The 54,667-nt window shown below is 67.2% G+C and carries 56 protein-coding genes and 1 other RNA gene (1 of these 57 cut by a window edge); 29 read left to right on the plus strand and 28 right to left on the minus strand.

Going from position 1 to position 54,667, the window contains the following annotated elements; all coding sequences use genetic code 11:
- The first annotated feature begins 134 nt into the window (after positions 1-134).
- The 4 genes from V3B30_RS18290 (at position 135) to V3B30_RS18305 (ending at position 7,304) form a co-directional block, all read left to right on the plus strand.
- A complete protein-coding gene (locus tag V3B30_RS18290; protein ID WP_262083720.1) occupies positions 135-806 on the plus strand; it encodes an ion channel in 672 nt (223 codons plus the stop codon).
- A gap of 259 nt (positions 807-1,065) precedes the next feature.
- Positions 1,066-3,390, plus strand: coding sequence for a winged helix-turn-helix domain-containing protein (locus V3B30_RS18295; protein WP_262083721.1), 2,325 nt, complete (start codon positions 1,066-1,068; stop codon positions 3,388-3,390).
- A 115-nt stretch (positions 3,391-3,505) separates the two neighbouring features.
- A complete protein-coding gene (locus V3B30_RS18300) occupies positions 3,506-4,405 on the plus strand; it encodes a helix-turn-helix transcriptional regulator (protein WP_049446610.1) in 900 nt (299 codons plus the stop codon).
- A 49-nt stretch (positions 4,406-4,454) separates the two neighbouring features.
- Positions 4,455-7,304, plus strand: coding sequence for a TonB-dependent receptor (locus V3B30_RS18305; protein ID WP_100473841.1), 2,850 nt, complete (start codon positions 4,455-4,457; stop codon positions 7,302-7,304).
- Positions 7,305-7,526: 222 nt separating this feature from the next.
- Here V3B30_RS18305 and V3B30_RS18310 read toward each other — a convergent pair whose 3' ends face one another.
- Together V3B30_RS18310 and ppa are read right to left on the minus strand one after the other, a co-directional pair.
- Positions 7,527-8,648: an HDOD domain-containing protein gene (locus V3B30_RS18310; RefSeq protein WP_014038392.1), complete on the minus strand. Its 1,122-nt coding sequence runs from the start codon at positions 8,646-8,648 to the stop codon at positions 7,527-7,529.
- A 152-nt stretch (positions 8,649-8,800) separates the two neighbouring features.
- Positions 8,801-9,337: an inorganic diphosphatase gene (gene ppa / locus V3B30_RS18315; RefSeq protein ID WP_057497596.1), complete on the minus strand. Its 537-nt coding sequence runs from the start codon at positions 9,335-9,337 to the stop codon at positions 8,801-8,803.
- Between the two features lie 184 nt (positions 9,338-9,521).
- Between ppa and V3B30_RS18320 the strand changes: the two genes are divergently transcribed.
- The 5 genes from V3B30_RS18320 to V3B30_RS18340 all read left to right on the plus strand — a co-directional run bounded on the left by V3B30_RS18320 (position 9,522) and on the right by V3B30_RS18340 (position 15,323).
- Complete coding sequence (locus V3B30_RS18320) at positions 9,522-10,013, plus strand: hypothetical protein (protein ID WP_100473840.1); 492 nt, start codon at positions 9,522-9,524, stop codon at positions 10,011-10,013.
- Complete coding sequence (locus V3B30_RS18325; RefSeq protein WP_262083722.1) at positions 10,013-10,489, plus strand: hypothetical protein; 477 nt, start codon at positions 10,013-10,015, stop codon at positions 10,487-10,489. Before V3B30_RS18320 ends, V3B30_RS18325 begins: the two co-directional genes overlap by 1 nt.
- A gap of 84 nt (positions 10,490-10,573) precedes the next feature.
- Positions 10,574-11,074 (plus strand): RNA polymerase sigma factor, encoded by a 501-nt coding sequence (locus V3B30_RS18330; protein WP_100473838.1) that lies wholly within the window; start codon positions 10,574-10,576, stop codon positions 11,072-11,074.
- 104 nt (positions 11,075-11,178) lie between these two features.
- The gene (locus tag V3B30_RS18335; RefSeq protein ID WP_262083723.1) at positions 11,179-12,114 is read left to right on the plus strand and encodes a FecR domain-containing protein; all 936 of its coding nucleotides are present in this window, start codon (positions 11,179-11,181) and stop codon (positions 12,112-12,114) included.
- Between the two features lie 290 nt (positions 12,115-12,404).
- Complete coding sequence (locus V3B30_RS18340) at positions 12,405-15,323, plus strand: TonB-dependent receptor (RefSeq protein WP_329809763.1); 2,919 nt, start codon at positions 12,405-12,407, stop codon at positions 15,321-15,323.
- A gap of 97 nt (positions 15,324-15,420) precedes the next feature.
- On the opposite strand, the gene V3B30_RS18345 is transcribed toward V3B30_RS18340, so the two are convergent.
- Entirely contained in the window at positions 15,421-15,678 is a 258-nt protein-coding gene (locus V3B30_RS18345; RefSeq protein ID WP_006390068.1) for a DUF2789 domain-containing protein, read from the minus strand.
- A 107-nt stretch (positions 15,679-15,785) separates the two neighbouring features.
- On the opposite strand from V3B30_RS18345, the gene V3B30_RS18350 reads away from it, so the two are divergent.
- The 5 genes from V3B30_RS18350 to V3B30_RS18370 are packed head-to-tail and all read left to right on the plus strand — an operon-like array spanning position 15,786 to position 18,738.
- Positions 15,786-16,373: a biliverdin-producing heme oxygenase gene (locus V3B30_RS18350; protein WP_100473835.1), complete on the plus strand. Its 588-nt coding sequence runs from the start codon at positions 15,786-15,788 to the stop codon at positions 16,371-16,373.
- Between the two features lie 31 nt (positions 16,374-16,404).
- Positions 16,405-16,872, plus strand: a complete 468-nt coding sequence (locus V3B30_RS18355; RefSeq protein ID WP_262083725.1) for a YbaN family protein — start codon at positions 16,405-16,407, stop codon at positions 16,870-16,872.
- Positions 16,859-17,587, plus strand: a complete 729-nt coding sequence (gene exbB, locus V3B30_RS18360) for a tonB-system energizer ExbB (protein WP_262083726.1) — start codon at positions 16,859-16,861, stop codon at positions 17,585-17,587. Before V3B30_RS18355 ends, exbB begins: the two co-directional genes overlap by 14 nt.
- Positions 17,588-17,596: 9 nt before the next feature.
- Positions 17,597-18,022 (plus strand): TonB system transport protein ExbD, encoded by a 426-nt coding sequence (exbD, locus tag V3B30_RS18365; protein ID WP_071228167.1) that lies wholly within the window; start codon positions 17,597-17,599, stop codon positions 18,020-18,022.
- Positions 18,019-18,738, plus strand: a complete 720-nt coding sequence (locus tag V3B30_RS18370) for an energy transducer TonB (RefSeq protein ID WP_262083727.1) — start codon at positions 18,019-18,021, stop codon at positions 18,736-18,738. Before exbD ends, V3B30_RS18370 begins: the two co-directional genes overlap by 4 nt.
- Before the next feature lie 78 nt (positions 18,739-18,816).
- Here V3B30_RS18370 and V3B30_RS18375 read toward each other — a convergent pair whose 3' ends face one another.
- Positions 18,817-20,844 carry a sodium-translocating pyrophosphatase gene (locus V3B30_RS18375; RefSeq protein WP_262083728.1) on the minus strand — a complete coding sequence of 676 codons (2,028 nt, stop codon included), beginning with the start codon at positions 20,842-20,844 and terminating at the stop codon, positions 18,817-18,819.
- 282 nt (positions 20,845-21,126) lie between these two features.
- Between V3B30_RS18375 and V3B30_RS18380 the strand changes: the two genes are divergently transcribed.
- Positions 21,127-21,630, plus strand: coding sequence for a hypothetical protein (locus V3B30_RS18380; RefSeq protein WP_100473829.1), 504 nt, complete (start codon positions 21,127-21,129; stop codon positions 21,628-21,630).
- A gap of 56 nt (positions 21,631-21,686) precedes the next feature.
- Here the strand turns inward: V3B30_RS18380 and V3B30_RS18385 are convergent, their stop codons facing one another.
- The 3 genes from V3B30_RS18385 to V3B30_RS18395 form a co-directional block, all read right to left on the minus strand.
- Complete coding sequence (locus tag V3B30_RS18385) at positions 21,687-22,076, minus strand: DUF488 family protein (protein WP_262083729.1); 390 nt, start codon at positions 22,074-22,076, stop codon at positions 21,687-21,689.
- A 120-nt stretch (positions 22,077-22,196) separates the two neighbouring features.
- Entirely contained in the window at positions 22,197-22,991 is a 795-nt protein-coding gene (locus V3B30_RS18390) for a hypothetical protein (RefSeq protein ID WP_019338785.1), read from the minus strand.
- Between the two features lie 167 nt (positions 22,992-23,158).
- A complete protein-coding gene (locus V3B30_RS18395) occupies positions 23,159-24,415 on the minus strand; it encodes a 6-phosphofructokinase (RefSeq protein WP_100473828.1) in 1,257 nt (418 codons plus the stop codon).
- A gap of 136 nt (positions 24,416-24,551) precedes the next feature.
- Here V3B30_RS18395 and V3B30_RS18400 point away from each other — a divergent pair, with 136 nt between their 5' ends.
- The 3 genes from V3B30_RS18400 to V3B30_RS18410 all read left to right on the plus strand — a co-directional run bounded on the left by V3B30_RS18400 (position 24,552) and on the right by V3B30_RS18410 (position 27,384).
- Positions 24,552-25,115: an adenylate kinase gene (locus tag V3B30_RS18400; RefSeq protein ID WP_100473827.1), complete on the plus strand. Its 564-nt coding sequence runs from the start codon at positions 24,552-24,554 to the stop codon at positions 25,113-25,115.
- 329 nt (positions 25,116-25,444) lie between these two features.
- On the plus strand, positions 25,445-26,809 hold the full coding sequence (gene mpl, locus V3B30_RS18405) for a UDP-N-acetylmuramate:L-alanyl-gamma-D-glutamyl-meso-diaminopimelate ligase (RefSeq protein ID WP_262083730.1): 1,365 nt from the start codon (positions 25,445-25,447) through the stop codon (positions 26,807-26,809).
- Complete coding sequence (locus V3B30_RS18410) at positions 26,806-27,384, plus strand: LON peptidase substrate-binding domain-containing protein (RefSeq protein ID WP_100473825.1); 579 nt, start codon at positions 26,806-26,808, stop codon at positions 27,382-27,384. The genes mpl and V3B30_RS18410 overlap by 4 nt, the downstream gene beginning before the upstream one ends.
- 166 nt (positions 27,385-27,550) lie before the next feature.
- Here the strand turns inward: V3B30_RS18410 and V3B30_RS18415 are convergent, their stop codons facing one another.
- A complete protein-coding gene (locus V3B30_RS18415; RefSeq protein WP_262083731.1) occupies positions 27,551-29,548 on the minus strand; it encodes a bifunctional DedA family/phosphatase PAP2 family protein in 1,998 nt (665 codons plus the stop codon).
- Between the two features lie 85 nt (positions 29,549-29,633).
- On the opposite strand from V3B30_RS18415, the gene V3B30_RS18420 reads away from it, so the two are divergent.
- The 3 genes from V3B30_RS18420 (at position 29,634) to V3B30_RS18430 (ending at position 31,334) form a co-directional block, all read left to right on the plus strand.
- On the plus strand, positions 29,634-30,296 hold the full coding sequence (locus V3B30_RS18420) for a serine/threonine-protein kinase (RefSeq protein WP_100473823.1): 663 nt from the start codon (positions 29,634-29,636) through the stop codon (positions 30,294-30,296).
- The gene (locus tag V3B30_RS18425) at positions 30,293-30,799 is read left to right on the plus strand and encodes a DUF2867 domain-containing protein (RefSeq protein ID WP_262083732.1); all 507 of its coding nucleotides are present in this window, start codon (positions 30,293-30,295) and stop codon (positions 30,797-30,799) included. The genes V3B30_RS18420 and V3B30_RS18425 overlap by 4 nt, the downstream gene beginning before the upstream one ends.
- A 175-nt stretch (positions 30,800-30,974) precedes the next feature.
- Positions 30,975-31,334, plus strand: coding sequence for a hypothetical protein (locus V3B30_RS18430; RefSeq protein WP_262083733.1), 360 nt, complete (start codon positions 30,975-30,977; stop codon positions 31,332-31,334).
- Positions 31,335-31,527: 193 nt separating this feature from the next.
- On the opposite strand, the gene V3B30_RS18435 is transcribed toward V3B30_RS18430, so the two are convergent.
- Positions 31,528-32,211: a hypothetical protein gene (locus V3B30_RS18435; protein ID WP_100473820.1), complete on the minus strand. Its 684-nt coding sequence runs from the start codon at positions 32,209-32,211 to the stop codon at positions 31,528-31,530.
- Between the two features lie 108 nt (positions 32,212-32,319).
- Between V3B30_RS18435 and V3B30_RS18440 the strand changes: the two genes are divergently transcribed.
- The 3 genes from V3B30_RS18440 to V3B30_RS18450 all read left to right on the plus strand — a co-directional run bounded on the left by V3B30_RS18440 (position 32,320) and on the right by V3B30_RS18450 (position 35,321).
- The gene (locus V3B30_RS18440) at positions 32,320-33,138 is read left to right on the plus strand and encodes an NAD(P)-dependent oxidoreductase (RefSeq protein WP_262083734.1); all 819 of its coding nucleotides are present in this window, start codon (positions 32,320-32,322) and stop codon (positions 33,136-33,138) included.
- 93 nt (positions 33,139-33,231) lie between these two features.
- The gene (locus V3B30_RS18445; RefSeq protein WP_262083735.1) at positions 33,232-34,224 is read left to right on the plus strand and encodes a YiiG family protein; all 993 of its coding nucleotides are present in this window, start codon (positions 33,232-33,234) and stop codon (positions 34,222-34,224) included.
- Between the two features lie 155 nt (positions 34,225-34,379).
- Entirely contained in the window at positions 34,380-35,321 is a 942-nt protein-coding gene (locus tag V3B30_RS18450; RefSeq protein ID WP_262083736.1) for a YiiG family protein, read from the plus strand.
- Positions 35,322-35,383: 62 nt separating this feature from the next.
- Here the strand turns inward: V3B30_RS18450 and V3B30_RS18455 are convergent, their stop codons facing one another.
- On the minus strand, positions 35,384-36,256 hold the full coding sequence (locus V3B30_RS18455; protein ID WP_049439908.1) for an ion transporter: 873 nt from the start codon (positions 36,254-36,256) through the stop codon (positions 35,384-35,386).
- A 63-nt stretch (positions 36,257-36,319) separates the two neighbouring features.
- Between V3B30_RS18455 and V3B30_RS18460 the strand changes: the two genes are divergently transcribed.
- Positions 36,320-37,546, plus strand: a complete 1,227-nt coding sequence (locus V3B30_RS18460) for an acetylornithine transaminase (protein WP_049440495.1) — start codon at positions 36,320-36,322, stop codon at positions 37,544-37,546.
- Positions 37,547-37,599: 53 nt separating this feature from the next.
- Here V3B30_RS18460 and V3B30_RS18465 read toward each other — a convergent pair whose 3' ends face one another.
- A complete protein-coding gene (locus tag V3B30_RS18465) occupies positions 37,600-38,202 on the minus strand; it encodes an HAD-IA family hydrolase (protein WP_262083737.1) in 603 nt (200 codons plus the stop codon).
- 123 nt (positions 38,203-38,325) lie between these two features.
- Here V3B30_RS18465 and azu point away from each other — a divergent pair, with 123 nt between their 5' ends.
- Entirely contained in the window at positions 38,326-38,775 is a 450-nt protein-coding gene (gene azu / locus V3B30_RS18470; protein ID WP_262083738.1) for an azurin, read from the plus strand.
- Between the two features lie 88 nt (positions 38,776-38,863).
- On the opposite strand, the gene hemL is transcribed toward azu, so the two are convergent.
- Complete coding sequence (gene hemL, locus V3B30_RS18475; RefSeq protein WP_262083739.1) at positions 38,864-40,153, minus strand: glutamate-1-semialdehyde 2,1-aminomutase; 1,290 nt, start codon at positions 40,151-40,153, stop codon at positions 38,864-38,866.
- Between the two features lie 16 nt (positions 40,154-40,169).
- Positions 40,170-40,796, minus strand: coding sequence for a thiamine phosphate synthase (gene thiE, locus V3B30_RS18480; protein ID WP_262083740.1), 627 nt, complete (start codon positions 40,794-40,796; stop codon positions 40,170-40,172).
- A gap of 34 nt (positions 40,797-40,830) precedes the next feature.
- Between thiE and V3B30_RS18485 the strand changes: the two genes are divergently transcribed.
- Positions 40,831-41,055 (plus strand): rubredoxin, encoded by a 225-nt coding sequence (locus V3B30_RS18485; protein WP_006467103.1) that lies wholly within the window; start codon positions 40,831-40,833, stop codon positions 41,053-41,055.
- Positions 41,056-41,114: 59 nt separating this feature from the next.
- On the opposite strand, the gene V3B30_RS18490 is transcribed toward V3B30_RS18485, so the two are convergent.
- The 8 genes from V3B30_RS18490 to V3B30_RS18525 all read right to left on the minus strand — a co-directional run bounded on the left by V3B30_RS18490 (position 41,115) and on the right by V3B30_RS18525 (position 45,249).
- Positions 41,115-41,960, minus strand: a complete 846-nt coding sequence (locus V3B30_RS18490; RefSeq protein WP_100473812.1) for a SirB1 family protein — start codon at positions 41,958-41,960, stop codon at positions 41,115-41,117.
- 145 nt (positions 41,961-42,105) lie between these two features.
- A complete protein-coding gene (locus tag V3B30_RS18495; protein WP_262083741.1) occupies positions 42,106-42,549 on the minus strand; it encodes a DUF192 domain-containing protein in 444 nt (147 codons plus the stop codon).
- Between the two features lie 21 nt (positions 42,550-42,570).
- On the minus strand, positions 42,571-43,218 hold the full coding sequence (gene rpiA / locus V3B30_RS18500; RefSeq protein ID WP_262083742.1) for a ribose-5-phosphate isomerase RpiA: 648 nt from the start codon (positions 43,216-43,218) through the stop codon (positions 42,571-42,573).
- Between the two features lie 22 nt (positions 43,219-43,240).
- Positions 43,241-43,720: an EVE domain-containing protein gene (locus V3B30_RS18505; protein WP_100473809.1), complete on the minus strand. Its 480-nt coding sequence runs from the start codon at positions 43,718-43,720 to the stop codon at positions 43,241-43,243.
- Positions 43,717-44,310 (minus strand): 5-formyltetrahydrofolate cyclo-ligase, encoded by a 594-nt coding sequence (locus V3B30_RS18510; protein WP_262083743.1) that lies wholly within the window; start codon positions 44,308-44,310, stop codon positions 43,717-43,719. The genes V3B30_RS18505 and V3B30_RS18510 overlap by 4 nt, the downstream gene beginning before the upstream one ends.
- An 83-nt stretch (positions 44,311-44,393) precedes the next feature.
- Positions 44,394-44,579, minus strand: a non-coding RNA gene (gene ssrS / locus V3B30_RS18515) — 6S RNA.
- A 131-nt stretch (positions 44,580-44,710) separates the two neighbouring features.
- Positions 44,711-45,031, minus strand: a complete 321-nt coding sequence (locus V3B30_RS18520; protein WP_262083744.1) for a cell division protein ZapA — start codon at positions 45,029-45,031, stop codon at positions 44,711-44,713.
- Positions 45,028-45,249, minus strand: a complete 222-nt coding sequence (locus V3B30_RS18525; protein ID WP_005410898.1) for a TIGR02449 family protein — start codon at positions 45,247-45,249, stop codon at positions 45,028-45,030. The genes V3B30_RS18520 and V3B30_RS18525 overlap by 4 nt, the downstream gene beginning before the upstream one ends.
- 153 nt (positions 45,250-45,402) lie before the next feature.
- Between V3B30_RS18525 and V3B30_RS18530 the strand changes: the two genes are divergently transcribed.
- Both V3B30_RS18530 and V3B30_RS18535 read left to right on the plus strand, forming a co-directional pair.
- On the plus strand, positions 45,403-45,951 hold the full coding sequence (locus V3B30_RS18530; RefSeq protein ID WP_262083745.1) for a YecA family protein: 549 nt from the start codon (positions 45,403-45,405) through the stop codon (positions 45,949-45,951).
- A 5-nt stretch (positions 45,952-45,956) separates the two neighbouring features.
- Positions 45,957-47,279: an aminopeptidase P N-terminal domain-containing protein gene (locus tag V3B30_RS18535; protein ID WP_100475244.1), complete on the plus strand. Its 1,323-nt coding sequence runs from the start codon at positions 45,957-45,959 to the stop codon at positions 47,277-47,279.
- 554 nt (positions 47,280-47,833) lie between these two features.
- Here V3B30_RS18535 and pepQ read toward each other — a convergent pair.
- The 7 genes from pepQ to rph all read right to left on the minus strand — a co-directional run.
- A complete protein-coding gene (gene pepQ / locus V3B30_RS18540) occupies positions 47,834-49,165 on the minus strand; it encodes a Xaa-Pro dipeptidase (protein ID WP_262083746.1) in 1,332 nt (443 codons plus the stop codon).
- Between the two features lie 75 nt (positions 49,166-49,240).
- Positions 49,241-49,615, minus strand: coding sequence for a PilZ domain-containing protein (locus V3B30_RS18545; RefSeq protein WP_100473804.1), 375 nt, complete (start codon positions 49,613-49,615; stop codon positions 49,241-49,243).
- Positions 49,612-51,891 carry a DUF1631 domain-containing protein gene (locus V3B30_RS18550; protein WP_262083747.1) on the minus strand — a complete coding sequence of 760 codons (2,280 nt, stop codon included), beginning with the start codon at positions 51,889-51,891 and terminating at the stop codon, positions 49,612-49,614. The genes V3B30_RS18545 and V3B30_RS18550 overlap by 4 nt, the downstream gene beginning before the upstream one ends.
- Positions 51,892-52,026: 135 nt before the next feature.
- Positions 52,027-53,253 carry a radical SAM family heme chaperone HemW gene (gene hemW / locus V3B30_RS18555; protein WP_262083748.1) on the minus strand — a complete coding sequence of 409 codons (1,227 nt, stop codon included), beginning with the start codon at positions 53,251-53,253 and terminating at the stop codon, positions 52,027-52,029.
- Between the two features lie 57 nt (positions 53,254-53,310).
- A complete protein-coding gene (rdgB, locus tag V3B30_RS18560) occupies positions 53,311-53,907 on the minus strand; it encodes an RdgB/HAM1 family non-canonical purine NTP pyrophosphatase (RefSeq protein ID WP_100473801.1) in 597 nt (198 codons plus the stop codon).
- Positions 53,904-54,293 carry a VOC family protein gene (locus tag V3B30_RS18565; RefSeq protein ID WP_100473800.1) on the minus strand — a complete coding sequence of 130 codons (390 nt, stop codon included), beginning with the start codon at positions 54,291-54,293 and terminating at the stop codon, positions 53,904-53,906. The genes rdgB and V3B30_RS18565 overlap by 4 nt, the downstream gene beginning before the upstream one ends.
- A protein-coding gene (gene rph / locus V3B30_RS18570; protein ID WP_012512000.1) for a ribonuclease PH crosses the window boundary here: on the minus strand, positions 54,290-54,667 show its 3' portion. 348 nt of this gene lie beyond the right edge of the window; the window shows 378 of its 726 coding nt (coding positions 349-726); the start codon falls outside the window, past its right edge; the stop codon is at positions 54,290-54,292. Before rph ends, V3B30_RS18565 begins: the two co-directional genes overlap by 4 nt.

A 54,667-nucleotide genomic window follows, 5' to 3' on the forward strand; every position in this document is an offset into this window, starting at 1 on the left:
GCGTGCCGCGCGGGGGGCGCCGCGGTCGACCGCCTGGTTTGTGGCGCAACGGGGGGGGCCGGCCGTGGCCCGCCACTACCGCTCATCACGCTGTACCCCGCTATGCTCCGTCCATCGCCCAAGGGAAGGACGCCATGCCCGTTGCCATGACCACGCGTTGGCTGGCCATTGCCCGCCGCCATCCTTCGGCCTGGTTGCTGGGCGCGCAGTTGCTGGCGGTGATGCTGTATCCCGCGCTGGATGACACCGCCGCGGGCCGCGCGGCACTGGGCATGTTCGGCATGGCGGTACTCGGCCTGGCGCTGTGGGTGGTCCAGCGCAGTCCGCTGGGTACGTGGCTGGCGCTGCTGCTGGCCATCCCCTCGGTGGTGTTCTCGCTGGCCGGAGCTCTGCTCGACCGCACGGCACTGCTGACCACCGCGCAGTTGCTGGAGAGCCTGCTGTATTTCTATACGGCTGGCGCCCTGATCGCCTACATGCTCCAGGACCACAAGGTCACCCGGGACGAACTGTTCGCCGCAGGCGCGACCTTCACCCTGCTGGCGTGGGCATTCGCATTCGCATTCGCCGTGTGCCAGCAGTGGTATCCGGGCAGTTTCCAGGGCACCGGCGGGGGCGGGCAGCGCAGTTGGATGGAACTGCTTTATCTCAGCTTCAGCTTGTTGTCTGGAGTCGGCTTGAGTGACGTGGTGCCACTGCATCCACAGGCACGCGCACTGGTCATGCTGGAGCAGTTTTCCGGCGTGATGTACGTGGCTTTGGTGGTTTCGCGACTGGTCGGATTGACCATGGTGCGGCGCATGTGAAAATGAACGCCAGATAAAAATTTCGCGCCCAAGAGGGCGCGAATGGTGTCGCAAATTATGTGAATGCGTCGGCGAGAGAGAGCCTGATGTCGACCACGCGATAGGCGAGGTAACCTGCATAGGCTAGTATTCGCGCGCTCGATTGTTTTTGCGGTATGCGCCGATGCTTTGTGCGGAGTCTGGCTTTTCGCTGTTCCCAGGACGGGGCGGTATCGAAGGCAAACACTGCCCGGGACCTGTCTCAACTGTGTAGCAGAAAATGAACAGCAGCGAAATCCAGCCCCCCGTATCCGATCGGATACGGATAGGAGAGTGCACCGTCACTTTGTCCTCGCGCGAAGTCGAGGTCGTTGGTGCACGCCGCCCGCGCCGGCTGACGCCGAAGGCGCTGGGCGTGCTGCGCGTGCTGCTGCGGCAGCCGGGCCGCGTTGTCACCCGCGACGAGTTGTTCGCCGAGGTGTGGCCGGACACGCTGCCGACCAACGATGTGCTGACCCAGGCCGTCACCCAGCTGCGCAAGGCGTTCAGCAACGACGACGACAACGGCCAGGCCTACATCGAAACCATTGCCAAGACGGGCTATCGGCTTCTGGTACCGGTACAGGTGCTGGACGATGCGGAACCATCGGCGGTGGGTTTGCCTGACGACGAAGGCGTGGACGTGCAGCCGGCACCTGCCGGCGCCGCTGTGCCGTCCCCGCGTGCGCAGGAATCGCGCCGCCGCTGGCGCCATGTCCGCCGCCGCGTGCTGCTGGCGCTGGGCGTGTTGATGCTGGCCACGCTGCTGGTCATGACAACGCTGCTGCTGCGCCGCGCTCCGGCCAGCAGTTCACCGGTGGAGGCTGCCGTGGAGAACGGCACGCGGGTGATCGGCAGCCCGCAACGCCCCTATCGGTTGATCACCGCGACCAGTGGCTTTGAAACCTATCCCACGCTGTCGCCAGACGGTTCGCTGGTGGCATATGAGGGCGCCAACGAAGATGGCAACGGTGGCGGTGCGATCAAGGTGCAGACCTCGGGCAATGCGCCGGCGCGCCAGTTGCTGGTGCCGCCGGCCGGTGCCGTCGATCGATTCCCGAACTGGTCGCCGGACGGTCGCGAGATCGCCTTCGCACGGTTTTCCGCCGACGGTGGTTGCCAGGTGCTGATCGCCAGCGCTACCGGTGGCGCACTGCGCCAGGCCACGCGCTGCGATGGCACCGAGCTGCTCAGCTTTGACTGGACGCCCGATGGTCGTGGCCTGGTGTTCGGCAGCATGGTCGGGCGCTACGCCCACCGTGGCATCCGCGTGCTCGACTTGGCCAGCGGCGAATGGCGCGCGCTGGCCTACAGCGTCGACCAGGATGACTTCGATTACGCGCCGCGTTATTCGCCGGACGGGCAATGGCTGGTGTTCGTGCGCAACCCGCAGCTGGGCGATCTGTGGCGGATGCCGGCCGCGGGCGGTACGCCCGAGCAGTTGACCAACGAGGCGGCAGAACTGCGCGGCTGGGCCTGGCTGGACGACGGCCGCACCATTGTGTTCGGCCGCCGCGTCGACAGTGAGGCGCGGCTCTACTACCTGGACGTCGAGCGGCACACGCTGCGCGATGCCGGCCTGGATGATGCGCAGTGGCCGGCCGTGTCGCGACGCGGTGGCATGCTGGCCTTCGTCCACCGGCGCGCGCAGTTCGGCGTGTTCAAGGTGCCGATGCAGGGCAGTGGCGCGCCTGAGCGCCTGTTTGCCTCCAGTGGCCGCGATGGACAGCCGATGGCAGCGCCCGACGGCCGCCAGCTGGTCTTCACCTCGGATCGCTCCGGCAGCTTTGCCCTATGGTGGGCCGACATGCAGCGACCGGATTCGCTGCGCCCCATCGAAGGGCTGCGGCCGGAAGCGCGGCAGGCACCGGACTGGTCGGCCGACAGCCGCCAGTTGCTCGTGGTTGGCCGCGATGCGCACGGGCGCACGGTGGTTTACGAGATCGCGCCACGCGATGAACGCCTGCAACCCTTGCCGGTACCGGCCGAACAGCCGCTGCAGGCGCTGTATGGCGCGTCGCCGGAGCAGCTGTTTGTGGTCGAACGCGATGCCGACCAGCGCACCCGTTTGAGCCTGTTCGACCGCAGCACCCAGCCGTGGCGCCGGTTGGCCAGCATTGACGGGGTGTCGCAGGCGCGCTTCGACCGCAGCAGTGGCCGCGTGTTGTTCACCCGCCTTGCCGCCGGTGGCCTGTGGTCGGTCGATGCGGCGTTGTCGTCGGGCAGCGTGCAGCAGATCAGCGATGACCGGCCCAGCCGCTGGCGATACCGGGCCTGGACCGTGGCCGGCAACAGTGGCATCGGCTACCTTGGAACCTCGACGACCTGTGGCACCACGCTCGTGCGCATCCAGCCCGGCCGCGAGGAGCCCGAACGCTGCCTGGACGCCGAGCGGCTCAGCGCGGGCAACGGGCTCAGCGCCAGCACTGACGGACGTGACCTGTTCGTGGCGATGGCGGTCAGCGATGGCGCCGACATCGGCGTGATGCGGTTGCCCGAACGCCCGCCCGCACTGTTCCCGGCGTTCTCCAAGTTGTTGTTGTTCAAGGGAAATGGACCTTCGTAATTTCTTCGTCAGGATCTCGTCGCGAATTCGTGGCGATCTCGTCTGACTTTCCTGACGCGGTGCCGCCTGATTAGGCAAAACGGAGCCCTGTACTAGGCAAATCCGTGGTGCCCCCATGCGTCAACTCTCGCTGGCCGATCGCGGCCAAACCGTCTCCCTGGACCGGTCGCTCGATGATGTCGCGCCGACCTGCCTGGGTGTGGCCCGGCTGGGCAGCCTGCAGACCGCCGGCTCCAGCTTCACCGTCTGGATGCAGGTGCGTGGCAGTTCGTGGGTCGAAGCCAAGGAAGGACGCTTCCGCCTGCGCCAGGGCGAGTGGATCGCCTTCGAAAAGGAATCGCGGCCGTTGGTGCAGGCCGGTCGCAACGGGCTGTGCGTCGGCCTGAACCTCAACGTCGAAGCACTTCGTGTGCTGACCGAGATGGCCGACTGCGGCCTGTATGCCGGTCGTGGCCGCATGAACCGCAGTGACGCCCGCGTGGCACTGCGCCTGTGGCGCGATGCGCTGGCCAGCGGCCAGCCGGCCCAGGCCCTGCGCCCGCTGCTGCTGCACCTGGCTGGCCTGCAGCGTGGCCTGGCCGACAACGTGCAGCGCTGCCCGGGCCGCTCGCGCAGCCGCAAGCGCCAGGTGTTCGGCCGCATGCAGCGTGCGCGCCTGTACCTGGAAGGCAACAGCCACCGGGTGGTGCGCATCGGCGAACTGGCCGAGCTGACCAACTTCTCCAGCTGGTACCTCTCCAAGACCTTCCAGAGCCTGTACGAGGAAAGCCCGCAGTCGCTTTCGGCGCGATTGCGCCTCGAGCGCGCCGCCGACCTGCTGCGCGACACCGACATGATGGTGGGCGAGGTCGCCGCCGCCAGTGGCTTCGACAACTGCTGCAGCTTCGCGCGTGCGTTCCGCGCCCGCTACGGCCAGTCCGCATCGCGCTTCAGGGAGAACGGCGGCTTGCTCCCGCCACAATCCGCAAAGTCTCCGGTTGGTTCGCGCAAATACAGCGCTGCAACGCAATCGTAACGTGCTGGGGTGTTTTAACACGCTGCTAACACGTACCTTGGAGAGATAGATGAACGTTCGTAATCCCGCAGTGCGGTTCGGCTTGCTGCCGGCCGGCATTGCGCTGGCGCTGGCGCCGGCCTTTGCTTCGGCTCAGGAAGCAAAGGGCACCACCGACCTGGACCGCATTTCGGTCACCGGCTCGCGCATCCGCGGCGCCTCGGTGGAGACCCAGCAGCCGATCCTGACGATGACCCGCGAATCCCTGGAAAAGCAGGGCTTCTCGAGCGTCGCCGACGTGCTGAACAACCTGACCTCGGCCGGCTCCCCGGCCATCTCGCGTTCGGAGTCGCTGGCTTCGGGCGAGAACGTGGGCGGTTACTACGTCGACATCCGCAACCTGGGCGCCGAGCGCACCCTGGTGCTGATGAACGGCAAGCGCCTGGGCGCTTCCACCTCGGGCCTGCAGGACCTGAGCCAGATCCCGATGTCGGCCGTTGAGCGCATCGAGATCCTGAAGGACGGCGCTTCGTCGATCTACGGTTCCGACGCCATCGCCGGCGTGGTCAACGTGATCACCCGCAAGAACTTCGACGGCGGCGAAGCCAACGTCTACGTCGGCCAGTACGGCAAGGGCGACGGCGACACCGAAACCTACTCGATGACCCTCGGTGCCCGCGGCGAGCGCGGCAGCCTGACCCTGTCGGCCGAGTACTCCAAGCAGGACCCGGTGTGGGCCAAGGACCGCTGGTACAGCCGTGACGGCTCGCTGGGTCCGAACTCGACCTCGGCTGACTGGAGCCCGATCAGCCAGAACGGCAGCTGGTGCAACCCGGCGCTGTATGACTGCAGCAAGTCGAGCGCCGTGTGGCAGACCCTGAACCCGGGTGGCAATCCGAAGAACCCGAACGACTACCACGCGATCACCGAAGACGAGTTCGCCAACTCGAACGAGCAGATGACCCTGCTCACCGGTGTGAAGCGCAAGTCGGTCTACATCAACGGCACCTACGACTTCACCGATTCGATCAGCCTGAACACCGACGTGCTCTACAACGAGCGCCAGACGTTCCAGCAGATCGCCGGCTACCCGTACCAGTCCGCTTCGAAGTCGATCAACACCCCGTTGTCGGCCGCCAGCGCCTTCAACCCGGTGGGCCAGGACGTCAGCTTCCGCCGTCGCCTGTGGGAAGTGCCGCGTACCACTGACAGTCAGCTGAAGACCCTGCGCTTCGCTCCGACCCTGACCGGCTTCTTCGAGCTGGGCGGCAAGACCTTCGACTGGGATGTCGGCGCGCTGTGGAACCGCAACGAGTCGATCAAGAGCAACCGTGGTGACATGAGCCTGATCGGTGCACGCCAGGCGCTGGGCCCGTCGTTCATCGATGCCGGTGGCGTTGCCCGCTGCGGTACCGCCGCCAACCCGATCCTGGGCGACTGCCGCCCGTGGAACCCGCTGCTGCCGTACGGCGTTGATGGCCAGGGCTCGCTGGCGAACCAGGAACTGCAGGACTTCCTGTTCCCGGTCTTCACCACCCGTGGTGTCACCAAGACCACCAGCTTCACCGCCAACCTGTCCGGTTCCATCGTGACCCTGCCGGCCGGTGACCTGGGCTTCGCCCTGGGTGTCGAGCACCGCAAGGAAGAAGGCAGCTACGTGCCGGATGCCTTCGCGCAGTCGGGCCAGTCCACCGGCCTGGGTCAGAAGCCGACCCGCGGCGAATACGATCTGAACGAGGTCTACCTCGAACTGAACGTGCCGCTGCTGGCCGACATGGCCTTCGCCAAGGAACTGACCCTGAACGTTGCCAGCCGTTATTCGGACTACAGCAACTTCGGTGGCACCACCAACAGCAAGTTCGGCCTGACCTGGCGTCCGCTCGACGAGCTGCTGGTCCGCGGCACCTACGCCGAGGGCTTCCGCGCTCCGACCATCAGCGATCTGTACGGTGGCCTGAGCTCGAGCTTCGAGTCGTACATCGATCCGTGCGGCGTGAAGGCTCCGGGTAGCGTTGCCGGCAATGCCGCGTGCTCCGGCGCAGGCGTGCCGGCCAACTACGTGCAGCTGGGCCAGGGTGGCAAGGAATGCTCGACTCTGCCGTGCCAGTCGGGTGACCAGTTCATCTCTGGTGCCAACCCGAACCTGAAGCCGGAAACCTCCAAGAGCACCACCTTCGGTCTGGTATGGAGCCCGCGTTGGGTGCAGGGCCTGGACCTGTCGCTGGATTGGTACAAGTACGAAATCAGCGACATGATCATCGCTGACAGCGTTGACCGCATCCTGCGTGACTGCTACGTGCTGGGCAATGCCGATCGCTGCTCGAGCGTGACCCGTGCGGCTGACGGCCACGTCAGTGCGATCACCTACGGTACCGCCAACCTCGGCAAGATGAAGACCGAAGGTTACGACCTGGGCGTCAAGTACCGCCTGCCGGAACTGGCCATCGGTCAGTTCAGCATCGACTGGACCACCAGCTACACCTCCAAGTACGACGAGCAGGGCCAGGACAGCGCCGGCAACAACATCATGATCGGCCGCGTCAGCGAGCCGGGCCTGTTCCGCGTCCGTTCGAACCTGGGCGTCAACTGGCAGTACGGCGACTTCGGTGTGAACTACACCGCGCGCTACTACTCCGGCATGAAGGAAAGCTGCATCTCGCTGGACGACGGCTGGTGCGATGCCCCGAACCACATGGCCAACGGCGAGAGCGATCCGCTGCGTCACACTGGCTCCAACACCTTCCACGACCTGCAGGTCAGCTGGAAGGCGCCGTGGGATGCAACCGTCGCCCTGGGCGCGAACAATGTGTTCGATCACAAGGGTTCGCTGCAGTACTCGGCTCCGAACTCGGCGTTCGCCTACTACGGCGGCTTCGACGTGGGTCGCTTCCTGTACATGAAGTACACCCAGCGCTTCTGATCCATCGAAGTGCGGTAGCAACAGGAGGAGGGCGGACCGCAAGGTCCGCCCTCTTTTTTTCTGCGAAGAGTCCGCCAGCAGTGCCTGGCCAGCGGCAAGCCGCCGGTCATCCGCCGGTCGCAGTGCCGTCGTTGCGTGCAGGACGGCCTGCAGGACCCGCAGATGCAGAAAGGGCGCACCTTGCGGGTGCGCCCTCTGCCCTCCGGCAATCGTGCAACGCGCTCAGGCGTCGCTGGGCACCAGCCCCATCAGCGCGTTGGCGTGTTCGCGCCATTGCGGCAGCTTGTTCAGCACGCCTGCGCGCTGCAGGTAGTCCTCGTCCACCGGATCGCCATTGACCAGCGCCAGGGCCACGTGCACCGCGCCGGTCACCCAGAAGCTGCGGGTGTTGGCACGCTGCGGCTGCAGGTGGAATGCCACCGCTTCGATGATCGGCATCGGCAGGCCCCACAGGCCCAGCAGGTAGGCGCCGGCCTCGGCATGGCCGGGGCGGGTGTCACCGGCCAGCGAAGGCTCGCTGCGCTCGTTGCGCACGCCCGGCAGCAGCAGGCCGATGTCGGCCAGCAGCGCGGCGGTTGCTCCCAGTTCGGCACTGGATTCGGGCAGCAGGCGTGCCGCCAGCCGCGAAGCGAGCAGTGCACGCTGCTGCAGCGAGTTGCGCTCGGCGGCCGACAGCGTCGGTGCGGAGAACACTTCGCTGGCCAGCACCAGGTCGCGCAGCGTCGCCAGGCCCAGCCGGGTCACTGCGGTGCGCAGGTCGGCAATGGTGCGGCCCTGGCTGAAGAACGCGGAGTTCGACAGTTGCAGCACCTTGGCCGCGATCGCCGGATCGGCGGCGACCAGCTTGGCTACATCGGCGCTGTCGGCATCGTCGTCATGCTCCAGGGCCTGGGTCAGGCTCAGGTACAGGTGCGGCGGCGAGGGCAGCTTCTCGATACGGCCGATGGCATCGCGCAGGCGCGGGCTGTCCAGCACTTCGCGCAGTTCTTCCAGGCTGGTCAGCGCCTCCAGCAGCACTTCCGGCGCCAGCGGCAGCGGCAGGAAGCGGTGGGCAACACCGATCAGGCGCGCCGGCGGTGGCCGGTTGCCATGCTGCGCATCGACCAGCGCGATGCGGATGGTCTCCGGGCGCAAGGTCCGGATCTGGCCCAGCAGCGTGGTGGCATTGAGATCGGGCAACTGCGGGCAGACGATCACCGCGTCCACGCCCTGCGTGGCCACCGCGGTCATCGCGGCCTGGCCATCGGTGGCGGTCAACGGCTGCCAGTCTTCCCCAAGATCGGCAATGAATTCGGTCAGCTCGGCCGGCAGGCTGGCTGCATCCCCAACAAGCAGAATACGCACGACACATTCCCCTGGCTGTCTCGACGATGGATGTCGATGACGTGTGAAGTGACGCAATTTACCTAATACGGCAGCAAGAGTGATGTGCCGTCGTCATGAAACGTGACCCGCATCGCTCCGGCAGGGTACCGCCGGAGCGATCCGGTTCAGGCTCAGGCCTTGCTGTCGAGATGGCGCTGGTGCGCCTCGACCAGGATCTGCTTGGCCTCAGCGGCGCCGCCCCAACCGTCCAGCTTGACCCACTTGCCCTTCTCCAGGTCCTTGTAGTGCTCGAAGAAGTGGCCGATGCGCTCCAGCCAGTGGCTCGAGACCTGGGCGATGTCTTCGACGTGCGCATAGCCGCTGAAGATCTTCGAGACCGGCACGGCCAGGATCTTCTCGTCGCTGCCTGCCTCATCGCTCATCTTCAGCACGCCGACCGGACGGCAGCGCACGACCGAGCCCGGCACCAGCGGCAGCGGCAGAACCACCAGCACGTCGGCCGGATCGCCATCGCCACACAGGGTGCTCGGCACGTAGCCGTAGTTGCACGGGTAGCGCATCGGGGTGGACAGGATGCGGTCGACGAAGATCGCGCCGGTTTCCTTGTCCACTTCGTACTTCACCGGCTCCGAGTCCTTCGGGATCTCGATGATGACGTTGATTTCTTCCGGCGGGTTCTTGCCGGGCGAGACGAGTTCCAGACCCATGGTGTGCTCCAGGTGGGGGATATAGACGGACAGCTCACCATTTTATGCCTTTGCCGGGCGCTGTGCAGGGGGAGGGCGCCGACCCGCCCGCGCGGCAAGGCCTGACGGGGCACTACGGCCTGGGCTGATGGGGCCGGGGGGCGTGCTGGCGCAGGCTGGATGCCCATTCCCAAGGAGTCCTGCCATGTCCTGGTATGCCCGATGCATCGGGGCCGTGCTGTTGCTGGTATCCCTGCCTGTCCTCGCCCGCGGCCTGCACGTGGATCTGATCGATTACCCCGCGCCCGAGGCCAACTGGGAACGCGCCTATGGGTTGGAGGCCGCCCTCGTGCGTGAATTCGACAGGCTCTGCGGCGATACCTGGTGCGAGGGGGAGTACAGCAACTACCGGGTGATGGAGTTCCGCTGCGCGGTGCTGGCGCATCGCGGGACGGTGCAGCGATGCGTGTGGGTGGTGGCGGCCAGCGAGCTGGTCGTGCAGGCCGACACGGGTGAAGTGCAGGTCGACAATGGTCGTTGGGCCTGTCCGGTGGAGCTGCAGCCGGGTGTGCCCGTAGAAGCCTTCCATGCTTCGCTGGAAGCGCCCGATGGTCTGACGGCCGCTCTGCCCGGCCTCGACCATGGCCTGTTCGATGCACTGCCGGACTGCATCCGGAAGACTGGGAGGGTGGGCTGATGCGCATCTTCCCCGCCCGATGGCTGGCCTGTGGGCTGCTGATGGCAGCGGGCGCCCAGGCAGCGCCGCCCTATGTGGATGCCCGTGACCATCCCGATCCGGCGGCCGGCCGCGAGCGCTTCCTTGCCGCTGAGCGCCTTTTGGTGCGCGGCTTCGACGATATCTGCGGCGACACCTTCTGCGAAGGGCAGTACTACAACCTCCGGTCCATGCGCCTGCGCTGTTCGGTGCATCGAACCACCGGCGTGGTGGGTAGCTGCATCTGGACCTTCGCTGGAAGCTATACCCAGGTGCAACAGACCGGGCAGATCAACGTCGACCATGGGAGCTATGCCTGCGTGCTCCCGATTGCACCGGGAACCCGTCTGGCCGAACTGCTGGCTGTGTGGGATGCAGCAACCGGGTACGACGCCCTGCATGCGACGCTGCCCGGCACCCGGACCCATGTCTATGACGGGTTGACCGACTGCCTATGACCCTGCGGATGATGCGAACGTGACTGATTCGCATTAACGGAGTAGCATGCGCGGCGGCTCCCGTCTGTCGTCCCGGCTCCGCGCATGTCCTCCAATGCCGTCTCCCTCACCGAACTGCTGATCCGCGAGCGGCCAGCGCTGCTGCGCCGGGTGCAACGCATCCTGGGGGGCGACAACGGCGCCGAGGACGTGATCCAGGCGGTGTGGTTCAAGGCCCGTGGGGTCGATGACAGCCAGGCGATCGACAATCCGCGCGCCTACCTGTACCGGCTGGCCGCCAACCTGGCCACCGACCACGGCCGCGAGTCGACCCGACGCAACCGCCTGCTGGCCGATCACTACCTGTGGGGGCCGGATGAGGCGATTTCGACCGAGGAACAGGCGATGGCGCAGGACGAGCTGCAGCGGGTACTCGACGCGGCCGGCCATCTGCCGGAGCCGACCCGCACCATCTTCCGTCTCAATCGACTGCAGGGCCTGACCCAGGCCGAGATCGCGCGTCGCCTTGGGGTATCGGTGACCACGGTGGAGAATCACGTACGCGCCGCGCTGCAACGCCTGGCCTGGGCGCGCAGCGGTCGATGATCGCGCCAGCTTGGGGCTGGCCTTCGCGCAAACGTCTTGATCACTGGACCGTGGATGCGGTCTAGTTCCCCCGCCCGCGCTTGAATGCGCCTGCCCGCCAGCCGATGAGCCCGCCAAACACACTGCCCGCCGCCAATGACGACGCCCTGGCCGAACAGGCCCGGGGCTGGATCGCGTGGCTGGCCTCGGGGGACATCGGCGAGGGGCGCATGCGCGAGTTCGAGTGCTGGCTGGCACAGCCGGGGCACCGTCGGGCCTTCGAGCAGGAGCGCGCGCTGTGGCGCAGTGTGGGGCCGCGCCCGCAAGCCACGCCGGTCGAGCGCCGTCGGCCGCGGCAGCTGCGCTGGGCGATGGCCGCCGCGGCGGCACTGGCGGTGCTGGTGGCGTGGCCCGAGGCCTGGTTGCGCCTGCAGGCCGACCATCGCAGTACGCATTTCGTGCAGAGCGTGCGACTGCCCGATGGTAGTCGCGCCGTGCTGGATGCGGACAGCGCGATTGCCGTGCGCTTCGATGCGAACGCGCGCGAGGTCGAGTTGCTGCGAGGTCGTGCCTGGTTCGAGGTCACTGCGGACGCACAGCGGCGCTTCAGCGTGCGCGCCGGCAATGGCGTGGTAGAGGACATCTCGACCGCGTTCACCGTTGCGCGGGGCGATGGCCGGGTGGAAGCCCAGGTCGGGCAGGGCAGGGTACGTGTGGCCAACCCGGTTGACGGTGGCTGGACCTACCTGCAACAGGGCCAGCGCGCGGCCTATGGTGAGCACAGCGGTGTAACGCGACTGGCGGACCTGGCGGCCGACAGCGTCGGCGCCTGGCGCCAGGGCGAGCTACTGCTGGAACAGGCCCGCGTCGCAGATGCGGTACAGAGGGTGGGCCGCTATCGCGCTGGCCCGACCTTCGTGCGTGGTGATCTGTCGCAGCTGCCGGCGGTCAGTGCAGCATTGCGCATCGACCGCCCGGAACAGGCACTGGATGCGCTGGCTGCGACGGCCGGATTGCAGGTGACCCGGCTGCCGCTCGGCGTCGCCATCGTCCATCGGTAGATCGACGCCATTCCCCCTGTGCCGACCAACGGTCGGCACCCACCACTGCAACCGGCCGACCAACGGTCGGCACCCACCACTGCAACCGGCCGACCAACGGTGGGCACCCACCACTGCAACCGGCCGACCAACGGCCGGCACCTGCCGCGACCGCAATTGCCCTTGGGGTTGCCACGATTTCATCCGTCTTAGTCCGCGAACGTACCCGCCGCCGCCACGTACGTCGCCGTGTCCGCCCGTGTTGCGGATGACGCCGCGTCCGCGGCACCGATTACCTGACAGGTTCCCCCATGTTCGACTCCCATCGTCCGGGCCGCGTGCTGCGCCCGTCCCGCCTGTGCATCGCGTTGCTCGCGGCCGGTCTGGCCAGTGCCGCGCCGCCCGTGCTGGCGCAGAGCGCCAGCGGCGACCACGCTGCCGTGCAGCGCTTCGACATTCCCGCGCAGCCGCTGGATGAAGCGCTGCGCAGCTATATGCGCCAGTCCGGCGTGCAGGTGGTGTACCCCGCGTCGCTGGCGCGTGGCGTAACCTCGCGCGCGGTCAGCGGCAGCCTGTCGGCCAACGAGGCGTTGCAGCACCTGCTGCAGGGCAGTGGCCTGGCGGTGCGCCGGGTCAGCGCCGATGCAGTCACGCTGGAGGCGGCAACGCCGGTGCAGGCCGACAGCGGTGTGATCGTCACCGACACGCTGAGCGTGGCCGGCGACCGCGTCGACAGCGGTGCGACCAGTGATGAAGCGCGCCTGCTTGACAGCTACCGCAGCGTGGGCTCCACCACCACGCTCAACCGCACGCACCTGGAGCGTTTCCGCGGTACCTCCAACGGCGACATCGTCAAGGGCGTGGCCGGTGTCACCGCTGGTGATCCGCGCGTGGGCAACGGCTTCGACGTCAACATCCGTGGCATCCAGGGCCAGGGCCGCGTGCCGGTGATCATCGATGGTGGCCAGTCCAGCATGGACACCTACCGTGGCTACGCAGGCCAGTCACAGCGTACTTACCTCGACCCGGACCTGATCTCCAGCCTGACCATCACCAAGGGCCCGAGCCTGCAGGCGAACGCCTCCGGCGGCATCGGCGGCGTGGTCGAGATGGAGACGCTGAAGATCGGTGACGTGCTGCGCGAGGGCCGTGACTTCGGCGTGCGCGTGCGCGGTGGCCTGGCCAATGGCAGCGCCAACAACCTGCCGTCCTACAGTGCCGCGCCGCGTACCGATCGCAGTGCTACTGGCAGCCAGTTCTTCAACGTCGCCGCCGCGGGGCACTGGGACCGCTTCGATCTGGTCGCTGCCTACGCCTACCGCGACAACGGCAACTACTTCTCCGGCAAGCATGGCTACGACGATTTCCCGCAGACCCGGCGCACGCTGGCGCCGCTGAATCCGCCGCGTACCGAGGTGTTCAATACCTCGTCGCGCTCGAAGTCTGCGCTGCTCAAGGGCACCTGGCGCATCGACGACGCGCAGACCCTGGAGGCCGGCTACCGCCGCTATGAAGGCACCGCCGGTGAGATCATGGCCTCGCAGATCATCCGGGTGGATCGTGACCGCATTCCGCAATGGGATCCGGGCCATGTCGACATGGACAGCTACAGCCTGCGCTACCGCTTCAACCCGGACAGCGAGCTGGTCGACCTGCGCGTCAATGCCGCCTACACCGACACCGACAGCGTGATGTACAACAGCCTGACCGGCATCACGCCGTGGTACTTCGATCGCCGCACCGAGTGGTATGACGCGCCCAGCTTCAGCGGCGACCCCGGCTACAAGGATGCCTACCGCAATCCGCTGCGACAGAAACGCTTCGGCCTGGACGCCAGCAACACCTCGACGTTCGACACTCGTGCCGGCGCGTTCACCCTCGACTACGGCCTGTCCTACAGCGACGAAGACATCGCCCCGGGCAGCTCGGCACCGATCATGCACGACGATCTGGTCAACAACCGCTTCCTGCGCAACGCCGAGCGCAAGGAATACAGTGCCGTGGCCTCGCTGAAGTGGCAGCCCGACGAGCACTGGGAGCTGCTGGCCGGTGGCCGCTGGAACCGCGTGGATGTGCATGACCGCAACCGCTTGGCCACGCCGGATGCCTACGAGGTGCAGGGCCAGTACCGCTACACCGAACTGCTCAACGGCAACCCGGCACTGCCCTCGTGGCGCGCCAAGCGCATCGCGCTGTTGAACTGGTACCCGGATGCCAACGGCAACTTCACCCAGGAATCGCTGCTGGCTTCACCGTACAAGAAGGGCACGGTGGGCGACATCGGTGGCTGGAACTTCTACGATGCCGGCAAGGCACAGGATCTGGAAGTGCCGGTCAGCTGGAGCTGGTCGCAGCCGATCCGGCGCCGCGACAGCGCGTTCTCGCCAACCGCCAGCGTGGCCTACCGCTTCAACGAAGACACCATGGTCTACGTGAAGTACGCCGAAGGCACCAAGCTGCCGAGCCTGTTCGAGACCACGCTGGGCCTGTTCACCGCCGCCAAGCCGGTCGGCGAACTGAAGCCGGAGCGCGCGCGCAGCTGGGAGATCGGTGCCAGCACCATCCGCTATGACCTGTTCACCGCCGGCGATCGCCTGGCGCTGAAGCTGGCGTACTTCGATACCCGCATCGACGACTTGATCACCCGTGACTACCGCACGCTGTCGGCCGGACTGATCCGCAACGTCGACCAGTTCAAGGTCTCGGGCATGGAGTTCCAGTCCAGCTATGACAGCGGCAAAGTGTTTGCCGATCTGTCCGCGCACTATTACTTCAAGGCCAAGACCTGCGCGCCGGACATCGCCGCCGAGCGACGCGCGTACGGTGCGCAGCGCAGGAATGACGAGCTGGCCAACACGCCCAACTGCGTGGACGGCGGCTTCGAGGGCTCTTACACCAACACGCAGAACCCGCCACGCTACATGGTCAACCTGACCCTGGGCTCGCGCCTGTTCGACGAGCGCCTGACCTTCGGCACCCGCGTGATCCACAACGCCGGTCCGATCAGCAAGCTGGACAAGGACTGGAACGTGGGCCTGTCGGCGATCCAGCAGCTGTACCGGCCGACCACCCTGGTCGACCTGTTCGCCAGCTGGAGCTTCAACGACCAGCTGTCGGTGGAAGCGGGCGTGGACAACCTGACCGACCGTTACTACCTGGACCCGCTTGCCCTGGGCGTGATGCCGGCCCCGGGCCGTACCGCGCGGCTGGCGTTGACCTGGAAGTACTGATCGTCGGGGTCGGATCCCTTTCCCTGGGGAAAGGGCTCTGACCCCTGCGGGAGACAACGGTAGCGCCGGACCATGCCCGGCGCCTTCCTCCAGGCAGTTACAGCCCGGTCGCCGCCTTCACCGCATCTTCGTGCAGCGACTCGTTCAGCTCATCCACCACCGTGGTCCATGCCGCATCGGCCTGCAGTGATTCGGACAGGAACTGGCGCTGGGCATCGTTCCAGTACGGTGCTTCGACCACTTCCACGTCGGTGGCCAGCTGGTGTTCGCGGATGAAGCGGGCGATGCCCTCGGCGCTGGCATCCAGGCCCAGCTGCAGGAACAGGTTGGTCATGCGCGGTTCGGTGGTGATCATCGTCGGTTCCTGCGGGAAGAAGGGATGCGCCATTATCGGTGCACATGGCCTTGGGGAAAGCCCCGTGGCGAACGTCTACAGCAGGACGAACCCCCTCGGCATCCCCCATGAACGCACACATCGCCCCTGAAGACAGCCGCAGCCTGCGGCTCAAGGCCGCCACCCGCGACAGCCATGGCGCGCTGGACAAGCGCATCATGGCCGGCGACATCTTCGCCGACCGCAGCAACTTCGCCCGTTTCCTGCGCGTGCAGTATCGCTTCCATCGCAGCATCGATGCGCTGTATGCCAACCCTGCGCTGGACGCACTGCTGCCGGACCTGGGCGAACGCCGCCGCCTGACACAGGTCGCGCGCGACCTGCAGGACCTGGAGCAGACCCTGCCGGGGGCCGACATCGCACCGTTGCCGTCCGATCTGGCGCTGCCCGCCGCGTTGGGATGGCTGTATGTGGCTGAAGGCTCCAACCTGGGCGGCACCATTCTGTACAAGATGGCTGCCAAGCTCGGCCTGGATCGTGATTTCGGCGCCCGCCACCTGGCCGCGCACCCCGATGGCGCGGCGCGCCACTGGCGTGAGTTCACCGCCGCGCTGGACGCGGTACCGCTGAGTGCCGGGCAGGAGCAGCAGGTGATCGACGCGGCCGACGCCGCGTTCCGCAGCGTGCACGGCCACGTCGAAGTGGAATTTGCTTGATGCACGGCGCCCGCCCGCAGGCGCAACGCTGATGCGCTGGCTCTGGTTCGCGCTGGGCTGGCTGATGGTCGGCCTCGGGGTGATCGGCGCGCTGCTGCCGGTGATGCCGACCACCATCTTCCTGATCCTGGCCGTGGGCTGCTTCGCGCGCAGTTCGCCGAAGTTCGAGCAGCGCCTGCTGGCGCATCCGCGCTACGGCCCGTCGTTGCGGCTGTGGCGCGAGCAGGGCGCGGTGTCGCGCAAGGGCAAGGCGTTCGCCAGCGCCGGCATGGCGGTGGGCTTCGCGCTGTTCTGCTGGGGCGCGCACCCGTCGTGGCGCCTGCTGTTGGGCGTGGGCCTGTTCTTCGCGGTCAGCGCCGGCTACGTGCTCAGCCGCCCGGCGCCGCGGCTGGAGCCCAACCCGGTCGTGGAAGTCGACGATGCCAATGATCCGCGCGCGGCCCGCCGCCGCGCCGCGCCCCCTGATGTTGATGGAAACCGAGACGATGCTGCCTGCTGACCTGGCCCCTGTGGCCGCCCCCGCATTGACCCCGTGGGGCATGTACCTGGCCGCCGACGTGGTGGTGAAGACGGTGATGATCGCACTGGCAGTGGCGTCGCTGGCCACCTGGACCGTGCTGCTGGCCAAGGGCTGGGAGCTGGCCCGCCAGGGCCGGCAGCTGCGTGCAGCGCGTGCGCTGTTGCTGCAGGCGCCGAGCCTGCCCGGCGGGAGCGCGGAGGCCAGCCTGCAGCAGGGCACCGCACTCGCCATGCTGGACGCGGCGCGAACCGAGCTGCGCCTGTCGCAGGAGCTGGACAGCCGCGATGGCACCAAGGAACGCGTTGCCTCGCGCCTGGACCGCATCGAACTGGAAACCGCGCGCGTACAGCGGCGCGGCATCGGCGTGCTGGCCAGCATCGGCGCGGTGGCGCCGTTCGTCGGCCTGTTCGGCACGGTGTGGGGCATCATGAACAGTTTCATCGGCATCGCCTACAGCAACACCACCAACCTGGCGGTGGTCGCGCCCGGCATCGCCGAGGCCCTGCTGGCGACCGCGCTGGGCCTGGTTGCGGCGATTCCCGCAGTACTGGTCTACAACCATTTCAGCCGCGTGCTGGCTGGCTTGCGTGGGCTGCTCGGCGATCTGTCGGCGGCCGTGCAGCAGCTGGTCTCGCGCGATCTCGATCGCACGGCACCACGCACCGCAACGACGGCGTTGCGCGCGGTGCAGTGAGGCTCGACGATGGCGATCAGGACCGCGTCCGACCGTGACGATGCACCCGAAGAAGCGCACGAGATCAACGTCACCCCCTTCATCGACGTGATGCTGGTGCTGCTGATCATCTTCATGGTGGCCGCACCGCTGGCCACCGTGTCGGTACCGGTACAGCTGCCGGCCAGCAGTGCCAGCGCCACGCCGCCGGAACAGGCACCGGTGTATGTGACCGTGCAGGCCGATCTGTCGCTGCGCGTTGGTGAACAGGCCGTGGCGCGCGACGGGCTGGCGGCTGCATTGCAGGCGGCCACTCACAGTGACACCACGCAGCGCATCTTCCTGCGTGCCGATACCCGCGTGCCCTATGGCGAACTGATGGCCACGCTGGATGCGCTGCGAGCGGCCGGCTACCTGAAGGTGGCGCTGGTCGGCCTGGAGCAGGGCGCGCGATGAGTGGACTGCGGCGCTGGGCGACCAGCCTGGCGATCGTGCTGCTGGTGCATGCGCTGTTGATCGGCGCGGCCTGCTGGTGGGCGGCCCGTGCGCCAGCGCTGGCTGCAACGGCGCCGCCCGCGGCGCTGATGCTGGAACTGGCGCCGATGGCGCAGGCACCGCCGGTACCGCCGCGCGAGGTCGCCACCGGGCCCTTGCAGCAGCAACAGCAGCGGCAGGCGCCGACGCCGGCCGTGCGTGAACAGCCCAAGGCGCCGGTGCAGCCGCAGGGCGAGCTGCCACCGCCGCGTACACCGGAGCCGACGCCCTCGCCGGACACCGCCGAGGCCAATGTCGCGCAGACCAGCGCACCGCCGCAGGTGGCGGCTGACGCGGCCGCACGCTACACCGCACCGCAGACCACGGCCGGCGAGCGCAGTCGTGCCGAGGCAAGCTGGGAAGGACGCCTGCTTGGGCACCTGCAGAAGCACCGGCGCTATCCGCGCCAGGCCGAGCGGCTGCGCCAGCAGGGCGTGGTCTACGTGCGCTTTGCCGTGGCCCGCGACGGCGCGGTCTCGGGGCTGAAACTGGGCCGCAGCAGTGGCTTTGCGCTGCTCGACCAGGAGACGCTGGACACCGTGCAGCGGGCAAGCCCGGTACCGGCGCCGCCGGCCGAAGTGGCCGGCGACCCGGTGGAAGTGATGGTGCCGGTGTCGTTCTTCCTGCGCGGGCGGTGACCGCCATCGGGGTCGGATCCCTTTCCCCAGGAAAGGGCTCTGACCCCGTCAAGCCCGCCATCCACGCATGGCGCGAATCTACAGCAACGGCACCAGCAGCAGCGCCACGATATTGATGATCTTGATCAGCGGGTTGATCGCCGGACCGGCGGTGTCCTTGTACGGGTCACCGACGGTATCGCCGGTCACCGCCGCCTTGTGCGCCTCGCTGCCCTTGCCGCCGAAGTGCCCATCCTCGATGTACTTCTTGGCGTTGTCCCAGGCACCGCCGCCGGTGGTCATCGAAATGGCCACGAACAGGCCGGTCACGATCGTGCCGATCAGCAGGCCTCCGAGCGCGCGCGGCCCCAGCAGAAGGCCGACCACCACCGGCACTGCCACCGGCAGCAATGACGGCACGATCATTTCGCGGATCGCCGAGCGGGTCAGCATGTCCACTGCCCTGTCGTACTGCGGCTTGCCGGTGCCCTGCATGATGCCGGGGATCTCGCGGAACTGGCGGCGTACTTCTTCCACCACCGCACCGGCGGCGCGGCCGACCGCTTCCATCGCCATCGCACCGAACAGGTAGGGAATCAGGCCGCCGATCAGCAGGCCGATGATCACCGTGTGGTCGCTGAGGTCGAAACGGAATTCCTGCCCGGGATGTGCTGCCTGCAGGTTGTGCGTGTAGTCGGCGAACAGCACCAGTGCCGCCAGCGCCGCCGAGCCGATCGCGTAACCCTTGGTCACCGCCTTGGTGGTGTTGCCCACTGCATCCAGCGGATCGGTGATGTCGCGGATCTCCGAGGGCAGCTCGGCCATTTCGGCGATGCCACCGGCGTTGTCGGTGATCGGACCGTAGGCGTCGAGGGCGACGATCATGCCGGCCATCGACAGCATCGCGGTGGCGGCGATGGCGATGCCGTACAGGCCCCCCAGCGCGAATGCGCCCCAGATCGCGGCACACACCGCCACCACCGGCAGCGCGGTGGACTTCATCGAAATGCCGAGGCCGGCGATGATGTTGGTGCCGTGGCCGGTGGTTGAAGCCTGGGCCACGTGCTGCACCGGCCTGTACTGGGTGCCGGTGTAGTACTCGGTGATCCACACGATCAGGCCGGTCAGCACCAGCCCGATCAACGCGCAGCCATACAGCGCCATCGGCCCATGTGCGTTGTCACTCATCAACCCGGTGGTGATCGGGTAGAACGCAATCGCGGCCAGCACGCCGGAGACGATCACGCCCTTGTACAGCGCACCCATGATCGAGCCGCCTGGCTTCACCTTGACGAACAACGCACCGATGATCGATGCGATGATCGATACGCCGCCCAGCACCAGCGGATACAGCACCGCATTGGCACCAGCCTCGGCCAGCATCAGGCTGCCCAGCAGCATGGTGGCGATCACGGTCACCGCATAGGTCTCGAACAGGTCGGCGGCCATGCCGGCGCAGTCGCCCACGTTGTCACCGACGTTGTCGGCGATCACCGCCGGGTTGCGCGGGTCGTCCTCGGGGATGCCGGCTTCGACCTTGCCGACCAGATCGGCACCGACGTCGGCACCCTTGGTGAAGATGCCGCCGCCCAGCCGCGCGAAGATCGAGATCAGCGAGGAGCCGAACGCCAGCCCGACCAGGGCGTGCAGCGCCTGCTCCATCGGCAGGCCCATGCGCAGCAGCAGTGCGTAATAGCCGGCCACGCCCAGCAGGCCCAGCCCGACCACCAGCATGCCGGTGATCGCGCCGCCGCGGAAGGCGACATCCATCGCCGCGCTGATGCCGTGGCGTGCCGCCTCCGCGGTGCGCACATTGGCGCGCACCGAGACGTTCATGCCGATATAGCCGGCGGCGCCGGACAGCACCGCACCGACCACGAATCCAATCGCGGTGTACCAGCTGAGGAAGATGCCGACCAGCACGAACAACACCACGCCGGCGATGCCGATGGTCAGGTACTGGCGGTTGAGATAGGCACGCGCACCTTCCTGGATCGCGGTGGCGATCGCGATCATGCGTTCATTGCCGGTGGGTTGGCGCAGGATCCAGCGCGCCGAGACGATTCCGAACAGGATCGCGAGAATGGCGCAACCCAGCGCCAGTGACAGCCCGTGACGTTCCAGCATTAGACCCCTCCGCAGAATGGATGTAGGCATCCAGTGGCGATGAACGGCACCACGAGGGGGACGACGGGCTGCAGCCTGGAACCAACCCGTACCGACCTTGGTGGTCGTCCGACGTATGGCGGTGTTCAGCATTCCCTGGTGCCCGCAGTATGCGTGCACCTGCGCCCGGATGGTAGCGCCGGGCCATGCCCGGCGAGCGCAGAGGCTGCTCGATGGATGCGCCTTTGCACCCCGTTAAGCCAGCCTCTGCAAGCCTGCGCGGAGTCCTGAAGGAGATCCCCCATGCGCCTGTCCCTGTTGATGCTTGCCGCCCTGGTCCCGGCCATGCCGGCACTCGCCGCGGAAACCCCGGAGCTGCAGCGCGCCGTGGGTGCCCCCCAGGCGGTGGGCGCGGTGCATACCCTGCGCCAGATCCCCGAGGCCTGCGCGCGCCTGGAAGGTGCGTTCACCGGCGACGCCGCTGCGCCGTACCGCTTCTCCGCCGTGCGTACCAGCGAGCAGTGCCAGCCGCGCGCGCGTTTCGTCGATTACACCAAGGCACAGCCGAGTGCCGACAAGGGCTGGAAGCTCAACGATGTAATCCGCGTGCCCAATGCCGCGTGCCCGGCGCAGCAGGCCGTGGTGCGGGTGTGGCGCCTGCCATCGAGCAACAAGGTCGAGCTGGATGGGCAGGGCCAGTCGCGCATCTACCTGGAAGAAGCGAAGAAGCTGGCTGCGGCCGGTCAGATTCCGCAGGTGACGATGTTCGCCGCGCAGCTGCAGATGGAAGGCAAGGCCTGCAATTGAGGCCATCCGGCACGGTACTCGGTCGTGCCGGCCGCTGGCCGGCAACCCTGTAATCGTCACTCCGCCAGCGTCGCCCCGCGCGCCACCAGCAGCTCGCGCAGCGCCGTGCGGTGGCAGCGCGCTTCATTCTCGCAGTAACAGCCCACGCTGATGTCGCTGTGCTGTGACATCGCGGCCAGAAGATCCAGCGCGTGGGCCGCATCCGGCGCCTTCATCTCGGCCTTGTAGTGGCGGAAGAATACATTCCAGTCGGCCGCGGTTTTCGCTTCGTGCGCCTGCTTCACCAGTTCCGCGCTGGGTGACAGGGTCGGGAACCAGACGTCGTACCAGTCCTGTCTGGCGAATTCGCTGCGTGGTACGCCGCGCGGCGGGCGCCGAACGGTGCCGATACGCAGCCCTTCGCTGGGGTGGCGCGGCGTACCCAGTCGAACAACACGCAGTGCCATGGTGATCTCCAGGCGGGGCATCCATCATGCTGCGACGCACGTGCGCCAGGCGTGAACCGTTGTGGAAACGAAAAGGCCCGGGCGCTTGCGCACCCGGGCCTTTCCCCATGCCGGCAGCGATCAATTGCCGCGGCAGTCCTTCAGCCACAACACACGACCAATCTGGTCGTAGCTGTCGACCACGCCGGTCAGCGTCACCTTCTCGCGCGGACGCAGGGCCAGCGCATACGCGGCCTGGTTGGCTGCGAACGAGCAGGAAATGGCCACGCGTTCAAAGTCGATGCTGCCATCGCTGGGCAGGTCGAAGCTGGTGTTGTAGGTGCCGCCACTGCGCAGGACGGTGGTGATGCGGCCGGTAATGGCGTAGGTCTTGCCCTTGTAGCGCGGCTCGACTGCGGCAGGGTTGTCCTTGTTCTGGTTGCGCAGCTGGAAGCCGAAACGGTCGGCGGCAATCGTTACCACCGACGCCTGCGGAGTCGCCTTGGCCGCCTGTTCGCCAGCCTTGCCCGGCTTGATCTGGTTGAGCAGCTTGCACATTTCTTCGCGCACGCCGTCGGCCGAGGCAATGGCGCCCTTGTTGACCTTCACCACCATGCCGACGGTGCCCTGGCCGCCTTCGGAGGTGGCACTGATGATCATCGGAATCGGCTTGTGGGCCATGGATTCAGGCTCTTCGATCAGCATCGAGCCACCTTCCACGTCCTCGCTGAGGACGTCCATGTTGGCGTTTTTGGCGATCACCCGCATCTGGCCGATGGCGCTGGCCACGGTCAGGTCCGGGTGGGTGACCGATGAAGTGAAGGTGGTGCCGACGAAGGGATTGCCCTTCTTCTGGAAGTTGCTTTCGCAGGTCGCAGCGAAGGCCGGCGCGGCAGCACCGCACAGCAGCGCGGCGATCAGGATCGGGTGCTTCATGGTTACAGTCCTTGTGAAATGGCAGCACAGGCCCGGGCCTTGAAGGCCGGGCAGCGTCGAATCTGGCTTGCGGCGGCCCCTTTGCCCCGGGCCGGACCCCGATTGTGAGGCGCTTCGGCGGCCGCCGCAATGCGCCCTGTGCTCTCCACACTGGGCGCGGGTGCACCTCAGCCCTCGAAGGCCGGCAGCTTCTGCTTCACCGCCACGTTCTTCAGGGTGACGTACTTCGGCAGGCCATCGGTGCCATACGGCAGCGGGGCTTCGCCCTTGATCAACGGCGACAGGTAGGCACGCGCCTTGGCGGTGATGCCGAAGCCATCGCGGCGGATGAAGCCGGCCGGCATCTTCTTCTCGTGGTTGGCGATCTTCGACAGCGGCGCTGCTTCGATCTTCCAGCGGTAGGGCGCATCGCTGCTGCGCACGATCACCGGCATCACGCCGTTCTGACCCTTCAGCGCCAGCTGCACGGCGGCCTTGCCGACCGCTTGCGCCTGCTCCCAGTCGGTCCTGCTGGCCAGGTGGCGGGCCGAGCGCTGCAGGTAGTCGGGCAATGCCCAATGCACTTTCAGGCCCAGCTGATCCTTGACGCGGCCGGCCAGGTGCGCGGCTACGCCGCCGAGCTGCGAATGTCCGAACGAATCCTTGCCGCCACCGGCGTCGGCGACGAAGCGGCCATCGGCGGTCGCGATACCTTCCGACGCCACCACCACGCAGTAGCCGACGCGCTCGACCACGGCCTTCACCTTGGCCAGGAACGCGGCCTCGTCGTAGGCGCGCTCCGGCAGCAGGATGATGTGCGGTGCTTCGTCATCGCCGTTGCCGGCCAGGCCAGCGGCTGCGGCCAGCCAGCCGGCGTGGCGGCCCATCGCCTCGTAGATGAAGACGCGGGTGGAGGTCTCGGCCATGGCCGCCACGTCCAGCGCCGCCTCGCGCACCGAGACGGCGGTGTACTTGGCCGCCGAGCCGAAGCCGGGGCAGGTGTCGGTCACCGCCAGGTCGTTGTCGATGGTCTTGGGCACGCCGATGCAGGTCAGGTCGTAGCCGGAGGCCTTGGCCAGCTGCGAGACCTTCAGCGCGGTATCGGCCGAATCGTTGCCACCGTTGTAGAGGAACCAGCGCACGTCATGCGCGCGCAGCACCTCCAGCAGGCGGTCGTAGCGGGCACGGTCGGCGTCCAGCGATTTCAGCTTGACCCGGCACGAGCCGAAGGCGCCGCCCGGGGTATGGGCCAGCGCGCGGATGGCTGCGGCGCTCTCCTTGCTGGTGTCGATCAGCTCTTCGCGCAGGGCGCCAAGGATGCCGTTGCGGGCGGCCAGGACCTTGATGCCCTTGGCCCGGGCCTGCTCGATCACCGCTGCCGCCGTGGCATTGATGACGGCGGTGACACCGCCGGACTGGGCATAAAGGAGAGTACCGTTGCGCATGCTTCTACCTGCTCGGGGGAGGGGACATTGCAGGGACATTACCCGGATGCGGTAAAGTGGCGCTATTGCGGTGCAGCGATACCGGACCGTCCGGGACGCGAACCTTCTTTGTTTTCAACACGTTGGAGTCAGGTCAATGCGATTGGTTCTGTTGGGACCGCCCGGTTCGGGCAAGGGGACACAGGCGACGCGCCTGAAGGAAAAGCTGGGGATCGCCCACATTTCGACCGGTGACATGCTGCGCGCGGAAATCGCCGCCGGCACGGAGCTGGGCAAGCAGGCCAAGACGGTGATGGATGCCGGCAACCTGGTGTCGGACGACATCCTGCTGGGCATGCTGGAGTCGCGCCTGACCCAGGCTGATGTCGCCAAGGGCTTCATCCTCGATGGCTACCCGCGCAATGTGGCCCAGGCCAATGCGATGGACGGCCTGCTGGCCAAGATCGGCCAGCCGCTGGACGCCGTGGTGCAGCTGGACGTGGCCACCGAGCTGCTGGTCGACCGCATCGCCGGTCGTGCCAAGGAGCAGGGCCGCGCCGATGACAATCCGGAAGCGGTGCGCCAGCGCCTGCAGGTCTACAACGACCAGACCGCCCCGGTGGTCGACTTCTACGCCAGCCGTGGCACCTTGGCCCGCGTTGACGGCGTCGGTGAGCTGGACGAGATCGAAGCCCGCATCCTGGCGGCGATCAAGGCCTGATCCGGAAGGGCCGGTACGCTTCCGGCGCTTCGGGCGCAAAAAAACACAGGCCTGGTCCGCGAGGATCAGGCCTGTGTCGTTTGATAGGCGCCAGCGAAGGGCTTGCTCAGGGCCCCGCAGCATGAGCTCCCTTGGGGATGGCCTCTTGGGGAGTAGGACCGGTTCGGGTACTGCGGCTGGCAGTTCGAATTGTGTCCGGGTTCACAGAACATCGCTATCGGGAATTCCCTGACAGCTGATTGGAGTTTTCTCACATCCCGTGTAGGGGTTGTCTTACCCGGAATCGGACATTGGCCCTATACAGCCGTCATCGGTCACAATCCTCGGTCATGAGCAGCGTACATATCCTTGCAATCGCCGGCACCTTCATGGGCGGCGTGGCCGCCCTGGCGCGGGAACTGGGCCACTCGGTCAGTGGCAGCGACCAGGCCATCTACCCGCCAATGTCGACCCAGCTGGAACAGCTGGGTATCACCCTGGACCAGGGCTACCGCGCCGACAGCGTGCCGGCCGGCACCGACGAGGTGGTGATCGGCAACGCACTCTCACGCGGCAACGCAGCCGTGGAGGCCGTGCTCGACGCCGGCCAGCGCTACATCTCCGGTGCGCAGTGGTTGTCCGAGCAGGTGCTTCCGGGGCGCGACACGCTGGCCGTGGCCGGTACCCATGGCAAGACCACCACCACCACCATCCTCACCTGGCTGCTGGAAAGCGCCGGGCGATCACCCGGCTTCCTGATCGGCGGCGTAGCCGAGGACTTCGGTGTTTCCGCGCGCCTGGGCCAGGGCCGCGAGTTCGTGGTCGAGGCCGATGAGTACGACACTGCCTTCTTCGACAAGCGCAGCAAGTTCGTGCACTACCGGCCGCTGGTGGCCATTCTCAACAATCTTGAATACGACCACGCCGACATCTTCCCGGACGTGGCGGCGATCCAGCGCCAGTTCCACCACCTGGTGCGCACGGTGCCGGCGCGCGGCCGCCTGATCGTCAATGGCGAGGATCAGCACCTGGCCGAAGTGCTGGCGATGGGCTGCTGGACCCCGGTCGAACGTTTCGGATTCGATCCGTCGCTGGAATGGCATGCCGAACTGCTGGCCACCGATGGCAGCGCCTTCCGCGTGCACCATCGTGGGCAGGCGCTGGGTGATGTGCAGTGGTCGCTGCTGGGCCGCCACAACGTGCTCAACGGACTGGCCGCGCTGGCCGCCGCGCATGCGGTGGGCGTGGCACCGGCCGACGTGATTCCGGCGCTGGCGCGATTCCGCAGTGTCAAGCGCCGCATGGAAGTGATCGGTGGCCATGGCGGCATCACCGTCTACGACGATTTCGCCCATCACCCGACCGCGATCGCCACCACGCTGGAAGGCCTGCGTGCCAAGGTCGGCGATGCGCGCATCGTGGTCGCGATGGAGCCGCGCAGCAACTCGATGCGGCTGGGCGCACATGCGCAGGCGCTGGCCCCGTCGCTGGCGCTGGCCGATGAAGTGGTGTTCCTGCATCGCCCGGAACTGGCCTGGGATGCCGCTGCGGTGATCGCCGCGGTGCGCGGTGAAGCCCACGCGGTGCCGGATACCGACGCATTGCTCGCGCAGTTGCAGTCCAGTGCGCGCAGCGGCGACCACGTAGTGTTCATGTCCAACGGCGGCTTCGACGGCGCCCCGCGCCGCTTCCTCGCCGCGCTGCAGGCCCGATGAGCGTCGACAGCTCGCTGCCGCTGTTTCCGCTGCACACCACGCTGGTGCCAGGCGCGGCGGTGGGCCTGCGCGTATTCGAGCGGCGCTACCTGGACCTGGTCCGCGACTGCGGCCGCAGTGGTGAGGGGTTTGGTGTCTGCCTGATCCTCGATGGCGAGGAAGTCGGCGCACCAGCGACACCGGCGGCCTACGGCGTGCAGGTACGCATCGAAGACTTCGATGTCGGCGCCGATGGCGTGCTGCAGCTGCGCCTGCGCGGTACCCGTCGCTTCCATGTCGAGCGCACCCGTGTGCGTGACAATGGCCTGGTGGTGGCCGACGTGCACTGGTGCGAGGAGGATCCTGACGACGAACTTCGGCCACAGCATGCGCTGCTGGCCACGGTACTGGGGCACATCATCGAACAGGCCGGCGAGGCCTATGCGCCGTCCAACCCGGCGTTGCTGGACCAGGCCAGCTGGGTCGGCTGGCGGTTGGCCGAGCTGCTGCCGCTGAGCGAGCAGCAGCGCCTGCAGCTGCTGCAGATGGACGACCCGCACCAGCGCCTGCAGCAGTTGCTGGGCTGGATGCCGTAGCCGACTGCCTCAGGTGGGTGTGCACCCGGTGCACACGCTGGGGCGTGCGTGGAGTGCCATCCACGCATGGCGTGGATCTACTGTATCGCCGAGCCCGTGCTCGGCTGGTTGGATCGCGCGAATCGCAGCCGAGCGTAGGCTTGGCTCCACAGTACGTCGCTTGCAGTCAGGGCGTGGTGGTCTTCAACCGCAGCACCGGCAACCCGGTTTCGCTGTGCACAGCCTCGCGTTGCGGCAAGTCCTGCACGGCTTCCTTCACTGCATTGAGCGCCGGGTCGACGCCACGCAGCGGGTGCCACATGCCGATCCACTCGAAATGGCGCTCGTAGCGCAGGGTCTGCGCGCTGCCCAGCCACAGCGGCGTGTGGCCCGGTTGCAGCTGGGCCGGCGCCGGCCACAGGCGCAGCACATAGCGCTCATCCGGCTTCGCACCCTGGCGCACCATCAGCAGCGCTTCCACGCGCGTTTCCAGCGTGGCCGGCAGCACCGGTAATTCCTCGGCGCCGGTGTTCTTGTCCAGCATCAGCAGCGCTTCCTGCCAGCCGGCCTGTTCCTGCCGCTTCCAGCCGCGTGCTTCCAGCTGCGCCTGCAGCGGCGCCAGCGGGCCGGCCACCTGCACGTCCAACGGCCAGCGCTGGTCGTCGTCGAACTCGTTGCGGCGCGCTGGCAGCGTCGCCCAGTCGTGCTGCCACCAGGCCTGCATTTCCATCGCCTGCGGTGCCGGCAGGGTCGGCTCGAAGCGTTCCAGCTTCACCGGAATATGGCGCGGTGCGTACCACATCGCAGCGACGGCGAAGACGCCGTAGAACAGCCACGCCACCGGCTTCACCCAGAACGAGCGGTTGAAGCGGCGGCGGTAGGCGATGCCCAGCACCAGCAGCCAGAACGTGCCGAACAGCATGCCGCCGATCACATCGCTCAGCCAATGCGCGCCCAGGTACAGGCGCGCGAAGCCGATCAGGCTCACCACGATGCCCGACACCAGGTACGGCCAGACGCGGGTGCGGCCGGGCATTTCACGGGCGATCAGCACCGCGAAGAAGCCGAAGGTGATGGTGGCCATGGTCACCGACACCGACGGGAAGCCGAAGCCACTGCTGGCATCGATCGGGCGCACCACATCCACCGTGGCGCCGAGCAGCATGGTCAACGCCAGGCCGAACGCAAGCGCGGCCAGCCAGTGCGCGGCCGCCATCCAGCGCCGGCGCCAGACCAGGTAGCCCATCGCCGCCGCAGTGGCCGGCAGCAATACCTGCCAGGCGCCCAGCGAAGCCAGCGCGGCCATCGGGTAATCGGCCAGCGGGTTGCGCAGCGCCAGCATGGCCTGGTGCACCAGCAGGTCGATGGCCAGTGGCTCGCCGTGCGCGACCACCACGGTCAGCAGCGCGAACCAGCCCCAGCCCAGCACCAGCAGCATCAGCGCCAGCATCGCCAGCGGCACCGACTCGCGCCGCTTCGGGTCCAGCACACCGACGGTATAACGGCCCAGCGTGGGGTGGCGGTTGGACCAGTCCAGCAGGCGTGCCAGCCAGTTGTCCATGCGTGCGGCCGACCAGCGGTAGCCGTACAGCACGATGGCCCAGACCAGGCCGAGGATCACCGCCAGCAGGCCGACCACCACCACCAGTCGCCCGGCCACCGCAGCCACCGCGTCGTAGGCCTCGCCGAGAATCCAGCCCGGTGCCAGGAACAGCACCGCCCAGGAAATGCTGGCGATGCCGCTGGCCTGCACATAGCGGCTGGCGGGCATCTTCATCATGCCGGCGATGGCCGGCACGAACGGGCGGATAGCGCCCACGTAGCGTGCGATCAGGATGCTCTTGAAGGCATTGCGGCGGAACAGGTTCTCGCCGCGGTCGAGCAGCTGCGGGTAGCGGCTGAACGGCCACACGCCACGCAGGCGGTCGCCCCAGCGGCGGCCGATCCAGTAGCTGATGCCATCACCGGCGAACGCACCCAGCGCCGCCGCCGCCACCGCATACGGCCCGGAGATCTGGCCCAGGCCGATGAACACGCCCACCGCGAAAAGCAGCGGCAGGGCCGGCACGATGGCACCGAGAATGATCACCGCATCGCAGAAGGCGATGAGGAAGATAACGGCACCCGCCAGCACGGGGTGAGCGGCAATCCACGCAAGGGTGGCGTCGATCCATGAAGAGTCCATTGCCCGATTATAGGGGCGTGAAGGTGACTGGTTCCCAGCCGCTTCGTGACCGTTTGCAACCGGCGCCATCGCCTAGAATGGGCACATGCCGCATTCGCCAGACACGCCCTCGCACGCCCTGAAGGCCGACAGCTTCGGTCGGATCCTCCTTGTGGACGGGCCTGCCGGTCCCTTCGTACGCCGTGACCTGGGCGCCACGCCGCTGTGGCTGCGGCTGCCGGCCTGGTGGCTGGCCCGCCGCGAAGCGCGCGCGCTGCGCCACATCCACGGCATGGCCGATGTGCCGCAGCTGCTGGCGTGGGATGGCCGTCATCTCGACCGCAGCTTCATGGCCGGCGATGCCATGTACCAGCGTCCGCCACGCGGTGACCTGGCCTGGTTCCGCGCCGCGCGTCGCCTGCTGCAGCAGCTGCATCGCAATGGCGTGGCCCACAACGATCTGGCCAAGGAAGCCAACTGGCTGGTCACCGACGATGGCCGCCCGGCATTGATCGACTTCCAGCTGGCGGTGATCGGCAACCCGCGCTCGCGCTGGATGCGCCTGCTGGCCCGCGAGGACCTGCGCCATCTGCTCAAGCACAAGCGCATGTATTGCCGCGAGTCGCTCACCCCGGTGGAAAAGCGGGTGCTCAAGCGCACCTCGTGGGTGCGCGAACTGTGGTTCGCCACCGGCAAGCCGGTCTACCGCTTCGTCACCCGCCGCATCCTGCATTGGGAAGACAACGAGGGGCAGGGGCCGAAGCCGTGAGCACTGCGCAGGTGGTGGCCGGCCCGCCGAGCGCGGGCAGTGTCCTGCGCCCACAGCTGGCCGGCGCCGACTTCGTGCATGCCTGCCAGGCAACGACCCATCGTGATGGACGCTCGGCCTTGCAGGCCTATCGCGATATGGCCGCGACCATTCCCGGCTGGTTCGACGGATTGATGGCGCTGCGCAACCACGGCATGCGCCTGCTCGGCATGAAGCACCTGGGCTCGTTGCGCGCGGTGCAGGATGTTGCGGATCCTCAACCCGGGCAGCGGCTGGGCATCTTCACCCTGCAGTCGCTGACTGACGATGCGATCGTGCTGGAAGACGACGATCGCCACCTGCGTGTGCAGCTGGCCCTGCAGTGGCAGGGCGCCGTGCTGGAGGTGGCGACGGTGGTGCATACGCACAACGCGTTCGGGCGCGTGTACATGCTGCCGGTTGCACCCGTGCATCGGCTGATCGTGCCGCATCTGCTGAGGAAGCAGGTGCAGGGGTACCGGTAGATCCACGCCATGCGTGGATGCAGTTTGCGATCCATTACATGCTCGTCGGTCATTGCCAAGTGTCACTGAAACGTGGATTCTGCATGCGGCACTCCAGCACCAGTCCAACGCGATGTAAGCAGGGCCGGGGGGCGCGGTGAGTCGGTACGGGAGCAACCCTGAGATCAACGATGCGATGAGCAATCCGACGCGTGCTGTTTCCTGCTTTGAAAGGCAGTTGATCGAGGCTGTGGCATCTCATCTGCCTGAGGCCTCTGCCTCGCAGCTTCACGCCGACCTTGCTCTCGCAGCGGCCGTGGAAATGGGTCTTGGTGGAGCTCGGGTGGGATTCGTCATTTCCGGATATGAGCGTCCTCCGTACCAAGGCCAGCACGCGTATCCCGTCGAGCTGCAGATGCAGGACGCAGATGGTGCTGAACTCACGCCGATTCTTCATGCGGACGCAAACGACCGTCTGCTGGAGCTGGAAATCATCCGCTGGGACGGTGCCGAGCTGATATCTCCTCGAATTGACAGCTTGGTCTGCTATGCCTGAGGTGGCAATGAAGGGTTCTGGTGGAAACAAGCACGATGTGCGGATGGCCGGCCTCGAAGAGCCGGTGGACGTCGCGGACGATTCTTGCGAATTCGAGTGAAGGGTCTTGCTAGTGGCGATGATGTGGAGCCGAGCCATGCTCGGCTGCATTCAATGAGCCGAGCATGGCTCGGCTCTACAGACGCCGGTAACCTTACGGCGTCGCCGGCACCACCTGCTGGCCGATGAAGTTGCGCTTGGCATCGAAGTCGTAGGCGATCTGCAGCTGGCCCACATCCGGGCAGGCGTGGCAGTCGCGCAGTGGCGTGCGATACATCACGCGGATGCCACCGTTCTCCAGTGGCGTGGCCCCGGCCGACTGCGCCGGGGCGAACGGCGTGGCCTGCGGGTTGGCCTTCAGCAGTTCCTGCACGGCGGGGTCGGCACGCAGGGTGTCGTCCAATTGCACGGCATCCACATCGATGCGCTTGCCGCTGGCGTCGACCAGGCGGGTGCCTTCGTTGGTGTTGGCGCGGAACGGATACTCGACCGTGGCAATGCCCAGGCCTTCGTTCTCGTGCCAGGCCGTCACATAGGCCAGCTCACCGCCGGTGGACAACTGCTCGGCGGCAGCAATGGCATCGGCGCTGGCGCCACCGGCGCGCATCGCATCGCGCAGGCACTCGCGGGTGGCCGCATTCTCGCCCTGGCGGCAGGCGTTGAGGTCGCCATCCCACACCACGGCCTCGCTCCAGCGCAGCTTGCCGTCGGCGGCGGCCTTCTCTGCGCTGGGCGTGTCACCGGCAGGTGGCTCCTTGCCCGGTTCCGGCGAACGGCCCTGGCAGGCGGTCAGCAGGGCAAGCCCCAGGGCAGGCAGCAACAGGCGGGAACGGCGCATGGCGTGGACCTCGTGCGTTGACTGGAGGCCCGAGTATCGTCAAGGCCGGGTGAACTCCGCGTCGGCGCGGCATACTAGCGGCTCATTGCATACGCTGGAGTGTGGAACGTGGGCAGTCTGCAGGGCAAAACCCTTTTCATCACCGGTGCCTCGCGTGGCATCGGCCTGGCCATCGCACTGCGCGCTGCGCGCGACGGCGCCAACGTGGCCATCGCGGCCAAGTCGTCGGTGCCGAACCCGAAGCTGCCGGGCACCATCCACACCGCGGCCGAGGCCGTTACGGCGGCCGGGGGCCAAGGGCTGGCGCTGAAGTGCGACATCCGCGAGGAGGAGCAGGTACAGGCCGCAGTTGCGGCCACGGTCGACACCTTCGGTGGCATCGACATCCTGATCAACAACGCCAGTGCGATCTGGCTGCGTGGCACGCTGGATACGCCGATGAAGCGTTTCGACCTGATGCAGCAGGTCAACTCGCGCGGCAGTTTCCTGTGTGCGCAGGCCTGCCTGCCGTATCTGCTGCAGGCGCCGAACCCGCACATCCTCACCCTGGCACCGCCGCCGAGCCTTGAGCCGAAGTGGTGGGGCGCGCATACCGGCTACACGCTGGCGAAGATGGGCATGAGCTTCGTCACGCTCGGCCTGTCCGCGGAGTTCGGTCCGCAGGGGGTGGCGGTGAACGCGCTGTGGCCGCGCACCGTCATCGCCACTGATGCGATCAACATGATTCCGGGCGTGGATGCGGCTGGCTGCCGTACGCCGCAGATCATGGCCGACGCCGCGCATGCGGTGCTGGTGCGCGAAGCGGCCGGCTTCCACGGCCAGTTCCTGATCGACGATGAAGTGCTGGCGCAGGCCGGTATCACCGATCTTTCGGGCTACGCGGTGGATCCGTCGCGTCCGTTGTTGCCGGATCTGTTCCTGGATTGACCGCGCGTCGCGGGAAGAGGCCGAGGGCTGCGCCCCCCGGCCTGCTGCGCTAGAATGCGTGGCTGTAATCGTTTCCAACAGGGATGTGAACGCATGTCACGTACGCTTTCCGTCGCGGCGCTGGCCGCTTCGCTGTCGTTGATCCTGACTGCCTGCGGTGGCAAGGCCCCCGCGGCTGCGGTTGGCGCCGCTGCTTCCGGCACGCCGGACGCCAGCACGGCCCCGTCCGACACACAGCAGCAGTTGACCGCCAAGCTCAACGCCTACATCGGCTGCTTCAACACGCTTGATTCGAAGACGCACGACAGCCTCCAGTCCTACACGCGCTGGATCAAGGACGTCGAGGCCGGCCCGACCGGGCGCGAGACCCAGGTGTACGGTCCGTTCGAGATCAGCGATTACGACATGAAGCAGTGCGATGGCCCGGTGACCGAGGCGATGGCTGCCAAGCCGGCGCTGGCCGAACTCGATGCTGCTGCCAGCCATTATCAGCAGGCGCTGAAGGCGCTGGTGCCGGTCAGCAAGGAGGCGCACGACTACTATGATCGCCAGGACTACGAAGACGACCAGTTTGCCAGGGGCAAGCAGCTGCACGCGCCCTTGATGGCCGCCTTCAAGGACTTCGTGGCTGCCAGCGAAACGTTCAATGCCGAGCTGGAGCGCCAGAACGACGCTGCCCAGCGCGAGCAGCTCAAGGCACTGGAACAGGCCGAGGGGCGCACGCGCGAGTACTACCGTCTGGCGATGATGCTGGAAGCCAAGGCCATCGTGGAGCTGATGAGCGAGGACGACTTTGATCCGGCCCAAGCCCGTGAACGCCTCGACGCCTTCAACCGTATTTCCGACGAGGCGCATGCCAAGGTGGCCGATCAGGAGCCGGGCAAGCTGGACTGGAACAGCTTCGAGCGCGAAGCCGAGAACTTCCGTCGCGAAGGCAAGGAGCGGCTGCAGCGCGTCAGCGAGAAAAAGCCTTACAGCGATTTCGAACGACGCATGCTGGATTCGCCCTCGATGGCGCCGCGTGGCTCCGCCAACAAGCTGATGCAGGAATACAACTCGCTGGTTTTCCAGAGCAACCGCCAGTAGCGAAGCTCAACGTTATTTTTGTCGCGATCGAGCAGGATGATTGCGACATGACGCGTCCCGCAGCCCCGAATGCCAGCACCTTCCCGAGGTGCTGGAGCGCGCGCCCGCGCCATGCATGAAGATGCCTGCAGTTTTCACTGGTGCAAGGAACTGATTTGAACGCATCCACACGCCTGCTTCCTGTTCTCCTGCTCGGCGCGCTGGCCGGCTGCAACAACCCGGCGGGCCTGGCTGTCGCCGATCCCGGGTTGGAAAAGATCAACGCCTACATCGAGTGCTACAACGGCGTCGAACAGCCCATCCACGAAGGTTTCCAGACCTACACGGGCTGGATGAAGGATCCCAAGGCAGGTCCAACCGGCAAGGAAGCGCAGCCGCGCTCCCCCGGCAAGGTGCTGTCGCACCGCGTCGAGTACTGCGGCCAGCCGCTGACCGATGCGCTGGCAAAGAGCCCCGCGACGCCGCTGGATGCGCCCGCGCGGCAGTACCAGCAGGCGTTCCAGGCACTGAACACCTTGGTCGAGCGCGCAGATGGCTACTTCACCCGCGAAGACTTTCGCCGCGATGGTGGTGAAGGAATGCGCAGCCAGCATGCCCCGCTGATGCAGGCCTATGCCGAGTTCTTCAAGGCCAGCGAAGCGATGGATGCGGCGCTGGAAAAGAACGAGAACGATCGTCGCGCCGCGCAGCTGAAGCAGATCGAGGAACGCGAAGGCCGCTCGCTGGCCTATTACCACCTGCGCCTTGTCGGTGACGGCAAGCAGCTGGCGATGGCGTTCCAGAGCGACGCGCCGGACGTTGCGGCGTTGCGCGGCCAGCTGGCCGACTATCAGGCGCTGGTGACGGACATCCAGAACAGCGGTGTCGGCAAGGATGACCCGATGTGGGGCCATGTGCAGCGTTCGGCCGACAAGCTGGTGCGTACCGCCGGGCGCGGAGTCGAGCGCCTGGAACAGGGCAAGCCGATGACCGCCGATGCGCTGGCGGCCGAGCGCAAGGCATCGGGCAGCTGGCTCACCACCGATCCTGAAGGGGCGCAGTCGACGATTCTGGATGCCTACAACGACCTGGTGACCACCAGCAACCGCATGCATTGAGCAGGATCCACGCGAGGCGTGGTTCTGCCGGAGGTAGTGCCGGCCGTTGGCCGGCATGACCCTCAATGGCTGAATGCATCCGGCAGTTCACCGCCGCATCTGCGGCAGTGGCGGGCGTCGGGTTCGTGGCCTTCCAGCCCGCAGTGCGGGCACCCGCGCGCGTCACGGCGCGCAGCCAGTTCGGCTTCGCGCATGGTGCTGGCCAGTTCGGCGGTGTAGATGCCGGTGGGCACGGCGATGATGCTGTAGCCGATCAGGATCAGCACCGAGGTGACAAAGCGACCGAGCACGGTCTGCGGCACGATGTCGCCGAAGCCGACCGTGGCCATGGTCACCACCGCCCAGTACATGCTGGCCGGAATGTTGGTGAAGCCGTGCTCCGGTCCCTCGATCACATACATCAGCGCACCGGCGATGATGGTGATGGTGATCACCGTGAACAGGAACACCAGCACCTTGCGCCGGCTGCGCCACAGCGAGGTCATGAGGACGCCGCTTTCCTCGATGTAGCGGGTCAGCTTGAGGATGCGGAACACGCGCAGGATGCGCAGTGCGCGCACCACCAGCAGGCTCTGCGCGCCTGGGATGAACATCGACAGGTAGGCGGGCAGGATCGACAGCAGGTCGATGATGCCCCAGATGCTCACCGCGTAACGCAGCGGTCGCTTGACCACCGCCAGCCGCAGCAGGTACTCGGCGGTGAAGATGATCGTGAAGCCCCATTCCAGGATGTACAGGCCGGTGGACCACTCGGCATGCAGGTGCTGCACGCTGTCGATCATCACCACCAGGATGCTGGCGACGATCGCCACCACCAGGATCAGGTCGAAATTGCGCGAGGGCCGCGAGTCGTGGCGGTAGATGATGTCGAACCACCGACGGCGCCAGCCGGTCTCGGTGGCGGGGTTCAGCTGGGGGGCGGAGAACGGTCGCATGGGCGCATTGTGCCGCAGGGGTTCCGGCGCGAGAATGGGTGTTCCTGAACCCTGCCGACTGCCATGACCGCCGCTACCGATCCGCTGATCTCCCTGTCGCACTATTACCTGCCGGTCTACAAGCCCCGCCAGGTGGTACTGGAGCGAGGCCAGGGCGCCCGCGTGTGGGACAGCCAGGGCCGTGAGTTCATCGACCTGGCCGCCGGCATCGCCGTGTGCGGCCTGGGCCACAATGATCCGGACCTGGTGGCCGCACTGGTCGAGCAGGCCGGCAAGCTCTGGCACACCAGCAACGTGTTCTACAGCGCGCCGCCGCTGCACCTGGCCGAGGAGCTGGTGAAGGCCAGCCGCTTCGCCGAGCGCGTGTTCCTGTGCAACTCCGGCGCCGAAGCCAACGAAGTGGCGATCAAGATGGTCCGCAAGTGGGCCTCCAGCCAGGGCCGCCCGGCCGACAAGCGGGTGATCATCACCTTCCGTGGCAGTTTCCACGGCCGCACCCTGGGCGCGGTGACCGCCACTGCCCAGCCGAAGTACCAGGAAGGCTACGAGCCGCTGCCCGGCGGCTTCCGCTACATCGATTTCAACGATGAGGTCCAGCTGGAAACCGCGATGGCCGCCGGCGACGTGGCGGCGGTGATGCTGGAGCCGATCCAGGGAGAGGGCGGCGTGATGCCGGCCAAGTCTGGCTTCCTCAAGCGCGTGCGCGAGCTGTGCGACCAGCACAACGCACTGCTGGTGCTGGACGAGATCCAGGCCGGCATGGGCCGTACCGGCACGTTGTTCGCGCACTGGCAGGACGATGTGGTGCCGGACATGGTCACCCTGGCCAAGGCGCTGGGCGGCGGCTTCCCTATCGGTGCGATGCTGGCTGGCCCGAAGGTGGCCGAAACCATGCAGTTCGGCGCGCATGGCACCACCTTCGGTGGCAACCCGCTGGCTGCCGCGGTGGCCCGCGTGGCGCTGCGCAAGCTGGCCTCGGCGGAGATCGCCGCCAACGTCAGCCGCCAGTCGAAGGCGCTGCGCGATGGCTTCGCCCGCATCAACGACGAGTTCGGTGTGTTCAGCGATGTGCGTGGCCGCGGCCTGATGCTGGGCGCGGTGCTCAGCAAGGACTTCGCCGGCCAGGCCGGTGCGATCCTCGATCATGCCGCCGAGCAGGGCCTGCTGACCCTGCAGGCCGGCCCGGACGTGCTGCGCTTCGTGCCGTCGCTGAACATCACCGACGAAGAAGTGGCCGAAGGGCTGAAGCGCCTTCGCGCTGCGATTGCAGCGTTCATCGCAGCGCGCTGAAGCCCCGGCGCTGGGATCGGATCCCTCTCCTGCGGAGAGGGCTCTGGCCCCGATCAGTTCACGGCGTAACGCTTCAACACCTTGCCCAACCCACGGCCATCGCGCACGGTTTCCGCGTGCAGGCCGGCAGCGCGCGCGCCACGCACATTGGCGAACAGGTCATCGACGAACAGCGTTCGCGCAGGCGCCACGCCCAGCGCTTCCAGCGTGCGCAGAAACACTGCTGGCGCAGGCTTGCGCAGGCCAAAATCCGCGCTGCAGAACACGCGGCCCTGCAAGGCAGGAAACAGATCCGGCAACAGGCTGGGCAACGCCTGCACCATCAGCGCGCCGTTGTTGGTCAGTACTGCCATTGGCAGCTGCAGGGCCTGCAGCCGCTGCAGCACGGCAAACTGCGGGTGGCTGGCGGCCTGGCGCGCGGCGGTCCATGTCGTCACATCAACGGTTCTGCCCAGCAGCGCCCCCAGCCGTGCCAGGTAGGCCGGACCGTCCAGCGTGCCATTGTCATGCGCAGCTTCCAGCCCGCTGTCATACAGCGCGGCCTGCACGGCCGGCGTCGGAACCTGCAGTGCCTGTGCCAGGTGCAGCACGCGCTGCGCGCGCTGGTATTGCACCAGGACGCCATCTACATCCAGCAGCAACAGATCGATCCGCATCGCCCGAGCATGCCACTGCAGTGAGTGCGCGGGAAAGCCTGGAGTTGGCATGCGACAGACGGTCGCAGACGGGGACGCGGGGGCCTGCCTAGAATGACGTTTGAATCCGCAGGAGACGCAATGATGAAGGCTTGGATGGTGGCAGTGGGGCTGGGTGCGCTGGTGCTGGCGCCGTCGGCGATGGCGCGGGTGTGTGCGGTGAGCATCGACAGCACCGACCAGATGAGCTTCAGCAGTCGCGAGATCAAGGTCGCCGCTGATTGCACCGCCGTGGACCTGACCCTGCGCCACACCGGCAAGCTCGCCGCCACCGCGATGGGCCACAACTGGGTGCTGACCCGCGCCGCTGATTACCAGCCGGTGGCGATGGCAGGCATGCGCATGACCCTGGCCGACAGTTACCTGCCGAAGGCTGACAAGCGTGTGCTGGCCCACACCAAGGTGATCGGCGGCGGCGAGACCACGCGCGTGCGCTTCTCTACCCAGGGCCTGCAGAAGGGCGGTGACTACACCTTCTTCTGCTCGTTCCCCGGCCACTTCGCGATGATGAAGGGCAAATTCGTCTTTGGTTGAGTGGATGGAAAAAGGGGACGGAGGGGATCAAGTCGTTTGTGCACAAACGACTTGATCCCCTCCGTCCCCTTTTTCGTGCAGAGCGGGCTCAGCCCTTGGCGGTCTTGAATGCCACGCGTGCAGCGGCCAAGGTGGCCTCGATCACGGCATCATCGTGGGCGCTGGAGAGGAACCCGGCCTCGTATGCCGACGGCGCAAGGAACACGCCCTGTTCCAGCATCGCGTGGAAGAAGCGGTTGAACGCCGGGATGTCACAGGATGTGGCCTGCGCATAGGTCTCCACCTTCTCGCTGGTGAAGAACAGGCCAAACATCGCACCCACGCGGGTGGTGGTCACTGCCACGCCGGCTTCGGCGGCGGCCGCTTCCAGGCCGGCACACAGGCGCGCGGTGCGCTCGGCCAGGTCGGCGTGGAAGCCCGGCTGCTGGATCAGTTCCAGCATCGCCAGGCCAGCAGCCATCGCCACCGGGTTGCCGCTCAGCGTGCCGGCCTGGTAGATCGGGCCGGCCGGGGCGATCTGCTGCATCAGCTCGCGGCGGCCGCCGTAGGCACCCACCGGCATGCCGCCGCCGATGATCTTGCCGAAGGTGGTCAGGTCCGGGGTGATGCCGTAGTGCGCCTGCGCACCGCCGAGGGCGACGCGGAAGCCGGTCATCACCTCGTCGAAGATCAGCAGCGCGCCGTGCTTCGTGCACAGTTCGCGCAGGTGCTGCAGGTAACCCTCGCGCGGCGGGATGCAGTTGGCGTTGCCGACCACCGGTTCGATGATCAGGCCGGCGATGTCGTCACCCTGCTGTTCGAACAGCGCCGTGGCCGCTTCGAAGTCGTTGTAGGGCAGGGTCAGGGTCAGTTCGCTCAGGCCGGCAGGGACGCCCGGCGAGGTCGGCACGCCCAGGGTCAGCATGCCACTGCCGGCCTTGACCAGGAACGAGTCGCCATGGCCGTGGTAGCAGCCTTCGAACTTCACGATGCGGTTGCGGCCGGTCGCACCACGCGCCAGCCGGATCGCCGACAGCGTGGCTTCGGTGCCGGAGTTGACCATGCGCACCATCTCGCACGACGGCACCAGGCGGGTGATGGTCTCGGCCATGGTGACTTCGGCCGCGCACGGCGCACCGAACGACAGGCCGTTGTCGATCGCCTTCTTCACCGCCTGGCGCACGGCCGGATGGTTGTGGCCGACGATCATCGGGCCCCAGGAACCGACGTAGTCGATGTAGCGGTTGCCATCGACGTCGTACAGGTAGGCGCCGTCGGCGCGCTCGACGAAGAACGGTTCACCACCGACCGACTTGAACGCGCGTACCGGCGAATTGACGCCGCCCGGCAGCAGCTGCTGGGCGCGGGAGAACAGGGCGTGGGACTGGTCGTGGTTCATGCGGATTTCCTGGGCATTACGCGAACTGGGCGAGGTAGGCGCGCTGGACCGCAACCGGGTCTTCGGCGGCGAACACGCTGCTGACCACGGCGACCAGATCGGCGCCAGCGTCGATGATGGGACCGACATTGTCCGGCGTCAGGCCGCCGATCGCCACCCGCGGCACGCCCAGTGCGGCGCTTTGCCGCAGCAGGTCGGTATGGGCGCGGCTGCTGGTGATCTTGGTGGTGGTCGGGAAGAAGGCGCCGAAGGCCACGTAGCTGGCACCGGCGGCCACGGCCTGCTCGGCATTGGCCAGCTGGTCGTAGCAGGAAGCGCCGATGATGGCTTCGGGGCCGAGCAGGGCGCGCGCGCTGGGGATGTCACCGTCGGTGCCGCCCAGGTGCACGCCGGCGGCGCCGACTGCCTTGGCCAGCGCCGGGTCGTCGTTGACGATCAGCGGCACGCCGTGTTCCACGCACAGCGCCTGCAGGGCGGTGGCCTGCTCCCGCCGCAGCGCGTCACTGGCGGTCTTGTTGCGGTACTGCAGCCAGGTGGCGCCCGCAGCCAGCAGCGGCGCGGTACGGGCCAGCAGGCGCGCGGTATCGGGCTCGTCCGGGGTGATCAGGTAGACGCCGCGGGGCGCCGGGGAAGCAGAAGTCATCGATGGCTACCGGTGAGTGGACCGCGATGGGACAATGGCGGCCCGTGAATCCAGCCCTGATTATCCGATGAGCGATGCCACCCCCACCACCTTGCGCACCTGGATGTGCGTGGTCTGCGGCTTCCTTTACAGCGAAGCGGACGGCCTGCCGGAGGAGGGCATCGCGCCGGGGACGCGCTGGGAGGACATTCCCGAGACCTGGACCTGCCCGGACTGTGGCGTGACCAAGGCCGATTTCGAGATGGTCGAGGTCGATTGACGGGTGGGCCACCGGGCCCCTCCGGTGGGTGTGGACCGTTGATCCACACACTGACACCTTCAATGCAACCGCGGCACCGGTCCGCCGAGGTCGATCAGCTTCTCGCGCAGCCACTGCGCATCGCTGGCTTCCGGGTTGCGCTTCAGGTACTGCCCCAGGTCGTGGCGGGCACCGGCCAGGTATTCCAGCTGCAGGTAGGCCAGTCCGCGGTCGCGCAGCGCGTCGTCCTGCTCCGGGGCCAGCTTCAGCAGGCGGTCGGCACTGCGCGCGGCACGGTCCCATTCGCCGGCTTCGGCGTACACGCCATGCAGGTTGCGCAGCATGCGCATCAGGATCGCACGCGCCGGCGCCGGGTCCAGGATCTGCGCCAGTACCTGGTCGTCCGGCATTTGCCCACCCAGATGTGACTTGGCGCGTTCGCGCAGTTCGTCCACGTCCAGCGGGCGGCCACCGTTGAACGGGTCCATCACCAGCACGCCGTCGTCTACCGGCAGGCGCACCAGGAAGTGGCCGGGAAAGGACACGCCGTCGAGCGGAATGCCCAGCCGGCGCGCGACTTCCATCTGCACCAGTGCCAGCGAGATCGGGTTGCCCAGGCGGCGCTCGAAGACCTGGTTGAGGTAGCTGTTGCGCGGGTCGTAGTACTCGTCATGGTCGCCGCTGTAGCCCAGCTCGTCGAACAGGTGGCGGTTGATCGCCGCCATCTTCAGCGGGCTGTTGTCGATGCTGTCCACTTCCGAGCGGAGGTGGTCGACATGGCTCTGGATCAGTGCGTCGTAGGTCGACGGCTGCAGATCGGGGTATTCATCGCGCGCGATCAGCAGCGCGGTCGGCAGCAGTGGCAGCGCCTCGTCTTCGAGGTCGGCCAGTGCATCCCAGTCGGGGAGTGTGATCCGGTCCTGCATGGCCACAGACTGGCGTCATTCGCAGGCGGTTTCAAGCGGTGCCGCGTGAAAAATTCAGGGGTCAGATCCCTTTCGCGTGCGAAAGGGATCTGACCCCGGCAGGATTGCCGGCAAGCGGCCGGCATTACCGCTGGCAGAACCCTTGTTACTCGATGCCCGGTCCGAGCTTCAGCTCCGTGCCATCCTTCAGCTTGAGCTTCTCGGCCTGGCCGGCGTTGAGCTCCAGCACGTAGCGTGCCGGGCCGCCGCTGGGGTAGGGCGGGCACATGTCGCCGGCCGAGCACGGCGGTACGTCGCGCTGCTGGCTGACCAGCTTGCGCTGGCTGTCGAAGTACAGGATGTCCAGCGCGATCCTGGTGTTCTTCATCCAGTACGCCTGCATTTCTTCGCGGTCGTGGATGAACAGCATGCCGTGGTCGGCCGACATCTGGTCGCGGAACATCAGTCCGCGCGCGCGGGTTTCATCGTTGGTGGCCAGCTCGACCTGGTAGCGGGCACCATCCAGCTCGACCCAGTGGCGGGCCGCATCGGTGGCACAACCGGCCAGGGCCAGCAGCGGAAGCATCAGCAGCGAACGCAACAGCGACATCGTCAGGATCCTTCGAAAGGGTCAGAGCACGACCGGCGGTTCGCCGCCGACGATCACCACATCGGCGCGGCGGCGCGCGAACAGGCCGACGCAGACCACGCCCGGCAGCTGATTCAGCTCGCGCTCCAGCTTTTCCGGATCGGTGATCTGCAGGTTGTGGATGTCCAGGATCTGGTTGCCGTTGTCGGTGATCACGCCTTCGCGCCAGGCCGGCTGGCCGCCGGTCATGTCGCGGATCTGGCGGGCGACCAGGCTGCGCGCCATCGGGATCACTTCCACCGGCAGCGGGAACCTGCCCAGCACCGGCACCTGCTTGCTCGGGTCGATGATGCAGATGAAGCGCTCGCTGGCCTCGGCGATGATCTTCTCGCGGGTGAGCGCGGCGCCGCCGCCCTTGATCAGGCACTTGTTGGCGTCGCACTCATCGGCGCCGTCGACGTACAGCGACAGGTTGCCGCTGTGGTTCAGCTCGATCACCTCGATGCCGTGCTGCTTCAGGCGCGCGGTGCTCTGTTCGGAGCTGGACACGGCCCCCTTGATGCGGTGCTGGATGCGGGCAAGGGCATCGATGAAATAGGCCACGGTGGAACCGGTGCCGACACCGACGATCATGCCGTCTTCAACGTACTCGATGGCTTTCTCGGCGGCCAGGCGCTTGGCTTCGGACATGGGAGAACTCTCAGGCAGGGGATCAGGATTTCTTTTCCAGCGACAGCAGCAGCTTCCACTGCGCGGCGGTCACCGGGAACACCGACAGGCGGTTGCCCTTGGCAACCAGCGGGAAGCCTTCGCCGAGTTCGTCGGCGTGCAGCTTGATCTCGTCCAGCGCGATCACCTGCTTGAGCTTGCGGTCGAAGGCCACGTCCACCAGCATCCAGCGCGGGTTCTCGCGCGTGCTCTTGGGGTCGTGGTAATCGGATGTCGGGTCGAACTGGGTGTCGTCCGGGTAGGCCGTGCTGGCCACCGTGGCCAGCCCCACGATGCCGGGGACCTTGGTATTGGAGTGGTAGAACAGGATGCCGTCGCCCACCTGCATGCCATCGCGCATGAAATTGCGCGCCTGGTAGTTGCGCACCCCGTTCCAGGGTTCGACCTTGACCTTGGCCAGGTCATCGATGGAGAAGGCGTCCGGTTCGGACTTCATCAGCCAGTAGCGCTTGCGGGCGGTCATGCGTTCACAGGGGCAGCGGAGGGGAACAGGGTGCCTTCTTCAGTGCAGATCGCATCCACCGGCACGTCCCACGACGCCACCGGCAAGGACTCGACCTGCTGCACCGCGAACGCTGCACCGACCAGCCAGGGCGGCGCCGGCCGGTCGTGGCGGAAGGCGAAGCTGCGATCATACCAGCCGCCCCCCATGCCCAGCCGCCGGCACTGCGTGTCGAAGCCCACCAGCGGGGCCACCACCAGCGCCATCTGCGCCGGTTCCAGGGTGTCCTCCATGGCCACGTCCGGCTCGGGAATGCCATAGCGGTTGCTGGTCAGCGGCTGCCCGGGCCGCCACGGCGCGAAGCGCAGCACGTCGCCGGCCAGCACCGGCAGGCAGTAGGTGAGTCCCTCGGGCAATTGCAGCTGCCAGCGGTGCAGGGCGATTTCGCCATCCAGCGCCCAGTAGCCGGCCACGGCGCCTTCGCGCGGGGCGAACGGCAGGGCGAGCAGAGACTCGGCAAGCGATTCGGCGGCGGCAATGCGCTCACCGGCGGAAAGGTCGCGGCGGCGTTGCCGCAGGTCGTGGCGCAGGGCCTGGCGCGGGTCGGTCATGGCAGCGTGCGGCAAGGATCAGCCGCCATTGTGCCGGAAAGAACAAGGGCGACGCCCGAAGACGCCGCCCTTGCTGGAATATTGCATTCTCCGCAATGTCGATGCATGCGAAACGACCTTGAACCCGGGGGCTCAAGTGGGAACGCTGGAGAACCATCGGGCTTCCCGCTACAAGGCGGACCTGCACTCCCGGCGCTGTCGCGCTCCCGGTGTCGTTCTTAAGGGACAAGGCGAATGTTTGCACATGCCGTCGAGTACCGCAGAGAACGCGTGACCATTATAGCCAGCGTGCAGGATCTGGATAGGCCGTTCGTCGGCAACAGTCCGTGCCAATTCAGATACGCGAAAAAGGGGACGGAGGGAATTAAGACGTTTCCAGCACGGAAGGGGCGAATGCGCCTTAATTCCCTCCGTCCCCTTTTTCTATGGGGGGGGCGTCGATCGCGCGGTCCAGGCGCCGGTTCAGGTCGGCCAGCGTCTGCTGCAGGGCCACTGCCTGGCGGGCGTTCTCGTCGCGCAGCAGCTGCAGTTCGTGGGCCAGGTTCAGTGCGGCCAGCACGGCGACGCGGTCGACGGCGGCCATGCGATTGCTGCCGCGGATTTCGCGCATGCGCGCATCGAGCAGGCGCGCGGCGGCCATCAGGCTGTCGCGTTCATCGCCGCCAACACCCACGGTGTATTCACGATCGAGGATGCGGACACTGACCGGTTCGGCGCTCATGTGTGCTGCTCCAGGGATTTGAGCCGGCTGATCATTGCTTCCACCCGCGAGCGTGCCTGCTCGTTCTTGGCCAGCAGCGTGGAACGCTCGGCCACCAGCTGTTCCTGCTGGTGGCGCAGGCTGCGGTTCTCCTCGGCCAGGCGCTGGTTGCGTTCAAGCAACGCTTCCACGCGGGCGGCGAAGTCCTGCAGCTGGGCAAGGGGATCGGCGGGTTCCATGCAGGCACGATAGGCAAGCCGGGTAAGGGCGGTCAAGCGTTGTCGCAGCAAGGCCTGGCGGCCGCAGAGAGGATGCTGCGGGGTTGCTACACTACGGGGTCTCACGGGCGCGCGCGTGCGCGCCCCGGGTTTCCTTTCCGAACGAGCCGCACGATGACCGAACTTCCCTCCGTCGACGACGTTACCCGCGCCAGCCAGGAACTGGGCCTGGGCGCCACCGCTGCCGAGCTGCATGGTGCGCTGTGTGGCTGGCTGGCCGCGGGCGGCGCCCCCGGCAATGACTGGCCGGCGCGGGTGCTGGCCGACGACAACCTGCCGCCGGTGGCCGCCGACAGCGTGCTGGGGCAGCTGCTGCAGGCCACCATCAAGCAGCTGGAAGACCGCGACTTCGCCTTCGAACTGCTGCTGACCGACGGCGACGACGTGTCCGCGCAGGCTGATGCCATGTTCAGCTGGACCCGCTCGTTCCTGGGCGGCTTCGGCCTGGGCAGCGGTGGTCGCCGCCCGGCCCTGTCTGAAGAGGGCGAAGAAGCGCTGACCGACATGGCCAGCCTGGCCCGTGCCTCCAGCGAGGATTTCGAGGCCGGTGGCGACGATGACGACGAAGCCTTGTCGGAGATCGAGGAATTCATCCGCGTGGCAGTACTGCTGCTGCACGGCGACGTGGTGCTGGCCTCGCGCCATCGGCAGCGCTTGAACTGATGGACATCAAGCAGCGCACCGGCATCGCGGCCGGCGAATACAAGCGTCGTCGCCGCCAGCTGATGGACATGGCCGGCGAGGACGCGATCCTGGTACTGCCGGCCGCGGCCGAGAAGGTGCGCAGCCTCGATACCCACTATCCGTTCCGGCAGGATTCGGACTTCCAGTACCTGAGCGGTTTCCCGGAACCGGAAGCAGTGCTGGTGCTGATTCCGGGCCGCCGCCACGGCGAGGCCATCCTGTTCTGCCGCGAGCGCGATGCCGAGCGCGAGGCCTGGGACGGCAGTCGCGCCGGCCAGGAAGGGGCAGTGGCGCAGTACGGCATGGACGATGCCTACCCGATCGATGATCTGGACGACATCCTGCCAGGCCTGCTGGAAGGGCGCTCGCGCGTTTACTACCACTTCGGCCGCGATGCCGATTTCGACCTCAAGCTGATCGGTTGGGTCAACCGCGTGCGCTCGCAGGTGCGCCACGGCGCACAGCCACCGCATGAGTTCCTGGAACTGGGGCACCTGCTGCACGAGCAGCGCCTGTTCAAATCAGGTGCAGAAGTGGCGCTGATGCACCACGCCGCGCAGATCAGCGTGCGTGCGCATCTGGCCGCGATGAAGGCCGCCAGGGCGGGCATCCACGAGTACGAACTGCAGGCGGAACTGGAGCGCGTGTTCCGCGCCAACGACGCAGTGCCAGCCTATTGCAGCATCGTCGGTGCCGGCCGCAACGGCTGCATCCTGCATTACCGCGACAACAACGCACGTTCGCGTGATGGCGAACTGGTGCTGATCGATGCCGGTGCCGAATACCGCGGCTATGCCAGTGACATCACCCGTACGTTCCCGGTGAACGGCCGCTTCAGTGCCGAACAACGCGCGCTGCATGACCTGGTCGGCGAGGCACAGGCTGCGGCGCTGGCCCAGGCCCAGCCGGGCGTGCCATACGAGGCCGGTCACCTCGCGGCGGTGCAGACCCTGACCGAGGGCCTGCTGCGGCTGGGCCTGCTGAAGGGCACGCTGGAAAAGAACCTGTCCGAAGGCCTGTACCAGCGTTTCTACCGGCACAAGACCGGGCACTGGATCGGGCTGGATGTGCACGACGTGGGCGACTACCGCTTGGCGGGCGATTCGCGCCTGCTGGAGCCGGGCATGGCGTTCACCATCGAGCCGGGGCTGTACATCGGCGTGGACGACACGACGGTGGAGCCGCGCTGGCGCGGTATCGGCATCCGTACCGAGGATGACGTGCTGATCACCGACGACGGCCATCGCGTGCTGACCGAAGGCCTGGCGCGCAGCGCCGATGAGATCGAAGCGGTGATGGCGGGGTAAGGGGCTTTTCTGCAGGGCTTGCAGCCCTGCATCTGCTACACGCAAGAGCAACAGCAACGGCGGGCATTCCGTGGGACGGCGGGGCACTGTGGGTTTGCGGGGACGCCGTGAATCCATCCCTGGAGGCTTGGTCGCCGCATCCATGCGGCTCACACCCCGCAAACCCACAGTGCCCCGCCTTCGACAGGTTCACGCGGCTGTTGGTGGGTGCCGACCGTTGGTCGGCACATCTGTCAGATATCGAATGAATCCTCCACGCATGGCGTGGATCTACTGGCGACTGCGGCCGTTGGAACGCGCGGCTGTTCGTAGGTGTCGACCTTGGTCGACACAGAGCGAGCGCAGCGAGCGGCCCGCTTTTGCTCTTCTTCTTTCTTTTCCGTGGTTGGACGCGCGCAGGAAACTGTCAAAGGCGGTGCGGGTGGGCCATGCAGGGGCGTTGGCGCCATGGATGGCGCCATCGAGCTTACAGGGACGTACTTGCAGCGTCCCCTGCATGGCCCACCCGCACCGCCAAGCGCGGCTTTTGCTCTAAGCGACCAACCACGAGGGGCTCAGCCGTTCGCCGCCGCAAACTCCGGCCGCGTCAGGTTGTCCGCTTCGCCCTCGGTGCACAGCACTTCGTCTTCGATGCGGATGCCGCCATACGGACGGAAGAAGTCCACGCGCTCCCAGTTGATCGCATCGCCATGGCCGGCGTCCTTCACTTCCTTCAACAGCATGTCGATGAAGTACAGGCCCGGTTCGATGGTCACCACCATGCCCGGTTCCAGCACGCGGGTCAGGCGCAGGTACGGGTGGCCGGCCGGGCGCTCGATGCGACCGCCTTCGTCGCTGGCTGCGAAACCCGCCACGTCGTGCACCTGCAGGCCGATCAGGTGGCCGATGCCGTGCGGGAAGAACGCGGCGCTGACGCCGGTTTCCAGCGCGGTCTGCGGCGACACCTTGATCACCCCGAAGTCCTTCAGCACGCCCATCAGCGAAAGATGTGCGTCCACGTGCAGCTGCTTGTAGTCGAAGCCGGGGCGCACGGCTGCGCACATCTGCTGCTGGGCGGCGTCGACGGCGGCGATCATCGCTGCGAATTCGTCGTGGCCGTGCGCGGCGTAGGTACGGGTGATGTCGCTGGCGTAACCATGCGCGCTGGCACCCGCATCGATCAGGAAGCTGCGCAGCGGTTGCGGTGCCTTGCGGCCCAGCTCGGTGTAATGCAGCACGGCGGCATGTTCGTTCAGTGCCACGATGTTGCCGTAGGGCAGCTCGTTGGCATCCTGGCCGACGGCCTGGCAGTACGCCATGTGGATGCTGAACTCGTCGGCACCGTTGCGGAACGCGGCTTCGGCGGCGCGGTGGCCGCGCACACCCAGCACCTGCGCCTGGCGCATCAGCGCGATTTCATACGGCGTCTTGCTGCCGCGGTGCCATTCCAGGTAATTCACCACGGGCGCCGGGTTGTTCGGCACGTAGTTGCCCAGTGCGCTCTGCGGCTCGCCGAGGATCGCGCAGCGCGACGGATCGGCCGGCAGCAGGGCCAGCGCCTCTTCCGGCGTGCGGATGATGTGGATGTCGAAGTGGTCCACCCACCAGCCGCTCGGCGCATCCGGCACCACGTGCCAGTAGTCGAAGGGCTGGTGGAAGATCACCGCCGGGCGCTTGCCGGGGGTGAACACGATCCAGCTGTTGGGTACGCGGGTCAGTGGCAGCCAGGCCTTGAACTGCGGATTGGCGGCATAGGGATAGTCGCGATCATCGAACACCTGGTAGTGCAGGGTGCCGCTGGGCACCACCAGATGATCGAAGCCGCCGCGGGCCAGCGCCTGTTCGGCACGTCGGCACAGCACGGCCAGGTGGTCGGGATACAGGGCGCCGGGGTCTTGCTGGATCATTGCGGTGGCTCGACACGGGAAACGGCCCTAGATTCTGCCGCATACCGGGAAAAACCGCTGTGCTGGAACCGGCACTCAGGTCGTCGAAACCTGCCCCTCGTCGCTGTCTTCGCCTACCCACTGGCGCAGCAGCTGCCGATGTTCGCGCGACAGGGTGAGGAACCGGAAGCCGGTCCAGCTCTGGCCGGGGGCATGCGCGGGCTCGCTCCACAGCAGGTGCACGCCCACATCGATGTCCTGTTGGCGGCCATCGCCCAGCGGCAGCGGGAAGCGCAGCTGGTACAGCGCATCCTCGCGCAGTGGCGCGCTGGCCAGCATCAGCATGCCGGTTTCAGAGACATTGCCGAGACGACCGACCACGCATTCGCGCATCTGGTCAGTGACCGGCACCAGGTCCGAGACCTGGCGGCGGGGCGCGCGGCGTGTGTCCTGCGGCGGTACGGCTTTCATGCGTGGGTCTCCTGCGTGCGGCTGGCTGCCAGTGCGCGCAATGTGCCCAGGCTGGCTTCCCAGGCGCGGTCGACCAGCCGGGCCTTGTCTTCGGTGACCAGCTGCGCGTACCCAGCGCTGATCTGCCGGGCCAGCGTATCCAGATCGGTGTCGACGATCTTCTGCCCGCGTGGATTGACGAACAGGGCGTGGCCGGTCAGCAGGCTGTACCAGGAAAGGCGCTGGCGACGCAGCGTGCCATCACCGGCATCGATGTCGAACCAGCTGCCGAACGGCAGGGTGCACAGCTGCTGGTAAGCAGCTTCTTCGGCACTGCTGCGCGGTGTCGCGGACGCCGTGCCGGCCGTCGTGCCGGCATGCTCGCCCAGGCGCGCACGCGCCTTCAGGCGGGCGCTGAGTTCGGTACGCGAGGTGCTTTCGTCCTCGCCGCCGGGCGTGGCCAGCCGGCGAGCGACGGCGGCGGCTTCCTCGGCGTGGTAGCCGACCTGCAGCAGGGCGGCCTCGACGTCCGCGGCGAGTGCGGCATCGGTGCCACCGGGGCCATCGACGGCCTGTGCCGTGATCGCAGCGATGCGCTGGGTCTGCTGCAGGCGCTCCTGCCATTGCAGTGAATCGTCGCCATGGCGCAGGCGGGTGAGGGTGAGTGCATCGGCCCAGGCCTGGCGCAGCAGGGTCTGCACGAAGCGCGGCGGTTCCTGTGCGTCGCAGCACTGGTCGATCTGTGCATTGGCCTGGCGGCGCGCCAGTTCCAGCCGTTCCTTGCCACGCGCGGCCTCGACGTGGCGGCGCTCGGCCAGTTCGGCGCGGTGGGCCGCCGCGCGCTGGTGCTGCTGCACGTCTTCGTTGGCGGTGGCGAAGGCCTCGGGCGAGCGCGCATCCTGGCTGAGCAGGCCCTGCACGCTCTGCGCCATGCGCTGCAGCAGCTGGGGGTCAACATCATCGTCGCCCAGCCAGTTCGCGCCGACTTCGGCAATCTGGTTGAGCAGTTCGCGTGCAGGGTGTTCGTCGCGCACGAAGAAGCCGGGGTCGGCCATCGCCGCGCGCGCCAGCGGCACCTGCAGGCGCGCCAGCAGGGCCGCCGGCACCGGGTCGGGGCGCTGCTGCTGCTGTACCTGCTGCATCAGCAGGCGCAGCAGGTCGAGGTTGTCGCGGTCGTGGCTGCCCAACTGGGCCTGCGCGCCGTGCTCACTGCGCAGCTGGGCGACCACCGCAGCCTGCAGGTCGACGACGCCGGTGGCCGCGCTGGACTGGGCCTGCAGGCGCGCGAGGACCGCGTCGACCGCCGCACTGGGCACGGCAGCAGCCTCTGCGGGGGGCGCCGTGGCGTGGCGCGCCTGTTGCAGCAGTTCATGCAGCGCACTGCCGGTGGACGTGGTCACGCCGGGAGTTGCGGCACCCGGGGTGACCGCATCGTTGAAGGCATCCTGCACCAGGTTCGACCAGGAACCGGCGGCAGCGGAGCCGTTCCAGCCCGTCAGTGGTGCGGCGGCACGCTTGGCAGGCTGGGTTGCGCGGCCACCGCCCACCGACTGGGTGAGGATCCGCCGGGTACTCGACGAGCGTGCCAGGTACGGGGTGTAGACCAGCCCCGGCAGTACGCCGTGCTGGGCCAGCAGCGCATTGGCGCGGTCCAGCACTTCGCCCAGGCGTTCCAGCACCTGCCGTTCGAAGCTGCGGTACAGCGCAAGCTGCACCTCCACCCCGAGGGCGTCCTGCTCGGCGATCCGGCGCACCATCGTGCACAGGGCCTGCGGTGCCAGGGGCAGGGTATCGGCCTCGAAGGCGGGCGCCGCAGCGAGCACACCCAGGCGCTGGCCCAGCAGGTTCAGCGTGTTGGCCGAGCGCAGCGTCTCCCGGCGCACCATCTCGGTCAGCAGCAGGTCGCGATCAACCTCGTGCTCATCGACCAGTGAAAGGCCGAGCGTGCCTGGCAGGGGCGGTGGCGTGGCGTTGGCTGCAGCGGCGGTGGACGGCGCGCGCAGGGTCGCCAGCGCCTCGGCCACGGCATCGAGCATGCGGTCGGCGAAATGGCCGGCGAAGGCGTGCAGCTGGCCACGCTGGGCCATCAGGTCCGCCTGCTGCATGGGATTGCGCGCGCGGTCGGCGTCGTGCAGCAGCGTCTGCTCCAGCGCTTCGACGGTCAGGATCAGGGGGGCGGCCAGGGTTTGCCGGCACAGGCCGATCAATGCACCCAGCAGCTCACGCACCCGCGGTGGCAGGTCGCTGGCGGCCAGGCGGGCTTTGTCGGCAGAGGTGATGGAAAAGACAGCTGACATCGGCGAGCGGTACCCGGATTCCCGCGGATCGATTCTGTGAATCTACCGTGTCGGCCGCGGTTGGCGCTACTTTAGGGTGAATGTCGCTTGCCTGCGCCGGCCAGCGGCCGGCACTACCCATAGCCGCGGCAGGGATCACGCCTCCAGGAACAGGCTCACCACATCGTTGGTGAAGCGGCGGCCCAGTTCAGTCGGCCGCACATGGCCGTCGGTCACTTCCAGCCAGCCGTGCTGGACGGCCTCGGCCAGGGGTGCGTCCAGCACGCTGCGCGGCAGCCCGGTACGCGACTCGAAATCGCGCAGGCTGAAACCTTCGTGCAGGCGCAGCAGGTTGAGCATGTACTCGAACGGCAGGCGCTCGGGTGCGATCACATCGTCGCCCCCGAACGAGCCCGGAGTACCGGCACTGTCCAGGTAAGCCTGCGGATGCTTCAGCTTCCAGCGGCGCAGCACGTGTTCCTCGGCACCCGAGCTGATCTTGCCGTGCGCGCCGGCACCGATGCCCAGGTAGTCGCCGAAGCGCCAGTAGTTGAGGTTGTGCGCGCTCTGCCGGCCGGGGCGCGCGTACGCGCTGACCTCGTACTGGCCGAAACCGGCCTGCGCCAGCAGCGCCTGGCAGTGTTCCTGCATGTCCCAGGCGTTGTCTTCATCGGGTATGCCCTGCGGCGGCCGCGCGAAGAACACCGTGTTCGGTTCCAGGGTCAGCTGGTAGTGCGAGATGTGCGCCGGCTGCAGCGCGAACGCGCGTTCAAGATCGGCCTCGGCACCGGCCAGGGTCTGTTCCGGCAGCGCGTACATCAGGTCGATGTTGAAGTTGTCGTAGCCCGCGTCCTGCGCCATCTTCACCGCGCGCTCGGCTTCGCCACTGTCGTGGATGCGGCCCAGGCGCTTGAGCATCGCATCGTCGAAACTCTGGATGCCGAAGCTGAGGCGGTTCACGCCGGCTGCGCGGTAGCGGTCGAAACGGCCATGCTCGGCCGTGCCCGGGTTGGTTTCCAGGGTGATTTCGGCATTGGGTGCAAAGCGCAGGCGGGCGCTGGCCTGCTGCAGGAAGCGGTCGATCGCTTCCGGCGGGAACAGGCTGGGCGTGCCGCCACCGAAGAACACGCTGTGCACCACCCGACCCCAGACCAGCGGCAGGTCCTGGTCGAGGTCGCGCAGCAGGGCATCGATGTAGGCATCGAACGGCAGCTCGCCCTTGGCCTGGTGCGAATTGAAATCGCAGTACGGGCACTTGCGCACGCACCACGGCAGGTGCACGTACAGCGACAGTGGCGGTGGTACCAGGCGCGGCGCGGTGTCATGGTCGCCTGGGCAGGCTTCGCCGGGCAGGTGGTTGCAGTGGTCGTGGGCGTGCGGCATGGGCGTCATCGGTAGTGCCGGCCGCTGGCCGGCTTCCCTGGGGTATTCAGCAAGGCGTCAAAGCCAGGTGGCCAGCTGCTGCTTGAGCTGCTGCAGGGCGAGGGCACGGTGGCTGATGGCGTTCTTCAGGGCCGGCTCCATTTCTGCAGCGGTCAGGCCGTGGGTGGTGTCCAGGAACACCGGGTTGTAGCCGAAGCCATTCGTGCCACGCAGTTCGCGGATGATCTGGCCCTCCCAGCGGCCCTCGCAGATCAGTGGCTGCGGGTCGCTGGCGTGGCGCAGCAGCACGATCACCGCATAGAAGCGGGCGCTGCGCTGACCATCGGGAACGTCGGCCATCGCGTCCAGCAGCTTGGCGTTGTTGGCTGCAGCATTGGTCGGGTGGCCGGCATAGCGCGCGCTGTACAGGCCCGGTGCACCGCCGAGGGCATCGACGATCAGGCCCGAATCATCGGCCAGCGCCGGCAGGCCGGTCGCTTCGCAGGCCGCGCGCGCCTTCAGCAGCGCGTTCTCGACGAAGGTCAGGCCGGTTTCTTCCACATCGCCCAGGCCCAGTTCGGCGGCCGAGGTGATCTGCAGCGGCAGGTCGGCGAGGATCTCCTGCATCTCCACCAGCTTGCCGGCGTTGTGGCTGGCCAGTACCAGTTTCTTCATTGACGGGGCTCCAGCAGGTCCCAGGTGTTGCCATAAAGATCGCGGAACACCGCGACCGTTGCATAGGGTTCTTCGCGCGGCGCTTCCAGGAACTCGACCCCGGCAGCCAGCATCGCGGCGTGGTCGCGGTGGAAGTCGTCGGTGTTGAGGAAGAAGGCGACCCGGCCACCGGTCTGGTTGCCGATGCGGCTGCGCTGTTCCTCGTCGCTGGCACGGGCCAGCAGCAGGGCGGCAGCGCTGCCGTCGGTCGGGCCGACCACCACCCAGCGCTTGTGGCCCTGGTCGATGTCCTCCAGCAGCGCGAAGCCGAGCTTGCCGGTGTACCAGGCAATGGCTTCGTCATAGTCGGCCACCACCAGGGTGGCCAGGGCGATGCGGCGGTTCATGCCGACAGCGCCGCCTGCTGCGCGTCCAGCAGCTCGCGCACGCCCTTTTCGGCCAGGCCCAGCAGCGCGTCCAGTTCATCGCGGCGGAAGGCATGGCCTTCGGCGGTGCCCTGCAGCTCGATGAAGCCGCCGCCATCGTTCATCACGACGTTCATGTCGGTGTCGCAGTCGCTGTCTTCGGCGTAGTCCAGGTCCAGCACCGGGGTGCCGCGGTACACGCCCACCGACACGGCGGCCACTGCGCCCAGGATCGGGTTGCGCTTGATGTCGCCACGCTTCATCAGCACGTTCACCGCATCGACCAGCGCCACGTAGGCGCCGGTGATGGCAGCGGTGCGGGTGCCACCGTCGGCCTGCAGCACGTCGCAGTCGAG

It is taken from the genome of Stenotrophomonas sp. SMYL41, assembly GCF_036319965.1.
In the GTDB taxonomy this organism is placed as follows: Bacteria; Pseudomonadota; Gammaproteobacteria; order Xanthomonadales; family Xanthomonadaceae; genus Stenotrophomonas; species Stenotrophomonas maltophilia_R.

Excerpts from the sequence above, each read along its gene's own strand:
- exbD (WP_071228167.1), top strand. The coding sequence starts at position 17,597 with ATGGCGATCAGGACCGCGTCCGACCGTGACGATGCACCCGAAGAAGCG.
- V3B30_RS18490 (WP_100473812.1), bottom strand. The coding sequence starts at position 41,960 with ATGCAGGACCGGATCACACTCCCCGACTGGGATGCACTGGCCGACCTC.
- V3B30_RS18305 (WP_100473841.1), top strand. The coding sequence starts at position 4,455 with ATGAACGTTCGTAATCCCGCAGTGCGGTTCGGCTTGCTGCCGGCCGGC.
- azu (WP_262083738.1), top strand. The coding sequence starts at position 38,326 with ATGAAGGCTTGGATGGTGGCAGTGGGGCTGGGTGCGCTGGTGCTGGCG.
- V3B30_RS18395 (WP_100473828.1), bottom strand. The coding sequence starts at position 24,415 with ATGCGCAACGGTACTCTCCTTTATGCCCAGTCCGGCGGTGTCACCGCC.
- V3B30_RS18520 (WP_262083744.1), bottom strand. The coding sequence starts at position 45,031 with ATGAGCGCCGAACCGGTCAGTGTCCGCATCCTCGATCGTGAATACACC.
- V3B30_RS18370 (WP_262083727.1), top strand. The coding sequence starts at position 18,019 with ATGAGTGGACTGCGGCGCTGGGCGACCAGCCTGGCGATCGTGCTGCTG.
- V3B30_RS18455 (WP_049439908.1), bottom strand. The coding sequence starts at position 36,256 with ATGCGACCGTTCTCCGCCCCCCAGCTGAACCCCGCCACCGAGACCGGC.
- V3B30_RS18335 (WP_262083723.1), top strand. The coding sequence starts at position 11,179 with ATGAGCCCGCCAAACACACTGCCCGCCGCCAATGACGACGCCCTGGCC.
- V3B30_RS18385 (WP_262083729.1), bottom strand. The coding sequence starts at position 22,076 with ATGGCACTGCGTGTTGTTCGACTGGGTACGCCGCGCCACCCCAGCGAA.
- mpl (WP_262083730.1), top strand. The coding sequence starts at position 25,445 with ATGAGCAGCGTACATATCCTTGCAATCGCCGGCACCTTCATGGGCGGC.
- V3B30_RS18420 (WP_100473823.1), top strand. The coding sequence starts at position 29,634 with ATGCCGCATTCGCCAGACACGCCCTCGCACGCCCTGAAGGCCGACAGC.
- V3B30_RS18530 (WP_262083745.1), top strand. The coding sequence starts at position 45,403 with ATGACCGAACTTCCCTCCGTCGACGACGTTACCCGCGCCAGCCAGGAA.
- V3B30_RS18445 (WP_262083735.1), top strand. The coding sequence starts at position 33,232 with ATGTCACGTACGCTTTCCGTCGCGGCGCTGGCCGCTTCGCTGTCGTTG.
- V3B30_RS18505 (WP_100473809.1), bottom strand. The coding sequence starts at position 43,720 with ATGACCGCCCGCAAGCGCTACTGGCTGATGAAGTCCGAACCGGACGCC.
- V3B30_RS18565 (WP_100473800.1), bottom strand. The coding sequence starts at position 54,293 with ATGAACCGCCGCATCGCCCTGGCCACCCTGGTGGTGGCCGACTATGAC.
- V3B30_RS18380 (WP_100473829.1), top strand. The coding sequence starts at position 21,127 with ATGCGCCTGTCCCTGTTGATGCTTGCCGCCCTGGTCCCGGCCATGCCG.
- hemL (WP_262083739.1), bottom strand. The coding sequence starts at position 40,153 with ATGAACCACGACCAGTCCCACGCCCTGTTCTCCCGCGCCCAGCAGCTG.
- V3B30_RS18510 (WP_262083743.1), bottom strand. The coding sequence starts at position 44,310 with ATGACCGACCCGCGCCAGGCCCTGCGCCACGACCTGCGGCAACGCCGC.
- V3B30_RS18545 (WP_100473804.1), bottom strand. The coding sequence starts at position 49,615 with ATGAAAGCCGTACCGCCGCAGGACACACGCCGCGCGCCCCGCCGCCAG.
- V3B30_RS18525 (WP_005410898.1), bottom strand. The coding sequence starts at position 45,249 with ATGGAACCCGCCGATCCCCTTGCCCAGCTGCAGGACTTCGCCGCCCGC.
- V3B30_RS18410 (WP_100473825.1), top strand. The coding sequence starts at position 26,806 with ATGAGCGTCGACAGCTCGCTGCCGCTGTTTCCGCTGCACACCACGCTG.
- ppa (WP_057497596.1), bottom strand. The coding sequence starts at position 9,337 with ATGGGTCTGGAACTCGTCTCGCCCGGCAAGAACCCGCCGGAAGAAATC.
- V3B30_RS18345 (WP_006390068.1), bottom strand. The coding sequence starts at position 15,678 with ATGATCACCACCGAACCGCGCATGACCAACCTGTTCCTGCAGCTGGGC.
- exbB (WP_262083726.1), top strand. The coding sequence starts at position 16,859 with ATGCTGCCTGCTGACCTGGCCCCTGTGGCCGCCCCCGCATTGACCCCG.
- V3B30_RS18465 (WP_262083737.1), bottom strand. The coding sequence starts at position 38,202 with ATGCGGATCGATCTGTTGCTGCTGGATGTAGATGGCGTCCTGGTGCAA.
- V3B30_RS18295 (WP_262083721.1), top strand. The coding sequence starts at position 1,066 with ATGAACAGCAGCGAAATCCAGCCCCCCGTATCCGATCGGATACGGATA.
- V3B30_RS18390 (WP_019338785.1), bottom strand. The coding sequence starts at position 22,991 with ATGAAGCACCCGATCCTGATCGCCGCGCTGCTGTGCGGTGCTGCCGCG.
- V3B30_RS18355 (WP_262083725.1), top strand. The coding sequence starts at position 16,405 with ATGCGCTGGCTCTGGTTCGCGCTGGGCTGGCTGATGGTCGGCCTCGGG.
- V3B30_RS18485 (WP_006467103.1), top strand. The coding sequence starts at position 40,831 with ATGGCGGCCCGTGAATCCAGCCCTGATTATCCGATGAGCGATGCCACC.
- V3B30_RS18415 (WP_262083731.1), bottom strand. The coding sequence starts at position 29,548 with ATGGACTCTTCATGGATCGACGCCACCCTTGCGTGGATTGCCGCTCAC.
- V3B30_RS18495 (WP_262083741.1), bottom strand. The coding sequence starts at position 42,549 with ATGTCGCTGTTGCGTTCGCTGCTGATGCTTCCGCTGCTGGCCCTGGCC.
- V3B30_RS18320 (WP_100473840.1), top strand. The coding sequence starts at position 9,522 with ATGTCCTGGTATGCCCGATGCATCGGGGCCGTGCTGTTGCTGGTATCC.
- V3B30_RS18375 (WP_262083728.1), bottom strand. The coding sequence starts at position 20,844 with ATGCTGGAACGTCACGGGCTGTCACTGGCGCTGGGTTGCGCCATTCTC.
- V3B30_RS18330 (WP_100473838.1), top strand. The coding sequence starts at position 10,574 with ATGTCCTCCAATGCCGTCTCCCTCACCGAACTGCTGATCCGCGAGCGG.
- rpiA (WP_262083742.1), bottom strand. The coding sequence starts at position 43,218 with ATGTCCGAAGCCAAGCGCCTGGCCGCCGAGAAAGCCATCGAGTACGTT.
- V3B30_RS18550 (WP_262083747.1), bottom strand. The coding sequence starts at position 51,891 with ATGTCAGCTGTCTTTTCCATCACCTCTGCCGACAAAGCCCGCCTGGCC.
- V3B30_RS18460 (WP_049440495.1), top strand. The coding sequence starts at position 36,320 with ATGACCGCCGCTACCGATCCGCTGATCTCCCTGTCGCACTATTACCTG.
- hemW (WP_262083748.1), bottom strand. The coding sequence starts at position 53,253 with ATGCCGCACGCCCACGACCACTGCAACCACCTGCCCGGCGAAGCCTGC.
- V3B30_RS18435 (WP_100473820.1), bottom strand. The coding sequence starts at position 32,211 with ATGCGCCGTTCCCGCCTGTTGCTGCCTGCCCTGGGGCTTGCCCTGCTG.
- V3B30_RS18290 (WP_262083720.1), top strand. The coding sequence starts at position 135 with ATGCCCGTTGCCATGACCACGCGTTGGCTGGCCATTGCCCGCCGCCAT.
- V3B30_RS18325 (WP_262083722.1), top strand. The coding sequence starts at position 10,013 with ATGCGCATCTTCCCCGCCCGATGGCTGGCCTGTGGGCTGCTGATGGCA.
- V3B30_RS18430 (WP_262083733.1), top strand. The coding sequence starts at position 30,975 with ATGAGCAATCCGACGCGTGCTGTTTCCTGCTTTGAAAGGCAGTTGATC.
- pepQ (WP_262083746.1), bottom strand. The coding sequence starts at position 49,165 with ATGATCCAGCAAGACCCCGGCGCCCTGTATCCCGACCACCTGGCCGTG.
- thiE (WP_262083740.1), bottom strand. The coding sequence starts at position 40,796 with ATGACTTCTGCTTCCCCGGCGCCCCGCGGCGTCTACCTGATCACCCCG.
- V3B30_RS18400 (WP_100473827.1), top strand. The coding sequence starts at position 24,552 with ATGCGATTGGTTCTGTTGGGACCGCCCGGTTCGGGCAAGGGGACACAG.
- V3B30_RS18350 (WP_100473835.1), top strand. The coding sequence starts at position 15,786 with ATGAACGCACACATCGCCCCTGAAGACAGCCGCAGCCTGCGGCTCAAG.
- V3B30_RS18340 (WP_329809763.1), top strand. The coding sequence starts at position 12,405 with ATGTTCGACTCCCATCGTCCGGGCCGCGTGCTGCGCCCGTCCCGCCTG.
- rdgB (WP_100473801.1), bottom strand. The coding sequence starts at position 53,907 with ATGAAGAAACTGGTACTGGCCAGCCACAACGCCGGCAAGCTGGTGGAG.
- V3B30_RS18300 (WP_049446610.1), top strand. The coding sequence starts at position 3,506 with ATGCGTCAACTCTCGCTGGCCGATCGCGGCCAAACCGTCTCCCTGGAC.